50 protein-coding genes and 1 pseudogene (1 of these 51 running past the window's edge) are annotated in these 57,671 nt (G+C 64.1%); 30 read left to right on the top strand and 21 right to left on the bottom strand.

Translation table 11 applies throughout. The features are described from left to right. Both ABCS02_RS33330 and ABCS02_RS33325 read right to left on the bottom strand, forming a co-directional pair. Positions 1-107, bottom strand: the beginning of a protein-coding gene (locus ABCS02_RS33330; RefSeq protein WP_345840022.1) for a tyrosine-type recombinase/integrase. The gene continues 1,030 nt to the left of window position 1, outside the view; 107 of the gene's 1,137 nt are visible here — the first part of the coding sequence; its start codon is at positions 105-107; the stop codon falls past the left edge of the window. A 2-nt stretch (positions 108-109) separates the two neighbouring features. Beyond that, entirely contained in the window at positions 110-709 is a 600-nt protein-coding gene (locus ABCS02_RS33325) for a helix-turn-helix transcriptional regulator (protein ID WP_345840021.1), read from the bottom strand. Between the two features lie 141 nt (positions 710-850). On the opposite strand from ABCS02_RS33325, the gene ABCS02_RS33320 reads away from it, so the two are divergent. The 15 genes from ABCS02_RS33320 (at position 851) to ABCS02_RS33250 (ending at position 13,915) form a co-directional block, all read left to right on the top strand. Next, positions 851-1,009, top strand: a complete 159-nt coding sequence (locus tag ABCS02_RS33320; protein ID WP_345840020.1) for a hypothetical protein — start codon at positions 851-853, stop codon at positions 1,007-1,009. Positions 1,010-1,498: 489 nt separating this feature from the next. Next, on the top strand, positions 1,499-2,245 hold the full coding sequence (locus ABCS02_RS33315; protein ID WP_345840019.1) for a sigma factor: 747 nt from the start codon (positions 1,499-1,501) through the stop codon (positions 2,243-2,245). Further along, positions 2,242-3,342, top strand: coding sequence for a hypothetical protein (locus ABCS02_RS33310; RefSeq protein WP_345840018.1), 1,101 nt, complete (start codon positions 2,242-2,244; stop codon positions 3,340-3,342). The genes ABCS02_RS33315 and ABCS02_RS33310 overlap by 4 nt, the downstream gene beginning before the upstream one ends. 87 nt (positions 3,343-3,429) lie before the next feature. Continuing rightward, positions 3,430-4,080 carry a hypothetical protein gene (locus ABCS02_RS33305; protein WP_345840017.1) on the top strand — a complete coding sequence of 217 codons (651 nt, stop codon included), beginning with the start codon at positions 3,430-3,432 and terminating at the stop codon, positions 4,078-4,080. Between the two features lie 6 nt (positions 4,081-4,086). Beyond that, the gene (locus ABCS02_RS33300; RefSeq protein WP_345840016.1) at positions 4,087-4,248 is read left to right on the top strand and encodes a hypothetical protein; all 162 of its coding nucleotides are present in this window, start codon (positions 4,087-4,089) and stop codon (positions 4,246-4,248) included. Continuing rightward, positions 4,245-4,568, top strand: a complete 324-nt coding sequence (locus tag ABCS02_RS33295; protein ID WP_345840015.1) for a hypothetical protein — start codon at positions 4,245-4,247, stop codon at positions 4,566-4,568. Before ABCS02_RS33300 ends, ABCS02_RS33295 begins: the two co-directional genes overlap by 4 nt. A gap of 5 nt (positions 4,569-4,573) precedes the next feature. Beyond that, positions 4,574-5,617 carry a hypothetical protein gene (locus ABCS02_RS33290; RefSeq protein ID WP_345840014.1) on the top strand — a complete coding sequence of 348 codons (1,044 nt, stop codon included), beginning with the start codon at positions 4,574-4,576 and terminating at the stop codon, positions 5,615-5,617. Positions 5,618-5,620: 3 nt separating this feature from the next. Then, complete coding sequence (locus tag ABCS02_RS33285) at positions 5,621-7,153, top strand: SCO6880 family protein (RefSeq protein ID WP_345840013.1); 1,533 nt, start codon at positions 5,621-5,623, stop codon at positions 7,151-7,153. 5 nt (positions 7,154-7,158) lie between these two features. Then, positions 7,159-8,607: an ATP-binding protein gene (locus tag ABCS02_RS33280; RefSeq protein ID WP_345840012.1), complete on the top strand. Its 1,449-nt coding sequence runs from the start codon at positions 7,159-7,161 to the stop codon at positions 8,605-8,607. Then, a complete protein-coding gene (locus ABCS02_RS33275) occupies positions 8,604-10,409 on the top strand; it encodes a TraM recognition domain-containing protein (protein ID WP_345840011.1) in 1,806 nt (601 codons plus the stop codon). The genes ABCS02_RS33280 and ABCS02_RS33275 overlap by 4 nt, the downstream gene beginning before the upstream one ends. Then, a complete protein-coding gene (locus ABCS02_RS33270) occupies positions 10,409-10,810 on the top strand; it encodes a hypothetical protein (RefSeq protein ID WP_345840010.1) in 402 nt (133 codons plus the stop codon). The genes ABCS02_RS33275 and ABCS02_RS33270 overlap by 1 nt, the downstream gene beginning before the upstream one ends. Next, positions 10,807-11,274 (top strand): hypothetical protein, encoded by a 468-nt coding sequence (locus ABCS02_RS33265; protein WP_345840009.1) that lies wholly within the window; start codon positions 10,807-10,809, stop codon positions 11,272-11,274. The genes ABCS02_RS33270 and ABCS02_RS33265 overlap by 4 nt, the downstream gene beginning before the upstream one ends. A gap of 95 nt (positions 11,275-11,369) precedes the next feature. Then, positions 11,370-11,810, top strand: a complete 441-nt coding sequence (gene ssb, locus ABCS02_RS33260; protein WP_345840008.1) for a single-stranded DNA-binding protein — start codon at positions 11,370-11,372, stop codon at positions 11,808-11,810. A 210-nt stretch (positions 11,811-12,020) separates the two neighbouring features. Next, positions 12,021-12,977 carry a thymidylate synthase gene (locus ABCS02_RS33255; protein WP_345840007.1) on the top strand — a complete coding sequence of 319 codons (957 nt, stop codon included), beginning with the start codon at positions 12,021-12,023 and terminating at the stop codon, positions 12,975-12,977. Between the two features lie 5 nt (positions 12,978-12,982). Continuing rightward, positions 12,983-13,915: a hypothetical protein gene (locus ABCS02_RS33250; protein WP_345840006.1), complete on the top strand. Its 933-nt coding sequence runs from the start codon at positions 12,983-12,985 to the stop codon at positions 13,913-13,915. On the opposite strand, the gene ABCS02_RS33245 is transcribed toward ABCS02_RS33250, so the two are convergent. The 9 genes and pseudogenes from ABCS02_RS33245 to ABCS02_RS33205 form a co-directional block, all read right to left on the bottom strand. After that, a complete protein-coding gene (locus ABCS02_RS33245) occupies positions 13,890-14,993 on the bottom strand; it encodes an ImmA/IrrE family metallo-endopeptidase (RefSeq protein WP_345840005.1) in 1,104 nt (367 codons plus the stop codon). The genes ABCS02_RS33250 and ABCS02_RS33245 overlap by 26 nt on opposite strands. Next, a complete protein-coding gene (locus ABCS02_RS33240; protein ID WP_345840004.1) occupies positions 14,990-15,307 on the bottom strand; it encodes a hypothetical protein in 318 nt (105 codons plus the stop codon). Before ABCS02_RS33240 ends, ABCS02_RS33245 begins: the two co-directional genes overlap by 4 nt. A gap of 628 nt (positions 15,308-15,935) precedes the next feature. Continuing rightward, positions 15,936-18,602 carry an AAA family ATPase gene (locus ABCS02_RS33235; RefSeq protein ID WP_345840003.1) on the bottom strand — a complete coding sequence of 889 codons (2,667 nt, stop codon included), beginning with the start codon at positions 18,600-18,602 and terminating at the stop codon, positions 15,936-15,938. Positions 18,603-18,746: 144 nt separating this feature from the next. Continuing rightward, positions 18,747-19,933: pseudogene (locus tag ABCS02_RS33230) on the bottom strand (DDE-type integrase/transposase/recombinase); the annotation flags it as partial. A gap of 475 nt (positions 19,934-20,408) precedes the next feature. Then, positions 20,409-21,365 (bottom strand): sugar phosphate isomerase/epimerase, encoded by a 957-nt coding sequence (locus ABCS02_RS33225; protein WP_345840002.1) that lies wholly within the window; start codon positions 21,363-21,365, stop codon positions 20,409-20,411. 40 nt (positions 21,366-21,405) lie between these two features. After that, a complete protein-coding gene (locus tag ABCS02_RS33220) occupies positions 21,406-22,200 on the bottom strand; it encodes a carbohydrate ABC transporter permease (RefSeq protein ID WP_345840001.1) in 795 nt (264 codons plus the stop codon). 29 nt (positions 22,201-22,229) lie between these two features. Continuing rightward, complete coding sequence (locus ABCS02_RS33215) at positions 22,230-23,021, bottom strand: sugar ABC transporter permease (protein WP_345840000.1); 792 nt, start codon at positions 23,019-23,021, stop codon at positions 22,230-22,232. A 201-nt stretch (positions 23,022-23,222) separates the two neighbouring features. Continuing rightward, a complete protein-coding gene (locus tag ABCS02_RS33210) occupies positions 23,223-24,506 on the bottom strand; it encodes an extracellular solute-binding protein (RefSeq protein WP_345839999.1) in 1,284 nt (427 codons plus the stop codon). 59 nt (positions 24,507-24,565) lie between these two features. After that, the gene (locus tag ABCS02_RS33205; RefSeq protein ID WP_345839998.1) at positions 24,566-25,717 is read right to left on the bottom strand and encodes a Gfo/Idh/MocA family oxidoreductase; all 1,152 of its coding nucleotides are present in this window, start codon (positions 25,715-25,717) and stop codon (positions 24,566-24,568) included. Between the two features lie 90 nt (positions 25,718-25,807). Between ABCS02_RS33205 and ABCS02_RS33200 the strand changes: the two genes are divergently transcribed. After that, a complete protein-coding gene (locus ABCS02_RS33200) occupies positions 25,808-27,007 on the top strand; it encodes an ROK family transcriptional regulator (protein WP_345839997.1) in 1,200 nt (399 codons plus the stop codon). A 106-nt stretch (positions 27,008-27,113) separates the two neighbouring features. On the opposite strand, the gene ABCS02_RS33195 is transcribed toward ABCS02_RS33200, so the two are convergent. Further along, a complete protein-coding gene (locus tag ABCS02_RS33195) occupies positions 27,114-28,175 on the bottom strand; it encodes a LacI family DNA-binding transcriptional regulator (protein ID WP_345839996.1) in 1,062 nt (353 codons plus the stop codon). 338 nt (positions 28,176-28,513) lie between these two features. Between ABCS02_RS33195 and ABCS02_RS33190 the strand changes: the two genes are divergently transcribed. From ABCS02_RS33190 to ABCS02_RS33145, 10 genes are all read left to right on the top strand, one after another. Further along, complete coding sequence (locus ABCS02_RS33190) at positions 28,514-29,833, top strand: ABC transporter substrate-binding protein (protein WP_345839995.1); 1,320 nt, start codon at positions 28,514-28,516, stop codon at positions 29,831-29,833. 5 nt (positions 29,834-29,838) lie between these two features. Further along, positions 29,839-30,768, top strand: coding sequence for a sugar ABC transporter permease (locus tag ABCS02_RS33185; protein WP_345839994.1), 930 nt, complete (start codon positions 29,839-29,841; stop codon positions 30,766-30,768). Further along, entirely contained in the window at positions 30,765-31,667 is a 903-nt protein-coding gene (locus ABCS02_RS33180; protein ID WP_345839993.1) for a carbohydrate ABC transporter permease, read from the top strand. Before ABCS02_RS33185 ends, ABCS02_RS33180 begins: the two co-directional genes overlap by 4 nt. Before the next feature lie 78 nt (positions 31,668-31,745). Further along, positions 31,746-33,968, top strand: coding sequence for a glycoside hydrolase family 36 protein (locus tag ABCS02_RS33175; protein ID WP_345839992.1), 2,223 nt, complete (start codon positions 31,746-31,748; stop codon positions 33,966-33,968). Continuing rightward, positions 33,961-35,097, top strand: coding sequence for a Gfo/Idh/MocA family oxidoreductase (locus ABCS02_RS33170; protein ID WP_345839991.1), 1,137 nt, complete (start codon positions 33,961-33,963; stop codon positions 35,095-35,097). The genes ABCS02_RS33175 and ABCS02_RS33170 overlap by 8 nt, the downstream gene beginning before the upstream one ends. Continuing rightward, positions 35,094-35,903, top strand: coding sequence for a ThuA domain-containing protein (locus ABCS02_RS33165; protein WP_345839990.1), 810 nt, complete (start codon positions 35,094-35,096; stop codon positions 35,901-35,903). The genes ABCS02_RS33170 and ABCS02_RS33165 overlap by 4 nt, the downstream gene beginning before the upstream one ends. A gap of 168 nt (positions 35,904-36,071) precedes the next feature. Then, positions 36,072-36,968 carry a family 43 glycosylhydrolase gene (locus ABCS02_RS33160; protein ID WP_345839989.1) on the top strand — a complete coding sequence of 299 codons (897 nt, stop codon included), beginning with the start codon at positions 36,072-36,074 and terminating at the stop codon, positions 36,966-36,968. 55 nt (positions 36,969-37,023) lie between these two features. Continuing rightward, positions 37,024-38,253, top strand: a complete 1,230-nt coding sequence (locus ABCS02_RS33155) for an extracellular solute-binding protein (RefSeq protein ID WP_345839988.1) — start codon at positions 37,024-37,026, stop codon at positions 38,251-38,253. A 66-nt stretch (positions 38,254-38,319) separates the two neighbouring features. Then, on the top strand, positions 38,320-39,276 hold the full coding sequence (locus ABCS02_RS33150; protein WP_345839987.1) for a sugar ABC transporter permease: 957 nt from the start codon (positions 38,320-38,322) through the stop codon (positions 39,274-39,276). Beyond that, a complete protein-coding gene (locus tag ABCS02_RS33145; RefSeq protein WP_345839986.1) occupies positions 39,273-40,091 on the top strand; it encodes a carbohydrate ABC transporter permease in 819 nt (272 codons plus the stop codon). The genes ABCS02_RS33150 and ABCS02_RS33145 overlap by 4 nt, the downstream gene beginning before the upstream one ends. Positions 40,092-40,102: 11 nt before the next feature. Here the strand turns inward: ABCS02_RS33145 and ABCS02_RS33140 are convergent, their stop codons facing one another. Further along, complete coding sequence (locus ABCS02_RS33140; protein WP_345839985.1) at positions 40,103-41,128, bottom strand: LacI family DNA-binding transcriptional regulator; 1,026 nt, start codon at positions 41,126-41,128, stop codon at positions 40,103-40,105. A gap of 113 nt (positions 41,129-41,241) precedes the next feature. On the opposite strand from ABCS02_RS33140, the gene ABCS02_RS33135 reads away from it, so the two are divergent. The 3 genes from ABCS02_RS33135 (at position 41,242) to ABCS02_RS33125 (ending at position 45,751) form a co-directional block, all read left to right on the top strand. Then, on the top strand, positions 41,242-42,189 hold the full coding sequence (locus ABCS02_RS33135; protein ID WP_345839984.1) for a glycoside hydrolase: 948 nt from the start codon (positions 41,242-41,244) through the stop codon (positions 42,187-42,189). An 84-nt stretch (positions 42,190-42,273) separates the two neighbouring features. Continuing rightward, on the top strand, positions 42,274-43,770 hold the full coding sequence (locus tag ABCS02_RS33130) for an alpha-L-arabinofuranosidase C-terminal domain-containing protein (protein ID WP_345839983.1): 1,497 nt from the start codon (positions 42,274-42,276) through the stop codon (positions 43,768-43,770). 19 nt (positions 43,771-43,789) lie between these two features. Next, positions 43,790-45,751 (top strand): beta-galactosidase, encoded by a 1,962-nt coding sequence (locus ABCS02_RS33125; RefSeq protein WP_345839982.1) that lies wholly within the window; start codon positions 43,790-43,792, stop codon positions 45,749-45,751. Here ABCS02_RS33125 and ABCS02_RS33120 read toward each other — a convergent pair. The 8 genes from ABCS02_RS33120 to ABCS02_RS33085 form a co-directional block, all read right to left on the bottom strand. Then, the gene (locus tag ABCS02_RS33120) at positions 45,733-46,689 is read right to left on the bottom strand and encodes a glycoside hydrolase family 43 protein (protein WP_345839981.1); all 957 of its coding nucleotides are present in this window, start codon (positions 46,687-46,689) and stop codon (positions 45,733-45,735) included. The genes ABCS02_RS33125 and ABCS02_RS33120 overlap by 19 nt on opposite strands. Before the next feature lie 294 nt (positions 46,690-46,983). Continuing rightward, positions 46,984-47,970 carry a LacI family DNA-binding transcriptional regulator gene (locus ABCS02_RS33115; protein WP_345839980.1) on the bottom strand — a complete coding sequence of 329 codons (987 nt, stop codon included), beginning with the start codon at positions 47,968-47,970 and terminating at the stop codon, positions 46,984-46,986. Between the two features lie 175 nt (positions 47,971-48,145). After that, positions 48,146-50,647 carry a glycoside hydrolase family 2 protein gene (locus ABCS02_RS33110; RefSeq protein ID WP_345839979.1) on the bottom strand — a complete coding sequence of 834 codons (2,502 nt, stop codon included), beginning with the start codon at positions 50,645-50,647 and terminating at the stop codon, positions 48,146-48,148. Then, positions 50,644-51,498: a carbohydrate ABC transporter permease gene (locus ABCS02_RS33105; protein ID WP_345839978.1), complete on the bottom strand. Its 855-nt coding sequence runs from the start codon at positions 51,496-51,498 to the stop codon at positions 50,644-50,646. Before ABCS02_RS33105 ends, ABCS02_RS33110 begins: the two co-directional genes overlap by 4 nt. Then, complete coding sequence (locus ABCS02_RS33100) at positions 51,495-52,439, bottom strand: sugar ABC transporter permease (protein ID WP_345839977.1); 945 nt, start codon at positions 52,437-52,439, stop codon at positions 51,495-51,497. Before ABCS02_RS33100 ends, ABCS02_RS33105 begins: the two co-directional genes overlap by 4 nt. A gap of 63 nt (positions 52,440-52,502) precedes the next feature. Next, on the bottom strand, positions 52,503-53,789 hold the full coding sequence (locus ABCS02_RS33095; protein ID WP_345839976.1) for a sugar ABC transporter substrate-binding protein: 1,287 nt from the start codon (positions 53,787-53,789) through the stop codon (positions 52,503-52,505). 58 nt (positions 53,790-53,847) lie between these two features. Then, positions 53,848-55,722 (bottom strand): beta-L-arabinofuranosidase domain-containing protein, encoded by a 1,875-nt coding sequence (locus ABCS02_RS33090; RefSeq protein ID WP_345839975.1) that lies wholly within the window; start codon positions 55,720-55,722, stop codon positions 53,848-53,850. Between the two features lie 172 nt (positions 55,723-55,894). Next, positions 55,895-56,899, bottom strand: a complete 1,005-nt coding sequence (locus ABCS02_RS33085; RefSeq protein ID WP_345839974.1) for a LacI family DNA-binding transcriptional regulator — start codon at positions 56,897-56,899, stop codon at positions 55,895-55,897. A gap of 582 nt (positions 56,900-57,481) precedes the next feature. Here ABCS02_RS33085 and ABCS02_RS33080 point away from each other — a divergent pair. Continuing rightward, positions 57,482-57,671 (top strand): hypothetical protein (locus ABCS02_RS33080; RefSeq protein ID WP_345839973.1); only part of this gene is annotated, 190 nt, incomplete at its 3' end.

Genomic DNA, 57,671 nt, shown 5'->3' with positions numbered 1-57,671 from the left:
CGCTTAGTCCGAAAGCCGCGCTTGTCGGTCTGCGAATGATCGGGCTTTCGGTAGCGAACCCGATACCGCTTGCCTGCGGCTGACTCGTACGGGGTGATGCTGCCCATGACTACTCCGAATCGTCGTCCTCGCTCGAGACGTCGACGAACCCGCCGGACTCAAGCAGGCCGACCAGCCGCGCGACCTCCTTCGAGACGGCGTCGATCTGGCGCTTTACGTCCTTGTTTGCCTTGATCAGGTCGGCGTCGCCTGAGGCTGACTGCACGTTCATGACGAGGCGAAGTCGCTCGAGCTCACGTTGGAAGGTGCCGAGCTGCCGTAGCGAGCCGAGCGCCTCGATGTCGACGCGTTCGCCGGCCCATCTTGGGCGATACGAACTCAATGGTGTTGCCGAAAGCCAGCAGTCGAACTCGGCGGCCGTCATGTCGGCGAGCTCATCGTTGAGATTCGGGAGGTCCATTTTCGCGTTCGGCCTGCCGATTGGCGCCAGCAGATACGAGGGTGGGGTGCCCAGTCCGTGGGCGATATTGAGCAGCTGGGTGATGCTGATGTCGGCCTTGCGCCCTGACTCGATGTTCTCGACTACGGCCGCCGTGACATTGCCTCCTGAGAGCGAGTCGGCGAACTCGCGTGCCGTGCGAAATCCTCGCTCCCGACGCGCGAACTTGATCCGTGCGCCCACGTTGTCCTCGATGCGGAAATCAGCCATTTCAACAGCATAGACCCCTCTCTATTGTCAAACCAAGGAAAGAGAGTTATCGTAAATTCCACTGAAACAGTGCTCCTTTCTAGTCGAAATGGAGAAGATGAGATGACTGGAGAATACATTCGGCCCGTAGAGGTGGCCGAGATGACGGGACTGTCCGTCGCCGCGCTGGCACAGCTTCGCTACAAGGGGAAGGGTCCGCGCTACTACAAGCCCACGCCACATCAGGTGGTCTACAAGCCGGCGGAGGTGATCGCATGGGTGGAGGCGAGCGTACAGACCGGGACGGCGGTGCTGGCGTGACGGGTTCGCCCGTCCCAGATGTGCCGTCCATCCCGGGCGTCATCCAGGACTTCGTGGACGGGTATCTAGTACCGCTCGATCCGATGGATGACGTGCAGTGCGAAGGCTGTCAGTAGAACAGGCAGTAACCCGCGGCGTGGTCACTACGGGCTACCCCCGTTCGGGGGTAGCGTGCGGCACCAGATGGAACGGCTGATTCTTACCCCGGTTGCCGAGGTCCTGGGCTCGCGATTCGCGTCAGGACAGCGGTGACACATCGTGGCTGAGACTCCCGAACTTCAGAGTCGAAGTCACCTCTCCATCGCTGAACGCGGAGGACGTCGCCCCGAGAGTTCCATTCGCGACCCCCATCCGTACGAACATCCTCCCTTCACGAGCTGAGCTGCCGCGCGCCCTCGCGGCTGGAAAGACGGAATTCTGACGGGTCCTCTCGGACTCGAACCCGAGCCTTCGCAGTAGCCACCTCCATGCAAGGAAGGTTGTGATCTCGTGGCTGGAGGAATTCAAGTCGGCAGCAGGGCGGATGCCCGCATAGCGGAGCTCATCCGTGAAGTCGACACCCTGCGCAGTTTCGTCGTCTACAGCATTGGACGACGGCACTCGCTGGATCCCGATGATGTGATGCAGCAGATCCGTGAATCGGTCTGGCGCCGCAGCAGTACCTACGACCCGAGATCGGGAACGCCGAACGCGTTCGTGTTCGGTATCGCCCGCAACGTCCTGCGCAACGAACTGCGCAGGCACATCCCGCCCTACATGGGCCACTGGGACCAATTCGAGTCCCTCGTCCAACCGGACGCACTCACCCTGCTCATCGAACGGTACGACGTCGGTCGGTGGATGAAGCTCGTTGCGGAGTTCGTCGCACCACGCGACTGGGCTGTCGTGGGCGAGATTGCTCTGGCCGACGGCGACGCCGAGCGCGTCGGGCTCGAACGCGACCTCTCCATTCGCAGCGTCCGAACGATCCGCGATCGAGTATTCCTGACCGCTAGCACTGTTCGCGCTGCTCTCGCAGCTGTCGATGCGGACCTCCCCATGACCGGCCCGGTGATCGTACGGTGCATCCCCGATCAGGGCGGCATCCGTGAGGTCGCCAGGATGCTCGGCGACAGTTCGGAGGCAATCGCCAAGAAGCTGGACATCCACCCCGGCTCGGCCCGAGCAAGGATCGCCCAAGCCAAACGACTGGTCTACATTGCCCACACCGTGATGCGCCAGGAGCAGGCCGCATGATCGGGGTCGGAGCCACGGCCCAGGCGCTCGCCCATCCGAAGACGACGCGGAACCTCCTGATCGTCGCGATGGTCATCCTGCTGGTGATCCCGGTCGGGCTTGTCGCCCTGCCGGTCACCATGGTCCTCGCCATGGGCCCCAACTCGGTCGCCGGAACCGGAGGAGCGTGCGGCGGGTCTGCTCCTGCCGTCGCCTCGGGCCAAACCGTCGACGGGTATGGGCCGGACCAGTTGAAGGTTGCCTCGACGATCATCACCGTCGGCCAGGAGTTGAACGTCCCACCGCATGGTCAGATCCTCGCGTTGATGGTGGCGATGGGGGAGTCCGGGCTTCGCAACCTGAACCACGGCGACGCGGTCGACAACACTACGATCGGCGTCTTCCAACAAGGCGCCGGCTACGGCAGCATCGAAAAGCGGATGGACCTGGCCACTGCGGCGGGCGCGTTCTACGCACGGATGCTGACCGTGGCGGACTGGCAGACGGCGGCCCCGACCCTGGTGGCCAACGCCGTCCAGATCAACGCGGACCCGAACCACTACACACCGTTCTGGACCCCCGCGCAGCATGTCCTTATCGCCCTGACCGGCACCGCCACGAGCACCTGCCAAGTGCCGGCCGACGCCAAAGCGGCAGCCGCGGCGTTGGTCGCCGACGTGCAGTCGGGGAAGCTGACGTTCCTCGAGCCTCGCTACGAGCAGCAAGTGCTCAACATGGCCGACGGCACCGCCACCCCGGAGTGCACCGTCGATGCTCGTGTCCTGCAGCTGATCGTCGTCGCAGCTCAGGCCTTCCAGAGCGTCGGGGTGAGCGACCTCAATCGACGCTGCACCGGCATGACCCCGGGAGCGGGCACCGCTTCCGCGCACTGGAAGGGCAAGGCGGTCGACTTCTACGCCCTCAATCATCGCTCCCTCACCGGATCCGATGACCTCTCACTCCAGCTGATCCACGTCCTGGACCCGTACGCCCCGCACGGATCCAGCCTCGGCCAAAGCGACTGCCGAGCCCGGGCCAAGGTGCACACCGGGCTGCTGCTGAACTTCACCGACGCCTTTCCCGATACCTGCACACACCAGCACATCCAGGTGCCCTGAGAAACGAATTTCCGATTTGCGCGTCAAAACTCGCCCCGACACACAACGTGTAGGTGAAGGGCGCATACGAAACCGAGGTGAACCACGATGAACAAGAAACTGATCGCACTCGCTGCCCTCCTGCCATGCCTGGCCCTGGTCGGCTGCGTCAGCACTGCTGCACCGGACCGAGACCCCTCCTTCACGACCGTGGCACCGGCCGCGACGCCGACGGCGGATCCGACCATGCCCATCGCCGACGGCATCGTGGACACCGTGTGGGTCGAAGTCTTCGGCGGCACCACCTTCACCGCCAAAACCGGCTGCAAATGCACGCTCCCCGGAACCACGGCAGAACTCTTCCCGGCCGGCACACCAGTGCTGTTTCTGAAGGTCACCCTCACCGGCGAGTGGAAGCCGTCGCAAGGCAGCCAGACCACCCAGGACGTCACCGGCACCACTCTCAAGGGAACCCAGTTCGACGGCCGACCGGAGCCTGCCGTCCTAGACAGCGTCGACGGACCGGCCGCTGCGAAAGCCGCCGGACTGCCGTGGCTTCCCGGCGGCCTCTTCCACGGCAAGACGGACTGGACCATCCAGAACAACAAAGGCCGCTCCTTCGCGGCCGCCTTCTACCTCCCGGCCGGCGTCGACCGTCTCGTCCTCACCGTCGACGTTCCTTCCGAAGGACAGGCCACGCACCTCTTCGTGACCCTCCCGGAAGCCGCCGTCCGAGCCTCGACCGCGAGCGGGGAGTGAACCCTAATGGACCTCGTCAACACCCTGCTCGGCCTGTTGGCCATTATCTGTCTCTGCCTCGCAGGAATCGCCGCCTCCGGCTACCTCGCCGCCAAACGACTCAACGACGCGCCTGCCAACGAACCAACCACCCCCGACCGCACCGATGAGAGGAACACCGAATCATGAACGCACTCAACGAAGCCCTGGTCACCGTCCACGCACGCATCGTCACCGTCGCGGCGGTACCGAACCCGAGCCCGGACTTCTCAGGTCCCGGCGTCGGAGCGCTGCAGGCAATCGCCAACGTCGTGTTCGCTATCGTGCTCATCCTCGCCATCATCGGCGGGCTGATCGCGGCCGGGTTCATCGTCGTCGGCCACATCTCCAGCAATGGGCGCGTCCAGAAGGCCGGCATCGTCGGCCTAATCAGCTGCATCGCAGGAGTCGCCGTCGCCGGCGGCATCGCCGGGCTGATCAACTGGGGCCAGTCGCTGCACGTGGCGTGATCACCATGATCGACATCCTCGCCGCAGCTCCACCGGATCCGTTCACGCCGAACTACGGATGCTTCGTCTCCGACTTCGGCTGCCAAGCCTCGCAAACCGTTGCCGGGTTCATGGCCTCCACCATCGTCAACCTCGGCAACTTCATCGCCACGATGATCGCCGGATCGTTCAACACCAACATCGACCAGGGCAGCTGGAGCATTGCCCACTCGCAGTTCCTGTTCTGGGTGGCCGTCACGGCCCCGGTCATCCTGATCATCGCGCTCGTCCAGATCGGGATCGCGATGATCCTGCAGGACTGGGCGCGGATCGGACGCACCGCCGCGGGTGCTGCGCTCGCCATCCCCTTCAGCGCGATCTGCGTGTGGGCCATGCAACAGTTCTCCGGCATCACCGACACCGTCACCCGCAGTCTTACGACCGCGGCCCAGGGCGGCGACCTCAGCCAGAGTCTGCTGCGCGTGGTCGGCCTGTTCGACCTGCCGAAGCAATCCGCCAACACAGTCATGCACAGTGCCCAGTTCACCCAGGGCGGCGTCATATTCGTGATGGCGCAGCAAGGTGCCCAAGGCCCCGAGGGCATCGGCGAATACGTCATGGCGCTGCTCGTCGTCGGACTCATGATGATCGCCTCCCTCTTTCTGTTCATCGCGATGTCGATCCGCGAATTCGGACTCCTCGCTCTCGCCGCGATGGCCCCGATCGGGCTGATGATGATCGGCCAACCCAAGCTCACCGCGTGGGCGCAACGCTGGATGAACCTCTCGGTCGGACTGCTGATCGCCAAACCCTTAGCGGCGGGGGTCGTGCTCCTCGCGGTCGAGCTGACGAAGGCCAGCCTCAGCATCGGCGTGATCCTCGTCGCTGCCGGAGCCGTGATCGCCGCCTCGTTCAGCCCGCTGTGGGCTACCAAACTCGTCTCCTTCGCGGGAGCCGAAGTCGGCACCGCCCTCCATCACCGGTTCTCAGTCCGCGACCAGTTCTCGCGGGCCTCCACTGCTTCCGCGCCCGTCCGCACTGCGGCACGGGTCATCAAGGTTGGGAGATAACCCATGACCACCTTTACCGCCGACCAGGTTATCACCGACGAGGGCGCACCCCGGGTCCGCTTCGCCGCACGCGAGCGTCGCGGGATTTTCCTCGGCCTCACCTTCATGCAGCTCATGGTCATCGGCGCCGCCGTCGCGATCCTGCTCGGGACACTATTCGCGGACCCGAACGCACTGTGGGTGATGTTGCCGGTCATCGCTGCGATCACCTTCTTCGCGCTCGCCACCTACCGACGCGAACCCGTCATTGTGATCGTCGCCCAGGCCGCCCGCTACGTCCTGCGTGGCATGGCCGGGCAGACCGTGTTCCGCCGCGACGTCTGGTTCCGGGTCTCCGTCGCCTCGCTCAACGTAGGGCATGCACAGATCGCCGCGGCGACCCCTGTCGTGACCTCCAAGTTCCTTCTGCCGGGTGCGCTCGGCGACGTGCAGATCGTTCAGATCCCCGGTGCCGGAGGCTTCATCTACAACGCCCGCGGGCGTCTCGCTTCGGTCACCGTCAGGGTCGGGTCCAAAGCGTGGGCGCTCCGCGATAAGGGCACTCAGGAGGCCGCCTACGACGGCTTCGTGGAATGGCTCAGTTCCCTGGAGAACTTGCCCGGCATCCGGGAAACCAGCATCCGAATCCGCGTCGACCGGGCATCGTCCACCCATCTGCGGGACTACCTCGTTGCCCGCGAGGGCGATTTCGATCCCCAGGTCAGTGCCGAGCTGCGCGGCGAGTATTGGGCGCTGACCCAGGCGGCGTCGAAGCGGTCGATGGGGTTCACCAACTACATCACCCTCACCTTCGACACCGCCGCTCTCAACGGAGCCATCCGTGACGCCGGCAAGGGGCTGACCGGGCTCGCTTCGGTGCTCAAGGAGCGGGTGGCAGGGATCGAGACCTCGATGGAGCATGCCCGGCTCACCCCGGCCGGCTGGCTGACCTCGGATGAGCTCGATGAGCTGAACGCTCTTTCCGCAGACCCTGTGGCCGCGGCCACCCGGCGTGAGCAGGACTCGAGTGTGGCTACTGCGCCGTCGCCGGTGATGGGGATCGACGAGGGTTGGGATTCGATGCGGGTGGACGAGTCCTGGCACCAGACGTTCTGGGTCGCCGAATGGCCCCGCACCGACGTGCGCACGGGGTTCCTCGAACCGCTCCTTTATGCCGGGGACGCGACCCGGGTGATCACCCTGCAGGTGCGCCCGGTGGCGACGCACAAGGCGCTGGCCCAGCTGAACCGGGCCCAGTCCGACATGGAGACCGCAGCGACGATTCGGATGAAGCTGTCCTCCCGGATCCCGCTCACCCACCTCCGCGAGGAGGAGGACCTGGCCGTGCGGGAGCACGACCTCGTCGACGGGTTCGGCGACGTCCAGTACCGCGGGTTCGTCACCATCTCCGCCGAGTCCAAAGACGCCCTCGCGAAGGCCCGCACCGACATTGAACAGGCCTCGCACCCGGCACGGCTCGTATTGGCGTCGATGGCCGGTCAGCAGGCCGCGGGGTTCGTGACCGCGGCGCTGCCGGTGCCGCTGGAAGGGGAGTGAGTGCGATGAAGCCCAACTCGGTCATCGGCCGCATCCCCGCGAACGAGAAGCCCGGAGCAAACGGCCGCCATCGCCAGAACACGTCCGCCGACAAGAACTCGAACTGGAAGCTGCAGACCGCGGAGTTGCCGGCGTCGAAGATGCCGGCCTGGGGGTGGAAGCAGCCGCACAATCTGCGTGGCCCACTGCGCGCCACCCCACCCGCGCACCGCTGCTCGTCCAAGGTCCTCGGCGGCGCGTACCCGTTCCTGGCCGAGACCGGGGACATCCTCACCGGTGCGTACATCGGCGAGAACCTGCTCTCCCGTGCGCCGTTCTGCTTCGACCCGTGGGACGCCTATTCCGCCGAGGCCGTTCGCTCTCACTCGGTCGCCATCCTCGGAGTGAAGGGGACCGGGAAGTCGATGCTGGCGAAGTCCTGGTCCTCCCGGCTGGCGCGGTTGGGGCGGAAGATCGCGGTGCCACACGACCCGAACGGTGAGTGGGTGCGTGTCGCCGCCTATGTCGGGGGCACCTCCATCAGCGTCGGGCCTGGTAAAGCGGCCCGGATCAACCTGCTCGATGAAGGGCCACGGGATCTCTCCTTCTCGGATGAGGACTGGAACCAGAACGTCCTCCAGTACCGGCGGGCGACGCTGAAGACGATCATCCGCCGCCTCCGCGAAGGCGGGAACCTGGAACCGGTGGAGCACACCGCCCTCGACGTCGCTCTCGACGCCCTCCGGGGCCAGTCGACCGTGACCATCACGCACGTCTACAACCGCCTCGTCGACCCCGATGGAGCGCTTCCGGTTGAGGTCGCGGAAGCCGGCCACCGGCTCGCGCACTCTCTGCGTCGGATGGTGTCCGGTGACCTCACCGGGTTCTTCGACGGACCCTCCACCGTCCGGTTCGACGCCGACGCGCCCATGATGGTCGTCGACACCTCCGCCCTGAAGGGCGCATCGCCAGAGGCGCAGGCGCTGGCCCGGCTGGCGACGGCGAATTGGATCCGCCGCTCGAGCTTGGGTGCGAACCGGCAGGCTCGGGTCATCATTCACGAAGAGGCCGCGGTCGAGCTCCTCAACGATGTCTCCGGAGGAGACGGCCTGGCCGACAGGGTCGAGGACGAGAAGGTCGCACGCCACCTCGGCACCTCCAACTGGTACCTCCTGCACCGGGTCGCGGACCTCGACGCGCTGGGTGATCGCAACAGTGCTCTCCACTCCCGTGCCCTCGGGCTTCTCGCCGATTGCGAGACCCGCATCTCCTATGCGCAGCATTCCGGTGAGATCGCGCGGTCTCGGGAGATCCTCGGCTGGAACGACACCCAGGCCGACCTGGTCCGCAAACTCCATAAAGGTGAAGGGCTCTGGCAGATCGGTCAGGACCGGGTCGCGAAGGTCCGCAACATTTGCACCGACTACGAACTCGGCATCTTCCGCACCGACGCCATGGGCGGTGAACGAGCATGAGAAACCACGGCGCCTCCTGGACCCAGCTCGCGCTCTACTGCCTCTTCGCCATCGTCGCCGCCGGCGCCCTCACCACCGGCATCGCCAGCGCCACACTCACCGCAACCTGCGGCGGAGGCGGCCAGCCCGGAAGTGTGTTCGCCGGCCTCCAACTGGCCATCGGCGGCGACCCCAGCGGGTTCGCATTCGCTCCCGGATGCACGGCACCCGTGACCCTGATCCGAGCCCTCGACATCCTCGCGGTCCTTCTTCTTCTCAGCGTGGTGGCGGCAGCGGTTGTTTGGTGGCTGCACTACCGCCAGTCGGATCGACACTTCATCAACGAGCTCCGAGGCCGGGACGGACTCGCAAAGCCCGGTGAGGTCCGCAAGCACACCTCCGCCCGCACTGCGCTTCAGCATGCCAAGACGCTCCGGCCGTCGCTGGCCTACCCAACACCGTCCGCGGCGGGGTGGAAGGTCGGCAGTGCGCACGGGCAGGACGTCTACGTATCGATCGAGGACTCGATCGTCGTCGAAGGCGCACCTCGCTCCGGCAAGGGCTACCGGTTCATCATCAACGCGATCCTCGACTGGGACGGGCCGGTCATCACCACCTCGACCCGTAACGACAACCTCGCAGCCACGATGCGCGAGCGCGCTCGTCTCGGCGAGGTCACAGTGTTCGACCCGCAGGAACTATCCGGGGTACGGTCGCCGCTTCGCATCTCTCCTGTGACCGGGTGTGAGGAACCGCTCGTCGCCGACCAGCGCGGACAGGCCATCGTCGCCGGCACCGCTCTCGGGGCATCCAAAACGAATCAGGAATGGGCGCAGGTCTCCTCGTCCGTGCTCTCCCGGCTGCTGCACGCGGCCGCGGTGTCGGGCCGCGGCGTCGAGGCCCTCGCCCGCTGGGGCTCCAACCCCCGCCTCGCCCTCGAGGCGGTCAGCGTCCTCGCCAATGAAGGCACGCCGGGCTGGTCAGAGGATCTCGATGCGATCATCAACGGCGACCAGAAGCTCCTCGCCAACTCGTGGTTCGGCGTCGCCGGCGCCATCCGTCCCCTCGCCATCCCCGCCATCCGCAGGGCTATGACACCGGGACCGGGGGAGCAGTTCGACCCCGATGCCTTCCTCACCGGATCCAACAGCCTCTACCTCGTCGGCACCGGCGCCGGCGCGGGCTCCGTCGGAGGATTCCTTGGCGCGATCCTCGACGACATCGTCGAGACCGCACGCCGCAAAGCACTCGCCTCACCCGGCTCCCGGCTCGACCCGCCGCTCGCTCTGATCCTGGACGAGATCGCGAACATGTTCTCCTGGCCCGCACTGCCGCGGATCATGGCCGACGGTGGCGGCATCGGCATCTCTACCATCGTGGTTCTGCAGGCCCTTTCGCAGGCCGAGACCGCCTGGTCGAGGTCCGAGGCAGACACGATCTGGTCTGCCGCCACCGCCAAGCTCCTCCTCGGCGGCGCATCCGACGTCGACCACCTCCGCGACATCGAATCTCTGCTCGGGACCCGGCGGATCCGAAACACCGGCCACTCGTACAACGACTCCGGATCATCCACCAACATCAGCAACGAAAAGGTGCCCGTCATGGCCCTCGACGAAATCCGGCGCATGCCCGAAACCATCGGACTGCTCGCCTACCGAAACCGGCGTGGCATCCTCCTCGACCTCCGCGGATGGACCGACCGCGAGGACGCGGCCCAGGTGAAGTCCGGCAAGCAGCTCACCGAGCTCGACCAGCAGGTCGTGTTCGCCGAACAGTACCAAGCCGCCGTCGATCGTCGGCATGCAGCAGAGGAGCGGAACTGATGTCCAACCGTCGTCGCCCAGCCAGGGCCAACACCTACCGCACCCGCTATCTCCATTCGCCGGCCTGGTTCGCGCGCCGCGACCGCTGGTTCACCGAAGAGCACGCCCGCGCCGGCGAAGTCCGCTGCGCACTCTGCCTCGGCATCGGGAGCACCCACAACCTCGAACTCCACCACCTCGACTACAACGGCGTCAGCCAGACCCCACGCGGCTGGGCCGCGCACGAACGCCACGAAGACCTCACCGCCCTGCACCCGCGCTGCCATGAGTACGTCCACCAGCTCATCGACCGCGACCGTGCGCTCTCCGGGTTCGTCTCCCGCCGCACCGCCTCCACCCAGGCCATCTCGCGCCTCCAGGCCAAGATCGCCCGCTTCATCGAAGCATCGGAGTGGCCGTGACCGACAAGCCGCGAATCGAGGAACTCCTCGACTCGCTCCCCGAAGGCTGGGACGACCAAGCCCCCAGGCGCAGCCCCGGGATGCTCGGCGTCGCCGTCGTCAACTGGCGCACCCTCGAAGACGGCGACGCACCCCAGGTGTGGACGGACCTCCGCCACTGTGTGACTTGGTTCATCCGTCGGTACGACCTTCCCTCTCGGAAGATCCCGCCGTGCTGGCACCGGCACGGCGCCCTCGTCGAAGAGCTCTCCGCGCTCCACACCGCCTGGCTCGTCTCGTACGACGCCCTCGACGCTGGTTACGGACCCATCGGCTGGCACGAACGCCTCGCCGCCGCCCTCCCACGTCTTGCCGGTTGGTACAACGGCGAATGCCACAACGGACACACCGAGCTCCCGCATGCCATCGACACCACCATCCCGACCGACTGGGCCGACTGGATCCATACCGCTCACGCCAGTTAGGCGGATGCGCGTCACGACGACGTCGTCTCGCGACCGAAAACACAACGTGTAAGTGAAAGCGACCAAAGGCCGCACCCATCGAAAGGAAAAGAACAATGAGCACACGAGTCCCGATCAGCATCGAAGGCAACCTCGTCGCCGACCCCGACTACGGCGAATCACAGAACGGCACCAAGTTCGCCAAGTTCACCGTCGCCGTCACCGACCGCAAGCTCGAAGACGGCAAATGGGTCGACGGCGACACGCAATATCACCGCACCACCGTCTTCGGCCGCACTGCCGAGAACGTCCGGGCCAGCCTCGCCAAAGGCGACACCGTCATTGTCAACGGCAACCTCGAGTTCCGCCACTGGACCGACCAGGCCACAGGCGAACCCCGAGCCGCCACCGAGGTCGTCGCCGATAGCGTCGGGCCCTCGCTTCGTTACACCACCGCCGAGGTCGTTCGCCACCCAAAAGCTGACGGCCCGGGCGTCAACGCGACCGGGCCGGTAGGCGCGGTTGACCCCGTCGCGCGCGCAATGGTGATGGATTAGACGCGCTCGAACTTGTGCAGTGAAGGTTGGGGTTGGCCTCTTGGCCGGCCCCACCTTCGCCGTTTGCGAAGCACCATCGTCGATCTGCCTCTCTCGCCTGTTCGGACAAACCGAGCGCGTCGTACGGAAATGTCGGTCGCTGGCGATATCTTCACTTTGTATGTGAGTTGCTGCGCTTGATGGACTTCGGGCCGCGACCTGGGGGGAAAGATGAGTGCGGTTATCTCGGAGGAGACGTTTGACGATCTGCTCCATGCCACTTTGGAGCATCTGATTGCTCATGGCCGCCTGATCGCGCCCACCAAGGGTGCGGCACTTGAAGACACAGCGGTACTTCTGCAGCTTGCGAACCCGCGATCGCGGCTTAGTCGAAGCGCCAAACGTTCGACGATAGTCAGCTGCATCGGCGAGCTCGCGTGGTACCTATCGGGCTCAGACGACGAAGAGACGATTGCCTACTACGTGCCGCAGTACCGCCGTTACGCTGTCGGTGGGAAGTTACTCGGTGCATATGGACCGCGACTTTTCGGAGGGGAAGGCGGTGGGCAGGTTTCTCGTGTGATCTCGCTCCTACGAAGTAGGCCGGACACTCGTCAAGCAGTCATCCAAATCTTCCATCAGGGCGACCTCGCGAACGACCTGCTCGATCTGCCCTGCACCTGTACGTTGCAATTCTTCGTACGAGAATCCCGGCTAGCGCTCGTCGTAACAATGAGGTCGAACGACGCGTTTGTTGGCCTAACGCACGACCTTTTTGCTTTCACGATGATTCAGGAACTCGTCGCCGTTAGCCTCGGGCTCGACCTCGGTACCTATTCGCATTTTGTCGGAAGCCTTCATCTTTACAACTCCGATCGCGACAGAGCAGACGCGTACCTAGAGGATGGCTGGTACTTCGGAGCGACTGCGTCGATGCCGCCGATGCCTGTCGGCGATCCATGGAACTCCGTGCGCAGTTTCTGCCAGATGGAAGCCTCAATCCGGACTACCCCGCCGGACCAGATCTCCGTCGACGGTATCGGCCGAGACTACTGGGGCGATCTGAGCCGAATGCTGGCCGCCTACCGACTCAAGCGGACACGCCCGGATTCGTTAGATGAACTTGTGGCCGCTTTAGCCGATGAGTTCTTTGAGATCTACCTGACCGACCGAGCGTTCAAGGAGTAAGCAGAGTGCGTGGAAACTACGCGGCAGATGCCGCGCGAATTGGCTCGGCTTTGGCCGCATATGAGAGCGCCCATGGACCTCTGGTCGGAATCTCCGATCCCGACGCCCGCGCTGCCCTCATCGAGCAGATCATCGACTCCGAGCAGCGCGTCTTGTACTTCCAGCGTTTGGAGAGTCGCGCGCTGGACCCAGAGAGCGCAGATCCAGAATCGCTCGCGTTCGATCCACTGCGTGCGGCCCTGAAGCATCGGGATGCCGGCGACTTCGATGAAGCCGTGTGGCTAGTTTTTCTTTTCGTACACTTCGGTAAGCACCCTCGTGCTGGATGGCGTTATGCGCGCGATGTCTACGGAGCGCTGGGCCAGGGCGAACCCTGGACGTGGGAACGCACTGCGAGCGACCCAACGAGCTTCAGGTTCTGGCTTGATACCAATCAGGCCGCACTAATTTCGGGCCCCGGCCCACGAGGATTCAGCAATCACAGGAAGTACGAGAGTCTCCACGCCTGGTCAGATGCTGGCACAGGCAGCGTGGTCCAAAGCTACGTTGACTGGGTGCTGTCAGCGGGGGGAGATCATGCGGAACGATTCTCGGTCGCAGTTGCTCAGTCGCCTGAGGAGGCATTCGACGAACTCTATCGTTCCATGGCTGGGGTGAGGCGATTTGGCCGAGTCGCGCGTTTCGACTATCTCAACGCTCTCCGGAACCTCAACCTCGTGGACCTGCGACCCCCGCATTCGTACATCGTCGGGGCGACAGGCCCGCTTCGGGGTGCCCGTTTACTTGTGAATGGAGACAACACGAGCGGAGCCGCCGGAGAATTGCAGAAGCAACTTTCGGAGCTGTCAAGGGAAACCGGCCTTACCCCGAATGTCATTGAGGATGCCATCTGCAATTGGCAGAAGTCGCCTGCTATCTACGTGCGGTTTTCAGGCTAGTTCCGTCCCATTTGTATCGCCGGCGAAGATGATTCAGTTGGTTTGGCCGGAGGATCTCAGCATGCTGTAGTTGACCAACAACGACCCCTGGCGCGACCCCTTGCTGAGAAGCGAACGCAACCACCTGACGCAACGTCGGACCTCGGTCTTTTCCGGCGGTTAGTTGCGACAAGCCAGCCGGGTTCAGTGCGTCAGCTGCGAATTCGTTCGCCTCGACCTCGGTGTGCTCGTCGGAGCCTGAATCGAGGTCGTCCACTACGGCGTCTGTAAGGTCATGCATCAGAACATGACCTACCTCGTGCATGAGCGAGAACCAAAAGTGATCGTCAGTTAGGTGTCTCGCGCTTAGCGCTATCGTTCTGCGCCCCGATTGAGACATGAACGCCGCGCCGCTCATCGGGCAGCCCTTCGGGGTTCGGACCACAGCGAGGGCAACGCCAAGCTCTCCGAGTGTTCGCGTCAATATTGGAATGAAGCTTTCGGGGTTCGCCTCGCGAGTCATCAAACGGAGCCGGGGTATGGTGCCTCGAAGCCCTTGCGGGTTCCACTCAGAGAGTGCAATCGGCTCGGCCTCGAGCTCAGCCTGTCGGAGCCACACAGCTACCGAAGTGTCGTTCGCGTCGAATGCCGCGGATGCGCGATATCGGGCCTGACTCACTACCTGTCCGTATCGGTCGTTCCACTCCTCAGCGCTCGTGACCCCAAAGAAGCGGATACATGCCTCGGCGCGCTCGTGCCAGTCTCGCCCGCGTGAAGCTATCCAACCGAAGTCGGCCATCTGCTCGATCGGAAGACTCCGACTGATTTCTTCAACGGCGAGCCAACGAATCCCGTCGCGGTAACGACGCTCACGAGTAAGCCAGAAGTCCGAGGATCCGCCGAGCGCAGTTGCGAGTCGGTCCGCGATCTGACCATCGATCTCTTTCTCACCGACCACAATGCGCCGCGTCTCTGGATCAGAGAGTCCGATGTGATCTGCAAGGTCTTCGACGGTCCAGTGCCGTTTCCCCAACACATCGAGGATCGTGTCACCAGGCGCCGATACCCACTTCGGGTGAAATGCAACGTTCGTGGTCACAGAGCACCGCCAATCTTCTGTATTGAGATTACCTTTACCCGCGTTACGTTCGAGAAGTCGAGAATGCGCTCGTCGGAGCGCCTAACTCGCGAGCCATCCACGTGCGAGAGCATCAAGATCGGGACCGAGATCAGCTGTAACTCATCGCCGACGCACTCGATGTCGTAGAGGAATAGAAGCTCGTCAATGCGGTGCGCCGAGGAGAGGTCTTCGATCAGACGCTTTGCTACAGCGATCTCGTCGGCCGACAGCACGTTGGGCTGCGGGTCCATCCAGTAGTCGCGCAGCTCTCGCGACTGGAAGCTCAGCTCCATTGCCCCTCACCCGGGTTAGCTCCCATTGCTGGCCTAGTTATCGTGCCCTGCCCCACATGATTCGCTCAGCGCGTGTACATACTGAACAGTACATGGGCTCCTCAACTTGTCCTTGAAGGCGTCGCGCGAGTCCGTTGTACAACGCTCGGGCCGGCACCTAGACCGGCGTGTCCAAACCCCCGCTCATAATGTGACTGTGGCATCGGGCAAACTGTGAGGGTGGAAGGGCGAGTCCCAGTCCCGCGCCCATGGGGCGTTTCGGACGATGAAGCAGTCGGACTGTGCCGGGAATGGATGATGTTTCTCGGCGCGGTCGATACAGTCGCGGTCTCATTGGAAGCTCGTGGACCGTGTGACCTTTATAGTTCGGGATTCCTCGGATGGGTGAAGAACGGGCGAGGGAACGTCGACGTGGAGGCTATCGAAAGAGCCGCCTTTGTCTCGGCGAGCGACGGCCGCGTTCCGTTGCTATTCGTCTCCGGAGGCGTGCTGCCTGAAGCCAGGCAAAGGGCCGATGCGCTTGGAATCGCTCTCCTCCGATATCGCGCCCGCGATGGCACATTGGCAGGAGCCAACGCGCGGGGGAGGCAAGTGACGGCAACGGGCCTGGCTTGACCGGACGCGACGTTCACATCGACATGTCCGACTGGGTGATGTCAGTCGTTGCGACTGGTCGTGCCGCTCGATTCAGTTCGGTTCTGGCTGCCACTCGGGACGCTTCGATGGTGTCCTCCACTACTTGGCGTTGCATCATCTCCACCAACTCTGCCCTCGCAGCGGAAGGACTCGCCGCAACCACGACGACGCTGTTCTCTGCCCGCCCGCGCGTAAGGCCCACATATAGGCCGGATGCATCAACTCCCGGTCCCACAACTGCGCGATCGGTAGTTTCGCCCTGGACTCCATAGACGGTCGACGCGTACCCCAAGTGCAAGTGAGAGCCGGCATATTCGTGCGAGATCTTCTTAAGGTCCGAGGAGTCGGTGGCCGAGGCAAGGACTACGTGGGTCGAGGTTATCTGCTTGACCGCCCAGTTTTGACGGTTCTGGACCTCCGCCAGGTTGTCATTACGTCGCGTTTGGACGATGTCGCCTACGAAGATCGCCTGGCCTTCTTGACCTGACACTGCTTGGGAGATATCCAACGCGCCAGCGCTAATTCGCCGGGCCTGAATGCTCTCGCCTATTTCCTGTGCCTCGGCATGGGTCGATGTGACGAGCGCAATGGTTTGGCCATGCCGCGCAGCATCGAACCAGGCCGACACCATCACTTGACGCGCTTCGATTTCGTTGCTCGCGAGCGTCACATGCCCGGTGTCCACGAGCTCGTCGGCAACGGCCCTTGTCGCGTCTTGGCCCTGTGGGTCCCGCAGCCGTAGGGTCAGATCCGCCCACGAACTGTCCCTAAACCGGTGGATGTCTACAAGCTCCACTTGATCCGCGGCATGACTCCAGAACAACGCCATGGCTCCCGAATGCCCGACTGGCAGTGCTTGCCGCTCATCGCCAACAACCGCCACGCCCGCGCCCGTGCGAAGGAGAACATCAACAAGGGCGTTGGCGGCCTCGAGGTCGAGCATTCCGGCCTCGTCGACGACGATTCGATCGCCCGGCTTAATCACAGTGCGGGCACCCTCGTATATGCGGCCTGAAGTGGGGTCAAGTTCCCCGGGCCGCAGCATCAGCCAATCAGTGCCGCCGGCCGAGTTCTGAATCCAGCGCCATCCAAAATCATGCAGCAACTGATGAAGGGAAGACGAATTGCTTCCGGTCGCCCTGCCTGCCACCGCAGAAGCCTTCTTCGTAGGTGCGACGATGATCATGTGTCGACCTTGTCTCCGTAGCGCCGCACCTGCGACCTTCAGCATCGTCGTCTTACCGCTTCCCGCGGCGCCGGAAATAGCGACACTGCGCGACGTCCCTGCAATCGATCCTGCGCCAGCGCTCTGGCCTCGGTCTAGGCGGCGATCGGGTTCAACGATCGAGGCAATTGCCTCAATCTCCGCCGATGGTCGCGCAGCGCCGGCCGCTGAGACCGATTCCACCCTACGAGCGACCGTTGCCTTCAGCACAGCGGTCGAAGTCGCCATCAGGTGCTTCACATGGCGAGGTACGCCCGACTCGCTCAACAACGTCACGGTGAGCGTCTGGGCAGCTGACGCCTCGATCTGCTCGATGAGAGGCTCGAGCTCGGATCGGGTTGCAATAGACCCCGCCCCAGAGAGAGCGCGAATCACGCCCGCTCTGATGTCCATTTCGCTGAATCGGCCACCTGTTCCGGTCGATCGGGCGTCCGCATCGACGATTGATTTGGCCGCCAGGAGGTCGAGGTCTAGCTGGTCGAGCTCCTTGGCGGCGGCGATCGTCGGTGTGAGGTCCTTCGCAAGAGAGGGGTCCGCCGCTAGGAGCTCACTTCGAATGACTTTGGCCCAGTTTCGAGCGTCGAGGTTTGGCTTGTCCGGACGCCCATACGCCCACGCCCACCTGTCAATCTGGTTCAGCACTTCACGCGAGGGCTCCTGCTCTGGGTGGCTCTCCTTCCACTCTGCGATCCGAGCCGCCTTGTTTGCTTCGATCTGTGCGGAGCGCTTCGACAGGGGCCGTACCAGGTGCTGGAGTTGCGCGATCTCGCCGTCGGAGTTCAAGGTGAATCCTTTTGCGGCCAGCGCGGCAAGCCATGCCGGGTCCGTACGCGACGCAAGATCTCCTTCCGCGTTAACCACGTTCTGGAAGCGAAGGGCGACGCGCGTGTCGATGTTCGACCACCTCCTGTCTTGGCCTTGGACCTTCACATTCAGCCAGAGATGACGGTGCTTGTGGGGGTCAAGCGAACGCGACCGTTCGTGTCGCAGCTCCACAACCTCGATCCGCGTGAGATTCTCTCGAAAGCACCCCTGTTTACCTCGCCGGGCGTTGAGTTCGGTCTGCCACAGCTTGATGATCCGATCCCGCAACCGGTCCTGCAGATCCTCGTACGCGGCCGCCAACTCGGGGTCCAACATCGCTGCGATCGAGAACGACTTCGGAGCATTGATCGTCGCATCCAAAATCAGGTCCGCAACCGGCGATTCAAGATCCCGACCGCGACGCTCGCCGGTCAGCGGGTCGACCCCGTCCACCCACTTCTTCAACTGGGACCGGGTGAGCAGGTCATCGCGAATGTTGCCGTCCTCGACGATGTACCGCGTCATCACTGCGTCTGCATAGCCGGCCGCAGCGATCACGCCCTCGGCGGTCTTCGCCGTCAGCGTCGCATCACACACCCCCGCGAAGGCGTACTGGACCGCCTGCTTCACTCCCTGTGAAGCCTGGCCGCGCTTCCATCGCTGAACCCCACCCCTCATACCTACACGTTGTGTTAACGAGGCGATTTTGACGCGCAAATCGGAAATTCAACTCAAAGTGTCTTGTCTCAGGACATCGGAAGCGGAAGTGTCTCAGGACATCGGAAGCGGTTGGTGTCTCAGGACATCGGTGACACTTCGTCTGGTTTGGGCGCGGGGCGGCGGCCGCGGGGTCGGCCGTTCGAGACGTATTTGACGCCGGGTGAGGGCCAGGGTTGTTCGATGATGAGGGTGCCGTCGAGGTCGAAGAACATGATGGTGGGGCCGGTGTCGAGGATCGCGATTCGTTTCTTGCTGTAGTCGCGGCTGATGCCGAAGCGGATGCCGTGGAACTCGACGCTGCCGCCGCGGTCGACGAGTTTGACGCGGATGCCGTCGTCGCGCCGGCCGAGGCGGGAGTCGTGTGCGGGCGGCCTGGGTGATTCCGCTTTCGGGGTGGCCTGCCAGGCCTGGTGCGGGGTGATCCGGCCGGGGAGGGCTTGGTGGGGTCGTTGGGTGTTGTAGATGATGTCGAACGCATCGACCTGCTCCTGCAGCTGGGCCAAGGTGGCGGCGATGGGCTGCTTGTCGAGGTAGCGGAACAGGGTCTGGTGGAAGCGCTCGTTCTTGCCCTGGGTGGTCGGTTTGAACGGTTTGCCGGTGATGGCCTCGACGCCATAGCGAGCGAGGTAGGTGGTCAGTTGGCCGGCGAACCCGCGCCGGGAGGGGTTGAGCGCCATCCCGTTATCCGAGAGCAGCCGTTGGGGAACACCGTGGAGGCGGATGGCTTTGGCAACGACGGTGATCGCGTCTTGGGAGCTCTCGGTCCAAGCGACGTGGGAGGCGACGGCGAGACGGGAGTGGTCATCGATGAGCTGGAAGATGACGCACTTGCGTCCCTCGGTGAGGACGTATTCGGTCGCGTCGATCTGCCAGCACGCGTTCGGTGCCGGATAGACGAACCGGCGGTAGGAGGCGCGTGGGCGCTTGCGTGGTTCGAGGCGGGCGACGCCGGCGTCGCGGAAGATCCGGGCCAGGGAGGACACCGCGGGAACCGGGGTGATCCGCAGGAGCTGCATCCTGTCGTGGACGCTGATCGGTCCGTGGTCCAGGCCGGACTGTTCCAGCGCCGCCCTCACTTGGATGGCCTGCTGTTTGATCTCGTCGGTGATCTTCGCGGGGCTGGCTCGAGGGCGCCGGGATCGTGGTTCGAGCGCGGCGGCCGGGCCGTCTTCGATGGCGCGTTTGCGGATCGCGTAGAAGGTCTTTCTGGAGATGCCGTGCTCGGCGCAGAAGGTGGTTATCGACCCTCGCGGTGCATCCGGTGGCCACTGGGTGATCGCGAGACGGACACGGGGATCAACGGGTTCGACACGGCTCATTCCTCAAAGATCGAGGAGAAGTGTCACCACCAAACAGAGCCCTAGTGTCACCGATGTCCTGAGGCAGATTCGTCACCCATGTCCTGAGACATAACAAAATTCAACTCAAAGAGTGCCTGCGTGCATTCGCCCTTTGTCTTGACTTCTCGCTCCTTCGTTCGTTCGTCTCTTCTGTCTCTCTTGTTCTGTCCGTTGATCATTTCCTTGGTCGTTCTGTTCCCTGTGGTTCCCGTTCTTGCCCTTCGTCTCGTTCCGAGAATCTCTAGCCCCGGCTTGCCTTTGCTCAAAATGGACCGACTCCAACTGGCGAACGTAAAGAACCCCGGCCCATTGGGTCGGGGTTCTTTACGTGTCGTATTGCTGTGATGCGCCACGGGCATCAAGTGCTGATACCTAGTCAGGCGGGGATTGTGTGGCGGAGCCAAGCAGCTGTGTGGAGCGCGCTCTGGTAGGGCTCCATCGTGGCGCGGTCGACTTCGATGATCACCCAGCCGCCGAAGCCGGCCGGCAGTGCAGCGAGGACACGGGTGAGGTCTATCTGGCCGAGGCCGGGCTCGGTGAAGAGTCCGCGGTCGGAGGTAGCCCGGTAGGTGGTCGGGTTCTCACGGCTGTCGCGTGCGACTTCTAGGTTGAGGTCCTTGAAGTGGAGGTCTACGAGGCGGTCGCTATATGTGGTGAGCATCTCGACGGCGTCGATGCCCGCCCATTCGAGGTGGCCGATGTCGAATGATGCGCCGAGGAGCGAGTTGTCGATGTTGGCGAGGACGTAGTCGATCTCCTCGCGGGTCTCGACCCAGGTGCCGACGTGGTTGTGGAGTCCGGGCCGGATGCCTTCGGCGCGGAGTACCTCGCAGGCCTCGGCCAGGATCTCGACGACGGAGTCGAGGCGGTTCTGATCGAAGTCGTGACCCACCGCAGCGGCTACGCCGGTTCTGGTCGCGGCGGGGCCCCAGCCGACCTCAGGTGCGATGAAGATGGAGGAGAGGCCGAAGTAGTTGCTCTCTTCTGCCTTGCGGCGGACGCCGTCGAACCAGCGGATCCACTCGTTGCTCCCGCGCTGGAGCTTTTGGCCGTGGTCGCCAGGCAACGCTACTTGCGCGTAGCCGGGCGCGGGCTTGAGGCCGGCGTCGCGGAGCATGCTGGCATAGTTCTGCAGCGTCTGCGTCGCGAGGACCTCCATCATCACTGCCTCGAATCCCGCGTCCTTAATCTGGCCGAGGACGCCCGGGTAGTCCTTTACGAAGGCGGGGTCGCCGTAGAGCCACAGGTCCGCACTGTCGGGGTTGGTTGGATCTTCCTTGATGTTGATCCACTGGATCGCATTGAGTGCGAATTGCGCGCGCGAGAGCGTCATGAGAGTACCTCTAGTATTTCTATTTCGGTGGTAGTGGCGGCTACTTCAGGCCCGCGGTTGCGACGCCTTGGATGAAGTAGCGCTGGAGGAAGAGGAAGAGAATCAGAACAGGGAGCAGGACGACGACCGCGCCCGCGAGCAGAAGTCCGAACGCGGTGGTGTTCGACGCCTGGGAAGCGACGGCGAGGCCGATGGGTGCGGTGTACACGTTCTGGGATTGGGCCACGATCAGCGGCCACAGGAAGTAATTCCACGAGTAGAGGAAGCTGAGGATGCTGACCGTGGCCAAGGCTGGCCCCGCCAAAGGGATGAAGACTGTGGCGAAAGTTCGGATCTCACCGGCGCCGTCCATTCGGGCGGCTTCGAGCAGCTCGTCGGGGACTGAATACGCGAACTGGCGCATGATGAACACCGAGATCGGCATCACCAGCAGCGGCAGCGCGATGCCGGCAAGGGTGTTGACCAACCCCAGCTGCACGATGATAAAGAACTGCGGCACGAAGACAGCGACGTAGGGGACGGTCATCGCACCCATCACGGCGACGAACATGAGCTGGCGGCCCTTGAAGTTCAACTTCGCAAGGGCATAGCCGGCCATGGCGCCGAAGATCACGTTCGCGAGCACGGCGATGGTTGCAACGATGACACTGTTGATCAGGTAGCCACCGAATCCCTTCTGGGTGAAGAGGGTGACGTAGTTGTCGAAGTTGAAGGTCTTTGGGAACCAGGCGCCGGGGTCGGCGATGAACTCGCCTTGTGTCTTGAACGATCCGGAGAACACCAGGACGAACGGGATCAGCATGAGCACGACGACGAAAACGAGGATGGCGTACATCGTCGCGCTGCGGAGAGGGGATGTCTTTATCAATGCTTCGGCCTCAGGACTCGGAACTGGATCAGCGCGACGACGCCGATGAGGAGAAGGAGGAGGAACGATCCAGCCATGGAGACGGCGGTGTTGCCGAAGCCGAACTGCTCGTACACCCACACCGCGATGGAGCGGGTCGCGCCCAGCGGGCCGCCGTTGGTGAGCAGGAACGGCTCCTCGAAGATGTTGAGGAAGGACACTGTCATCAGGACGGACACGAGGAGCGTGGTCGGCCGCAGCAGCGGCAGAGTGACGGAGAAGAGCTGACGGGTTCGGCTGGCGCCGTCGATTGAGGCCGCTTCGTAGACCTCCGGTGGAACCGCCTGAAGACCAGCCAAGTAGAGAACCATGCAGGTTCCGATCGTGCGCCACACACCCAGGATGACGACGAGCGCGAACGCCCAGCCGGGGTCGCCGAGCCAGTTGGGGCCCTTGATCCCGATGGTGCTGAGTGCCGCGTTGGCTGGCCCGGTCGGCGTGAATGCGTATTGCCAGATTACGGCGGCGGCGACGATGTTCGTGATCACCGGGAGGTAGATCGCCGCACGGAACAGGGTCTTTAGTTTCTGGATGCCCCGGTTGAGGATCAGGGCTAGCACGAAGCCGATGCCCATGGTGAGGGGAACGCAGAAGAGGACGAACAGTCCGGTGTTCAAGACCGAGCGGAGGAATTCGGCGTTGGTTAGGATGTGGGTGAAGTTGTCCAGTCCGACAAAGTTGACATTGAACGGGTTGCGGAGATCTGTTGCCCGCATGTCGGTTGTGCTCATCACCAGCGCGACGATCACGGGGATCAGCGTTAGGAGTACGAAGATCACGATGAACGGCGTAAGGAACAGCCAGGCCGTCCGTGCTTGGGAGTCGCGCTTCTGACGACGCGGTCGCGGAGCGGGTGTTGAACTCGAAGGCGAATTTGTTGGTCGGGGGGCCCGGGAGGGCAGACCGGTGGCCTGCCCTCCCGGGTTCTGGGTCGTGGTCATTCGATCGACCTACTTGTTTCCGGTTCCGATGGAGTCGGCCTGCGACTGGGCCGCGTCGAGAGCGGCTTTCGCGGTGATCTGGCCGCGGGCGACCTGTTCGGCCTCCTGGGCGATGATCTTGCCGACCTGTCCCCAGGTCGAGGACTGCGGAGTTCCGAAGCCAATCTCGATCGACTTGCGAATGGTGTCGATATAGGGCGCGTTCTTGATCGTGGTTGTATTCCACGCCTTGCTGTTTGCGGGCAGGTTGCCGAAAATCGTGTACCAATCCACCTGTGTATCCGGCTGGGCCATGTAGCGGACGAGCTTCCATGCAGCGTCTGCGTTCTTTGCCCCCTTGAGGACGAACAGGCTGCCACCGCCGACGACGGCCGCTTTGTCACCGGAAGGTCCCGCTGGAGGAACAGACAGCTCGACATTCTTCGCACTCCAGCCAGTTCCCGCAGCCTGGTCAAGCCATCCAGGGAACCACGGGCCGTTGTACTCCACGGCGTTGGTGCCCTTGACAAAGTTCGGCACGGTGTCCAGGAACGATGGTCCGTCCGCAGATGCGAGTCCGCTCTTAATCAGGGACGACCAGAAATCCAGCGCCTCCACATTCGCTTTGGTGTTGATCGTCCACTTCTTGTTGTCGGCGGAGATGAACCCGCCACCATTCTGGTGAGCGAAGACGTTGATCTCCTGGGCCGTGTAGATGTCGTAGCCAACCGCGAGGGCGAGAGGGTTCTGCGTACCTTGCGATTTGAGGCTTTCGGCGAACGACTTCAGACTGTTCCAGTCGGTGGGGGCCTTCAGCCCTGCCTTCTCGGCCAGGTCCTTGCGGTACTGGATGACCTGAGCGTATGTGTACCACGGCACTCCGTACTGGGTGCCGTTGACGACGCTGGCGTCCCAGGACGCGTTGAAGAAGTCGCCCTTCTTCACGAGATTGTTCGGGACGGCCTCGAAGCCGCCGGTCGCAAGAATTCCGGGCTGGTCCTCGGTAGTGATGAACACAGCGTCCGGGACAGTCCCGGATGCGATGGCGGCAGTCATCTTGGACGCGAAGTCAGCGCTCGGCACCTGCGTCAGGTTGATCTTGACGCCAGGGTTGTCCTGTTCGAACTTCCTCCACAGCTTTGGAAGGTCAGCGCCGTCCGCACCGGGCGCCCAGAACTCGAGCGTGCCCTTGGCGGGCGAGCTGTTGACGGTTGTGGTGTTGGATCCTCCAGCGTCGGTGGCTGAGCGTCCGCATCCGGAGAGAATGAGGGCTGTAGCTGCGACGGGAACCGCCGCAAGGATCAGCGCGCGCATGCGGCGCGATCGGAATCTAGTCATCATTGACCTTTCTTGGTGGGAGTGTAGGCCCGCGCTTAGCGTGCGCGAACTGCTGTGGTCGGGGCGGTCAGTGGAGCTGGCCGTGTGGGGCGGCTTTCGATCGAGACAGGGGTTCCGCCGCTGTCGCTTGATGTCTGAATCGCTTCCAGTACCTCAAGCACATGGAAAGCGAGTTCGGCGGAGACGCGGAGTGGGCCGCCGTCCAGCGCGGCAGCCAGGTCGGCGACCCCCGGGCCGCGCAGGAGCTGGTCGTAGGTGCAGGGAGTTCCCGAGGGTGAGAAGATCGGCTCAAGGACGGTCCATTCGTCGTCATAGTGTCCGCGCAAGGTGACGTCGCCGTCGAACTCGTTCGGGTCGGGAAGTGTGACGGTTCCGCGATCGCCGTAGATCTCGATCTTGGGGAGGCCTGAGTCCCAGATGTCGAAGCTCAAAACCAGCGTGCCAATCGCCCCTGAGGCGAAGCGGAGGGTGGCGCTGCCGTGGGTGGCAACATGCACCGCTACACTCTCGACCTTGCGGTCCGGTGCGGTGACCGTACGGGTGTCAGTCCCGATGCGGGTGAACGCTGTCACGGTCTCGATTGGGCCAAGAAGCTGGACCAGCTCTGTCACGTAGTAGGGGCCGAGGTCGAGGGCCGGACCGCCGCCGGGTTGAAACAGGAAGGTCGGGTTGGGGTGCCATTTTTCGGCCTTCGAATGCGTAACGAAGGCGGTTGCGCCGATGATCGCCCCGACGTCTCCTCGGTCGATCGCTGCACGGGCCGTCTGGCCGGCGCTGCCGAGGAACGTATCGGGGGCGACTGCGAGGGTCCTTCCAAGTCGGTTCGCGGTCTCCACCATGTTCTTTGCGTCCGCCAGTGTGGCCGCAATGGGCTTCTCGACGTAGACGTTCTTGCCCGCTTCTAGGGCCTGGATCGTCAGTGCCGCGTGGACAGTGGGTGGGGTGATGTTCACGACGATGTCCACGTCCGGATCGGCGAGGAGTGCTTCGACCGACGGGTATGCGACAACCCCCGCCTCCGCGGCAAGAGTGTTGGCGAGTTCTTGCATCACGTCGGCGACGCCGACGAGTTGGATCGAGTCGTAGCGGCTCATGCCCTCGACGTAACGGCGTGCGATGTTTCCGCATCCGATGATGGCGACGGATTTGGCGTCGGGAATCTCGGAGAAGTCTTCAGTGACTGGCATACGACTTTTGTACATCCATGTTCGCAATAATGTCAATATTGATTTATTTACGACTTGCGAATTGCATAAATGAGTGATTAAGATCAGCCTGTGACAGAAATCACTGACGATCACAAGCGGGTCCTGCGACTCATTCACGAGCAGGGCACTGTCAGCAGGGCTGCGGTTTCTGCCGAGACGGGGTGGGCGCGAGCGACTGTCACCCAGCGGTTGAATGAACTCATCGCGGCAGGCTGGGTCGTCGAGATGTTCCCTTCGGGCGCTGCCGAAGGCAGAGGGCGACCCTCGACTTCGTATCAACTCAACCTGGACGGCCCGCTGATCTTTGTCCTGAGTTTTGGGCAATCGCAGGTGCTGACAGCGCTGACTGATCTCGATCGGAATCCCGTCGTTACGCGCCTAGTAGCGTTCGAGCGCGAGCACTCAACAGAGCAGGCACAGCAGGTGAGCGACGGAGCGTCCGACTACCTGGACGCACTCTTAGATTCGCTTGGACGCGATCGTTCTGACGTAAAGATGGTCGTCATTGGAAAGCCCGGTCCAGTGGACCTGGCGAACCCGCTCGTGGACGCGAGCGCGATGCCTGGCTGGATCAGCGTCGGTGTTCGAGACGAGGTCGAAGCCGCTTTGGGCATCCCGACTCTTCTCGAAAACGACGCCAATCTCATGGTCATTGGAAGTTGGGAAAGCGCCGGCAGGCCCAATGGGTCCTATGTGTTTGTTAAGATCGCACGGGGTATCGGTGCAGGGATCCTCATCGACGGCAAGCTAGTCCGCGGAAGAATGGGGCTCGCGGGCGAGATCGGACACAACCCCGTTTCTGCAAACCATGGTGAGCCGTGCTCATGCGGCCAGCGGACCTGTGTCACTCAGTACGCCAGCGCGGATGCGATCGTCCGAAACGTAGCAGCGCTGGGACTACCTGTCGAAAACATTGAAGGCGTCGCAACGCTGGCGATGGAGGGCAACCCGCTAGTAACCGCAGAACTCAGACAGGCCGGCCGATTCATTGGTGAGGCCCTCCTCGGGCTCGTCACGACTCTCGCACCGGAGGTTATCGTTCTTGGCGGGCGGGCAAGCCAGCTCGGCGATCACTTGGTTGCTGGAACGCGTGAGAGCATCTACTCGCGTAGCGTTCCGGCGATCTCTACGGGCTTGAATGTCGTGGCTGCGTCGAACCATCGAGTTCTTAGTCTGCGCGGCGCGTCCAGCGTGGGGGTAAGCGCGTTGATAGATCGGGGAACGGCCCTCAAGCGCGACGAGGCAGCGATTCGAAATGCGGTGGCGTAAAGCCCAGTTACCTGAGCGGCTTCAGCTCGCCATTTGAAGACAATCGGGCTTCCGGACGAGGCGAAAACGCTCAGGGCGGGTCTTCTTCGGCTGACCTGGCGTCCGGTCAGTGGGCGCCGATGGGGGTTCTTCCAGGCAGTGGCCCCTGGCGAGGTTTCGTGGTGGATTGGCGCACTTTGATCCCGAAGGTGGACGATACCGTCGTTCCGTCGACTCCCGCCGGCTGGAGCAGGATGCGTATGGCGGCTGCGCCGGCCCAGTCGAAGTCGAGTCGATACGTCGTGAGCGCGGGCGTCCAGTACTCGGCGATGATCTCGTCGTCCATCCCGACCACGCTTACATCGTCCGGGACGATGAATCCGCGCTGGGCCAGCGTGCGTGAGACGCCGAACGCGATCTGATCGTTGGCGCAGAAGACGGCGGTCAGACTTGGGTCGCGCAGTAGGTCTTCGACCGACGATCGGCCGGCGTCGATCAGTCGTTCGCCTTCGACCGCTGCGGCGATCTGAACAGGCACGGGGATCGGAGCGTTGGCTGCAGTCAGTGCATCTCGCCAGCCCAGTTCACGTGGGTGAATTCGGCCGTGGGGGCCTGGGAAGCTCACATGGTGCACCGTCTTGTGGCCCAGCGATAGGAGGTGTTCGGTGAGTGTCCGTGCGGCGAGGCGGTCGTCGACCACGATGTGCCGCTGCTCGTCGTCGTTCGTGGAGCTGATGGTCGAGAGCGGGACGCCCCCGAGCTTCGTGGTGAGTTCCTTGAGGTCGTAGCGGTCGAAGTCGAGTACGACGACGCCCGCGATGGGCTGGGCGAGCAGAACATCTAGCGAGGTGTCGATCCTCGTGAGGTCGTAGGGGTCCACGACCGTGACTGAGACGACGTAACCGGCGCGACGCGCTTCGCGCTCGATGGCTCGGATCATCTCGCTCGAACCGTACGTGACGTCGGGCGTCACGACGCCGATGATCGGCTGGCGCCCCTGAACGAGCGCGCGAGCCGCACCGTTTGGTCGGTACCCGATCCGCTTCATCGCGTCCAGGACCTGATTGCGTCGTTTCTCCGAGACCGGGGTTGATCCAGTGAGGACCCTCGACACGGTCGGGAGGGACACGCCTGCCTCTCGCGCGACGTCGTGAATTGTCGGCGGACGGTCATCTCTGTGGGCTCTCATCGCTCCGCAGCCTATTCGAGAGGGGTGCGATTGGGGTGTCGAGTAGCGGGGGAGATGGAATGCATCATTGCTCCTGTGTTTCAGGCGCCGGGACGGGCCGACGCTTCGGTGCCGATCTTCACATGTTTATCTTCATGTCTTGACATTACGACGTAAAGTGGTTTACGTTCGTGCCAGTCGAAACTTACCTCCGTTTCGCAGATTGATCAACGTTAGTCATTGCAATTTGATCAACGTTAGTCCTTCTTGTTAAAGGGAGTTGAGACGGAGACGCACCGAAACCCGATCCGGCATCACTCGTCCCTGATAGGACGTGTTACTCGAAGGTGAGTTCAGACATGCAGAGAAGCATTCACACCCCGATCCGCGAGGCAGGCCGAAGCCTGAAGTCGCGCAACGTCGGGCGTACCGCGATCGCCATCGGCGCGGTCGCGATCGCAGCAGCCGGGGTCCTCACGGGTTGCGCCAGCAACAACAGCTCCGCTGGTACCGGTCAGCCCATCACGTTGACCGCGAACGTGTGGTCGGACTGGAAGTTCGTCCAGTCCGCCGGCGACGAGTTCAAGAAGACGCACCCCAATGTCACCCTCAAACTGAATGCGATCACCGACGGCACGTACTGGACGAAGATCCCCGGGCTCTTCAAGACAGCGGACACTCCCGACATCAGCGCAGTTCCGATCGACGCGGATCACTACCCGTCGTTCGTCAAGGACGGTCTCCTCGCGCCTCTCGACAGCGCCTGGGAATCCTCGGGGCTGAACAAGAATGTCTCGGCGAGCGTCAAGCAGCAATACACGCAGAACGGTCACCAATACGCGGTCTCCGTCGGCGGCGTGGCCGTGCCGGTGATCTATTACAACAAGGATCTGTTCAAGAAGGCTGGAATCGCCGACCCGAACCAGACCGTCGTGACGATGGACGAGTTCTACGCGATCAGCGACAAGCTCAAGAAGGCGGGCATCGATCCGCTGGCAGCGGGTATGGGTGATGGCAGCGCGGCGTACCGCTACTTCGCCCCCGTCTTCTCCAGCATGTGCGGAGCCCCCTGGGAGAAGAAGATCGCGAGCGGAGACACCTCCGGATGGAAGGACGCCTGCGTGGAGAAGGCCCTCCAAGTTGTCTCCGACTGGAAGAGCAAGGGCATCTTCGCCGGTGGGAGCTCCGCGGGAACCGCAGCGTCTTCGGTCGCCGAGGCGACGTTCTCCGCTGGCAAGTCCGGCATGGAGATGGAGGGCACCTGGGCCGTCGGAGCCCTGCGGCAGGGCAACCCGAGCATGAACATCGGATGGTTCCAGATGCCGATCGCATCGGGAGACTCGCAGAAGATCGTCCTGTCCACCGTCGACTCGCTCGCCGTGTCGTCCGGTTCCAAGCACGTCAAGGAGGCCACTGAGTTCCTGGCGTTCATGGCGAACTATGCGGGGATCTGGCAGCACGGTATCCCCGTGCGAGCCGACCTGAAGGCGCCCACCGGTACCGACCCGATCCTGACCAGCCTCGCCAAGACGCTCAACTCCGACGGTGCGGCACCGTATGCGCTGGAGCAGGTCACCAAGGCCGACCTCATCAGCACCATCGACAACGCCATCGTCGCCGTCATCGCCGGTCAGCAGTCGCCGTCCGCCGCCGCGGGGAGCATCGCCGCAGGGGCGTAGATCTCATGACCTCGGTAACCGCAACAAAGACGCAACGCCCGCAACGGCCGCAGCGCCAGGCAGTGCCCTCCCGTATCAGGAGGGCACTGCCCGGGGGCCTCTACCTCGGGCTCGCGATCGTCCTTAGCGCCATCCTGTTCAGCTACCCGGCGATCTCGACGGTCATCACCTCGTTCTCCGTCACCGCAGCGAACGGTGCCACCGCATTCGGATTCGACAACTACGTCCATCTCTTCAACGACTCGGTGTTCTACACGACACTACTGAACACGTTCGTGTACGCGGTCATCTTCGTCGTCGGCACCATCGTTCTGGGGACGCTCCTGGCGCTGGCGCTGTATTCCCGGATTCCGGGGCACGGAGCGTGGCGATTCATCATCCTCGCACCGTCATTCCTCCCGATCGCATTCATCGGCGTGGTCTGGGCTATCGGGCTGGACCCCTCGGTCGGCTGGCTTCAGTCCATCCTCAAGAGCATCAACCCTGCTCTGAACCAGGCATGGCTCGCCGATCCCAACGTCGTCATGCCCCTGATCGCCGTGATCGCCGTGATCCAGGGGGCAGGGTGGCCGATGGCGATCATCTGGACCAGTCTCCAGGACGTGCCACCGGAGATCATCGAGGCGGGCACCGTCGACGGTGCGAGTTCGCTTCAACGCACCCGATTCATTCTGCTGCCGTATGTGCGCGAGACGATCGCCACCGTGACCCTGCTCCAGATCATCTTCTCTCTGAAGGTGTTCGACATGCCGTGGGTCATGACGCGCGGGGGCCCATCCCATGCGTCAGAAACCCTGACGATCTTCGTCTACAACCAGGCGTTCGTGAACCAGAACTTCCCACTCGGCTGCGCAGCAGCCGTCGTGTCGTGCATCTTGATCGTCATCGTGACCCTCGGCTACCAGCTCATCTCACGCCGGAAGGCCAACTCATGACCACCCAGACAGCAGCCCTGCACCGTATCCGCGCATCGCGTCGTAACCCCGATCGCTTCCGAACGTCGGGTCAGCGCACGGGTCGGGTGGTCATCACCGTGCTGGTGATCCTTTGGGCCGTGTTATGTGCGATTCCAGTTCTGATCGCCGTGTACTCGTCGTTCAAGACTCAGGCCGACATCATCACGAACCCGTTCGGGCTGCCCATTCCTCCGTATCTGCAGAACTACGTCACGTCTTTCCAGGGCACGCTGGGGGGCCAGCCCATGACGGTCTACCTGCTCAACAGTGCGATCTCGACGATCCTGGGCATCATCCTCTGCACCATCGGGGCGACGCTCGCCGGCTACTACCTGGCGCGCAAGACGAACGTGGCCACCAGGATCAGCAGCGGATACTTCCTGGTCCTGCTGACCCTTCCGCCGGTCGTCACCATCCTGCCGCTCTTCACCTTGGCGGGACAGCTGGGGCTGCGAAACTCGCCGTGGGGTCTGGGCCTGGTGCTCGCTGCCGCGCAGTTGCCGCTCGCGGTGGTGCTCATGCGGACGTTCTTCGCCAACTTCCCCCACGAGCTCACCGAAGCCGCCGCACTCGACGGAGCATCTGAGGGGCGCACGTTCATGAGTATCGTCGTGCCTCTCATGCGGGGTCCCATCGGCACGGTAGCGCTGCTGCAGGGCATCGGCATGTGGAACGAGCTCACGCTGGCCGTGGTCCTGATGACCAACTCCGATTCCTACACGGTGCCGCTCGGACTCTCACTCTTCCGTACGAACACCAGCCTCGACCTCGGTGCCCAATTCGCGGGCCTGACGATAGCGATTATCCCGATCCTCATCGCGTACACCATCTTCAACAAGCAGTTCATCGACGGCCTTCGCGTCGGCGCGGTGAAGTAGGCGATCGCCGACGGTCTTCCGACGTCCGAGGCCACCCGCCACGCCCCATTCGCCCCAATTCTCATGGAATCAGCACCTATGACCACGTCATCCGCCGACCTCACTTGGACCAACGCAGGCCTTGAACTCGACTTCTCCCTGCGCAGCGGCCCGGTGAAAATCATCGATATCCGCACCTCTGGAGCGAAGGACGACCGAACGGCCACCCTCGCTCGAGCACGCCAGCCGCTTGTCGAAATCGCGATTCCAGAGTTCGGCCATGGTGGCGACGAGTCCAAACTGATCGAGACGCCTATCGGAAAGCGTCTCACGTACGTCGAACATCGGATCGACCGCGACGAAACCCTCGATCGCCTCACGATCACCCAGCGTGATGACCTCACAGGCATCGTCGTCGACTCGGTTCTCGAGGTCGTGAAGGGGTCGCCGGCGGTACGCAGTACGAACGTCGTCAGCCTCGCAAGGGGCGCGCGACCGGTGCGGTTGCAGCACGTGGCCAGCTTCGCTACCGCCGCTGTGATCAGCGATGACCTTGCAAGTCTCGACATCTGGAGCGGCGCCAACTCCCCACGCGCAGAAGGCCGCTGGTCCCCTCGTCCCCTGCGGACGCCGGGCCTGAGGAACATCGATCCGCACGAACGGGGTGAGTTCTCCTGGTCCGGATGGCAGGTGTCTGGATTCGGCTCACGCTCGACCCTCAGCCACGCTCCAGCCGGCGCCCTGGTGAACCGTAAGAGCGGCACTACGTTGGCCTGGCAGGTGGAGCACAACGGAGGCTGGATGTGGGAGGTCGGCGAACTCGCCGACCGCGCCCGCGGCATCACCCCTCCCGACCGGCGTGTGCGCTCCCCGCACCCCGCGGGGGTCATGCAGGGCGATTCCAGCCACGATGGTGCGTACGTCATCGTCGCCGGACCCACCGAGAGCCGTCATTCGTGGTCAAAGGTGCTGCAGCAAGGGGACAGCTTCCGAACCGTTTCCGCAACCTTCACGATCGGTGCCTCGCTCGACGCGGCACTCGGCAATCTCGCCCGGCACCGCCGCGCCGCTCGCAGACGTCGTCCGCAGGACGGCACTCTGCCGGTGATCTTCAACGACTACATGAACACCCTCGTTGGCGACCCGACCGAGGACAAGCTGTTGCCGCTGATCGACGCCGCCGCAGCCGTCGGCGCCGACTACTTCTGCGTCGACGCCGGCTGGTACGACGATGACGACGGTTGGTGGAACGCCGTCGGCGACTGGGAAGCCTCGACCACGCGCTTCCCGTCAGGGCTCGCAAACGTTCTCTCGCATATCCGCCGCCGCGGCATGGTCCCGGGGCTCTGGATGGAGCCTGAAGTCATCGGGGTCGCCTCCAAAGCGGCCCAGGACCTACCGGACGACGCCTTCATCACGCGAGACGATGTTCGGGTCAACGTAAACGACCGCTACTTCCTGGACATGCGTAGCCCAGCAGCACTTGCGCACCTGGACGCCTCGGTCGATCGGATGATCGGCGAATACGGTGCGGCCTACTTCAAGTTCGATTACAACACCACACCGGGCACCGGGCTCGACCGCGACGCAGACTCCCTCGGCGACGGTCTCCTGCAGAACAACCGGGCTCTCCTCACCTGGATCCGCGGCGTTCTCGACCGCTACCCCGACCTCCTCATCGAGAGCTGCTCGGGCGGGGGTGGGCGTACTGACTTCGCCATGCTGGGTGAACTGCACATCGCGTCCACTTCAGACCAAGAGAATCCGTTGGCTTATCCGGCGGTCGCCGTGGGATCGCTCGCGCAAATCCTCCCGGAACAATCCGGCAACTGGGCGTATCCGCAGCCGGAGATGACCGATCAGGAGATCGCATTCGCGATGACCGTGGGACTCGCCGGACGACTTTACCTGGCGGGTGTCCTCAGCGCCATGAGCGAGCACCAGCTGAGCATCGTGCGGGCGGGAGTGCAGGCGCACAACGCCACGAAGCACTTCATCGCTACCGCGGTGCCGTTCTTCCCGCTGGGTTTCCCCGACTGGGACGACTCGTGGGTGGCGGTGGGGTTCCAAGGAGAGGGCGCATCGGCTGACGAGCAACTACTGATCGTCTGGGCACTCCCCGGGGCCGATCCAGAGGTCAAGATCCCGATTCGATGTTCCGGAGGTACGTCACCACAACTACAACGCGTGTACCCCTCGGAGGAGCTCGCCTCCGGCTGGAACGTCGATGCGACACCCGGTTCGCTGCACATCTCCCGTCCAGAAGGCCTCCCGACCGCAGCCATGTTCCGCATCATCTCTGAAGGAACGAAGCATGACTGAAAGACTGCGCGTCGTCATCGTCGGAGCAGGGGCGATGGGCCGCGAATGGGCGAGCCTGCTCAGCTCCAACCGCTCCGCGCGTCTGGTCGGGATCGTCGACCTCGACCACGACCTCGCACACCGGGTCTCGCAGGATCTCGCCACCGATGCCATGGTCGGAACCGACCTCACCGAAGTCGCTCGTCTGTCGGATGCTCAAGCTGTCATCAATGTCACTGTGCCGAACGCCCACCGCGCCGTCAATGAGCAGGCGCTTCGACTCGGACTCCCTGTCCTCTGCGAGAAGCCCCTCGCTCCCACGTTGTCCGCGGCGCTGCGCCAGGTCGCGCTCGCGGACGTCACGGGGCAACTCCTCATGGTGAGTCAGTCCCGCCGCTACTTCAACCACCTCACCGCGCTCCGCCAGGCAGTCGCTCACCTCGGCACGCTTACCGCCGTGACGACCGAGTTCTTCCATGAGGACCACGAGCCGGGATTCCGAGAGCAGATGGCGCACCCGCTGCTCGTGGACATGTCTATCCACCATTTCGACGCGTTCCGTTTCGTGACCGGCGACGAACCGATAAGTGTGCAGTGCACCACCTGGAACCCCGCCTGGAGCTGGTTCCAGGGCGACGCCTGCGCCACCGCGGACTTCGAGCTGGTGTCCGGCGCGCATTTCATCTACTCAGGCAGCCGATGCACGCCGGGACTCGGCACGTCCTGGAACGGCAGCTGGCGTGTGCAGAGCCAACGAGGGGCGGCAGCGTGGGACGGCGACGTGAGCCTCACGGTCGACTCGCCTGGCCTCGCCGTCGACGTGCCAGACGGCGATGAAGAGCTTGCCGGCTCTCTCGCCGAATTCGTGAACGCGATTCGCACGGGTGCGACACCTCAGAACGAGGTTCGAGAGAACGTTCTGAGCCTGGCGATGGTCGAGGCGGCGATCGCCTCCAGCGACGACGGTGGTCGTCGCGTGGTCATCGCGGACCTTCTCGATGCCGCCTACCGAAAGGCGCTTGACGAGGAGCCCGCTGAGGACGTGCTCGCGGCGCTACACAGCTGGGGGAGCGCACACTCAGGAATCTCGACGGGCCAGTGGGGATCCGTCGACGCAAACGAGATCACGGAAGAGAGAGAACGAGTATGAACGCAACCGCACCGATCCATGTCGTGGTCTGGGGTGAGAACCGGCACGAGAAGATCAACGCCGCGGTCCAGAAGATCTACCCCGACGGAATGCACGAGACCATCGCCGCCGGCGTCCGCTCGTTGCTGGGTGACAGCGCGACCGTTGCCACGCATGTGCTCGACGAACCTGAGCACGGTCTCTCGGAGGAGGTGCTCGCGTCCACGGATGTCCTGCTCTGGTGGGGCCACATCGCCCACGACGACGTCGACGACGTGGTCGTTGAACGCATCCATCGTCACGTCCTGGAGGGTATGGGCATCCTCGTCCTCCACTCGGGTCACCACTCCAAGATCTTCCGGCGCCTCATGGGCACAACCTGCAGCCTCCGGTGGCGCAACGACGGGGACCGCGAATTGGTCTGGACGGTCGCCCCGCGTCACCCCATCACGGACGGTATTCCGCAGCCGCTCATCGTTCCCGGCCAGGAGATGTACGGCGAGTTCTTCGACATCCCCGAGCCGGATGAGCTGGTTTTCATTAGCAGCTTCAGCGGCGGTGAAGTCTTCCGCAGCGGAGTGACCTACAGTCGCGGTTTCGGCCGGGTGTTCTACTTCAGTCCTGGAGACGAGGCCTACCCGGTTTACCACGATCGCGGCATCCAGAGAGTCTTGGCAAACGGGATCCGCTGGGCGCGACCCACCCTTCCGCGCGAGTCCTACCTGGTCACCCCGAACTACGCCCGCGAAGACTTCGATCGGCCGCGGCGTTGGAACGGCGCCGGCTTCGAGGACTGGACGACTGGGGAGCCGATCCCCGCTGAATGAGCAACAATCGGCTCAGAATCGGAGGGTGTATACCGCGAGCGGTGCACCCTCCGTTTCGTTTTCATCACGGAGGTTGCGAACGCCCTCTGGATATGTAACGATACAGGTCTAGTCGTCATGTAACGATACACATTCGACTGCAGGATCGATGAGGATTAAGGAGACACCGTGAACTGGTCACCGGCGAGTGCTGGCCCGTACTATGCGGATCCTTCGCTGGTCGCGTTCGGCGGCCGGTTCTATCTCTACCCGACGACCGACGGCAACGAGGGCTGGGACTCCGATGTCTTCCACGTTCTGAGTTCCGACGATCTGGCTTCCTGGGAGGACCACGGAGAGATCCTCCGCCTTGGACGTGACGTGCCGTGGGCGACGCGGAATGCATGGGCTCCGGCAGCCGCCGAGAAGAACGGGCTCTACTACTTCTACTTCACTGCCGACGACAACATCGGCGTAGCCGTGGCGTCGTCTCCGACCGGCCCGTTCATCGACTCCGGCGCACCGATCGTACCCAGCGACGCGCACCTCGGGCGCACGATCGACCCGGCCGTCTTCACCGATTTCGACGGCGCGGCCTACCTCATCTGGGGTAACACCGTCGCCCACTTCGCCCGACTCAACGATGACATGCTGTCGATCGATCCCGCCTCGGTCGTCGACTGGGAGCACCCGACATTCCGCGAGGCCGCGCACATCCATCGTCGCGGAGACACGTACTACCTGACCTGGTCCGAGAACGATACGCGCGATCCGTCGTATCGAGTCAGGTGGGCGACGTCGGATGCGCCGACCGGCCCGTGGCAGGAACGGGGCGTACTGCTCGAGCAGGCACCCGAGCGGGGAATCCTCGCAACCGGACATCACTCCATCCTTCGCGTTCCAGGCACCGACGACTGGGTCATCGCCTACCACCGCTTCGCCGTGCCCGACGGTGACGGATTCCATCGCGAGCTCGTCATCGACCCGCTCATCCATCTCCCCGGCGGCGCCCTAGCCCCGGTGGACCCGCGCGCGGAACCCATCCGCTTGACGCGATCAGCAATACCCGAAACCCTCGACACCTAAGAGAAAGAAGAAAGCAATGTCGCTTCGCCTTGCACCCGTTTCGCGGCGTCGAGCCGTGAAACGCACTATCGTCGCGGTGGCAGCCGTCGCGACGGCAGCTGCAGCCCTGACCGGTTGCTCCTCCGGCAGCTCCGGCGACGGATCGAAGACCGTCACATTCCTCTCGTGGGACAACGAGCAGACGATGAAGCCGGTGTTCGCCGAGTTCGAGAAGGAGAACCCCGGGTATACCGTCAAGGCGTCCTACGCGCCGCCGGTCCCGCAGTACATCCAGAAGCTTCAGACGCAACTCGGCTCGGGTACCGCCCCAGACGTGTTCATCATCACCGCCGAGAACAAGACTCAGATCATGAACGGCGGCTTCGCCAAAGACCTGAGCGGTGAGTCCTGGATCTCGAACATCGCCCAGAAGGCCAAGGACACCTACACCAAGGACGGCAAGGTCTACGGTGCCGCCACCGCCTCCTGGGGCGGCGGGATCCTGGTGAACAAGGACCTCCTGGCCAAAGTCGGCTATTCGGAGGCGCCGAAGACCTGGGACGACTTCCTCGCCCTCTGCAAGAAGCTGAAGGATGCGGGCATCACGCCGTTCTATGAGGCCGGCGACGGAATCCCGGTTTCGCTCGACGCGCTTCTCGGACTACAGAACGAGTCCATGGGCGGCAAGATGGACGCCGATATCTGGTCCGGTAAGACGACCTTCGAGAAGACCTGGACCCCGGCGCTGAAGACCTGGTACCAGCTGTTCGACACCGGCCTGCAGGCTCGCACGGTCGCTGGCCTCACCGGCGATCAGGTCGCGCAGCAGTTCGAGCAGGGACAGGTCGCAATGATCGGAACCGGCTCCTGGGCCCTCGGCGGCATCCAGGCAGCAGCCCCGAACCTCAAGCTGGAATACCTCGCGATCCCGGGCGCTGACGGGAAGAGCTTCTGGGCGGGCGCCGTGTCTCCTGGCTACGCGATCAACGCCAAAGCGAAGGACTCGGCCGCTGCTGAGAAATTCGTGCAGTTCCTCCAGAGCAAGAAGGGTGTGGAGGTCTACCAGAAGCAGACCCAGTCGATCACGACGACGGCCGACTTCACTCCCACGCTCGATCCGTCGCTGACCTCGATGGTCAAGGCAGTCCGCGCCGGCGACTTCTACCTGCCGCAGGTGAGCTGGCCCGATCACAGCGATGTGATGAACAGTGAGGCTGTCGCGCTCCTGCAGCAGGCGATCACGGGCAAGATCACCCCCGAGCAGGTCGCGACGGGGATGGATCAGAAACTGCAGTCCACGAAGTGAGTCTCCCGGAGGGAGCGGACGAATGGTCCGCTCCCTCCGGCGAAACCGCAACAGAAAGCAACAGCTATGGCAAACGCCACGACAGTCGAACGACCGACGACCGCCGAGCGGGTACGGACCCTCAGCAGGACACGTGCGAGATTCCGCCGGAGCCGTGAAGGCTTCGCTGCCTACTGGTTCATCGTCCCGATCATCATCGTGTTTGTGGTGCTCTACCTGATCCCGATGGTGCAGTCGCTGTACTACAGCTTCACGGACTACAACGGCTACGTCAGCACCCCGACGTTCATCGGCTTCAAGAACTATGTGAGCATCTGGTCGGACTCGTCGATGCTCTCCGCACTCGGATTCACGCTGACCTACGCAGTGCTGACGACGCTCTTCGTCACCGTCTTCGCGATCCCGCTGGCGCTCGTGCTCAACCGGAAGTTCTTCGGACGGGGCTTCGTGCGCTCGATCTTCTTCTTCCCGGCCGTGCCAAGTGTTGCAATCCTCGGTCTGGTCTGGACGTTCATCCTCAGCCCGCTCGGCTCCGGCGTCATCAACTCGGTCATCGGCCACCTCGGTGTGGCGCCGATCCCGTGGCTGTCCGACGAGACGCTCGCGCAGTTCAGCGTCATCCTGGTGGCGGTCTGGGCGCAGACCGGGTGGCATGCGATCCTGTACTTGGCGTACCTCCAGTCGTTGCCGGCTGACATCTTCGAGTCGGCGAAGATCGACGGCGCGAATCGGTGGCAGGAGTTCCGGATGCTGACGCTGCCGCTGCTGATGCCGGCGGTGTCGGTGAGCACGCTCTTGCTGCTGACCGGTGGCTTGAAGGTCTACGACCTACCGTTCACGCTGACCAAGGGCGGTCCGGGGTTCGCCACCAGGACCTTGACGCAGTCGATCATCGAGAACGGAATCGCTCAATCGGACATCGGCAAGGCGTCCGCGCTGAGTGTTCTCTTCCTTCTTGCCGTCGGGTTGATCATCGTCGCTCAGATGGCAGTGTCCCGCAGACTCGAGGAGCGTTACTCATGAAGCACAGCAGGGGCCTCCTGGTCAGTGCGGTGATGATCCCCATCGCCTGCATCATCGCCGTGCCGTTCTACTACATTCTCGTCAACACGCTGAAGACGCAGCAGGAGACGGCGACGAACCCGCTCGCGCTCCCCAGCAGCCTCAACTTCGAGAACTACATCCACGTGTTCCAGACGACTCCGATCGTGCAGAGCTTCTTCAACACGCTCTATGTGACGGTCATCTCGATCGCCTTGATGCTGCTGATTGGATCGATGGCCGCGTTCGGTGTGCTGATCGGCAAGGGCAAGTTCGCCACGGTCATCGGCGTCATCCTGGTCATCGCGTTCCTGGTGCCCGGCCAAGCGACCCTGATCCCGCTTTATCACATGCTCTCGGGGCTTCAACTGGTCGATTCGCTGAACGGTCTGATCGTGATGTACTCGTGTGGAGCGATCTTCTGTTACTTCCTGATCATTGGATATATGCGGAGTCTTCCGGTCGAGCTCTTCGAAGCTGCGCGGATCGACGGTGCCGGTGCTTTTCGGATCTACTGGTCTGTTGCGCTGCCGCTGATCCGACCCATCCTGGTCACTGTCGGCGTCTTTCAGACGATGTGGGTGTGGAACGACTTCATCACGCCGAACGTGTTCATCAACTCGCCCGAGAAGCAGACTCTCGTGCTGCAGGTGTACACGGCGGTGGGGCAGTTTACGACCGACTGGCCGGCCTTCATGACGTTGAGCGTGATCGTCCTGATCCCGATGGTGGTCTTCTTCATCGTCGCGCAGCGCCAGATCGTCAGCGGGTTGGTCAGCGGCAGCGTCAAAGGCTGATGCGGGGCGCCTCAGCTCTCGCCGTGCGCGTTGTGGTCGGTTGCTGTCGATTCACGGGCCATCACTTCGAACGGGCTCACGAACTCCACGGGGTCCCCGGTCTCGCCGTCGATCCGCGCAACCAGGAGGTCGACGGCTTTGCCGGCCATGACGTGGTGCGAGGGATTCACGCTCGAGAGGGATGGCGTCAGGAAGCGGCTGCTCTCGACATCGTCGAACCCGATGACCTTGACATCATGCGGCACGGACAATCCACTGTCGGCGAGGCCGCGGAGAGCGCCCAAAGCCACGTAGTCCGTGACGCAGAAGATCGCGTCGAACTGCAATCCACGCTGCACGGCTGCCCGGATGGCGTCCGACGCGCTTTCGGGAGAGAAGTCCTCCAGGGTGAGTGTCAGTTCCGGGTCGGCAGGCAGGTTGTTCTCTGCAAGCGCTCGAAGGTAGCCGGCGTGGCGAAGGGAAGAGACGTCGGTGTGGTCGGTCAGAACCCCGTGCAGAGCCACGATCCGCCGGCAGCCCCGCTCGATCAGATGACTGACGGCTGCGTGAGCCCCTTCGACGTTCGACATGGCGACGTGGTCGACGGGCCCCTGGAAGATCCGCTCGCCCAGAATGACCACCGGGAAGTCGACGCGGAGCTGATCCACGTCGGACTCCTCGAGCCCGACCGCACTGAGGATCAGGCCGTCGTACATGCGCAGCCTGGAGAGCGTCAGGGCGCCGAGTTCGTTCTCACGGGAGCGCCCGGTCTGCTCGATCACAACGTGCAGGTCGTAACGAAGCCCGTGCTCGATGACGGCTGCAGCGAGCTGGCCGAAGTACGGGCGATCGACCTCGGGCACCGCCAATCCGATCGTGTGCGTCCGACCCGTCCGAAGATTCCGGGCCGCGACGTTCACACGGTAGTCCAGATCCTCGATCGTCTTGAGAACCCGAGCCCGGGTCGTCTCCTTGACGTGCGGACGGCTGTTCAGGACGTTGGAAACGGTCATCGGAGATACTCCTGCGGCCTTCGCGATATCGCGGATCGTCACCACCGGCAGCCTCCTTCTCGTAGCCGAATGCGCTTTGCACTCCGACGCGTATATAACGTTACATCCCCAATGGCCGCCTCGTCCTCCGCGGCCGCCGCCGAAAGGAAACGTGCAGCATGAGTGCACCGATCTTCCGTGACCCCGTCTACGACGGGGCGACAGATCCCACCGTGATCCGCAACCAGACAACGGGCGAGTGGTGGATGTTCTACACGCAGCGCAGGACCACGGACCCGGATACGAGTGTGCGCTGGGTCCATGGGACGGCTATCGGGATCGCCGTGTCGTCCGACAACGGGTCCTCCTGGACTTATCGGGGAACCGCCCGAGGCCTGGAGAGCGGTGCGACGCTCTGGGCGCCGGAAGTCATCGCCGTCGGCGGTCATTATCGAATGTATGCGACCGTGGTCGACGGCGTTCCGGATTCATGGGTGGGTGCAGACGCGCACATCGTCGAGTACCGCAGTGACGACCTCATCGACTGGCGCCGTATCCGCCAGCTCGATCTGGGATCGGACCGAGTGATCGATGCGGCCGTTGCGAGATGCGCGGATGGGCGGTGGAGGCTCTGGTACAAGAACGAGTCGGACGGATCAAGCACCTGGTCGGCGTCGAGCACCGACCTGGAGACGTGGGTGGTCGAAGGGGTCGCGCTACCCGCTGAGCCGCCCCATGAGGGGCCCAATGTGTTCGAGCTCGGAGGATGGTTTTGGCTCGTCGTGGACGAGTGGCGAGGGCTTGGAGTGTTCCGTTCGAGCGATGGAATCGACTGGCGGCGGCAGGAGTCCGATCACGGACTCCTCTTGGACTCGCCCGGTGCGCATCCCGAGGATCGAGCCATTGGACATCACGCGGACGCGGTGGTCGTCGGGGAGGGGGATGAGAGCAGCTGGGCGGTCCTCTTCTACTTCACTCACCCGCGCGGCGATGATCTGGACGCCGCGGTCGTCGAGACGCGAAGAAGTCCCGTGCACATTGCACAACTGTCTGTCGTGGACGGTCGGCTCGTCGCGAATCGGGACATTTCCCTTCACGAACCGTTGTTGTGGGCCCCATTTGCGTGAGCGCTCACGGAACCCATAGACTCCATCAAGTCCTGCGGTCGATCCGGCCGGCCGGGATACTCCTCAGATACCAGGAAGTGGTCAATGAAGTTCGCCTCCCTCGTCCTCGATCGGGCATTCTCGGTCGCACCGATTCGTCGTGAGCTCTTCGGGGGCTTCCTCGAACAGGCGGGCCGCGGAATCTACGGCGGTGTCTATGAGCCGTCGCATCCGCTCGCCGACGCAAGCGGATTCCGTACCGACGTCCTCGAGTTGCTTCGAGAGCTGGGAATCACTTCGGTGCGCTACCCCGGAGGCAACTTCGTGAGCGGATACCGATGGGAGGACACCGTCGGGCCCAAGAGCGAGCGTCCCCGTACCATCGACCTCGCCTGGCGTTCCATCGACACGAACGAGTTCGGCCTGGACGAGTTCATCGCCTGGACCCGAGTACTCGGAGTCGAGCCCAGGCTGGCGATGAACCTCGGCACGCGAGGAGTCGCGGAGGCCTTGGACCTGCTCGAATACTGCAACTTCCCGGCGGGATCGAAGCAGTCGGAGCTGCGCCGATCGCATGGGGCGGCCGAACCCTACGCCGTCCGCACCTGGTATCTCGGAAACGAGATGGACGGACCCTGGCAGGTCGGACACAAGACCGCCGCCGAGTACGCGCGACTCGCGGTAGAGACGGCGCGGGCCATGCGCCAGCTCGATGCGAACCTCGACCTCGTCGCCTGCGGCAGTTCGAGCTTCGACATGCCGTGGTTCGGTGAGTGGGAACGAGTCGTCCTCGAAGAGGCGTACGACGTCGTGGATTCGATTTCGGCCCATCAGTACTACTTCGAGGCCGACGGAGACCGGACGAGCTTTCTGGCCTCCGGGGATCACCTGGACCGTTACCTCAAAGCCCTCATCGCAACGGCTGACCACGTGCAGGCGACGGGTCGCCACAAGCGACGGATGTCGATCTCGCTCGACGAGTGGAACGTCTGGTATCAGGGAAGGCCGTTGGCGGCCGGCGAGGAACAGGACTGGGTTCCCGGTGCTCCGCGACTGGAGGACCACTACACCGTGGCAGATGGCGTGGTCGTCGGCTCGATGCTCATTACCATCCTGCAGAATTCCGACCGTGTCCACGCTGCGAACCTGGCGCAGCTCGTGAATGTCATCGGTCCGATCATGACCGAGAACCACGGCGCCGCCTGGAAGCAGACCACGTTCCACCCGTTCGCGTTGACCGCGAAAGCAACAGGCGTCGTCCTCGGCGTCGCCTTGACGTCACCGAAGCACGAAACGCTCGTACACGGCGAAGTCGCCACGGTAGACGCGACCGCCACCTGGGACGACCAGACCAGGTCGGGCAAGATCTTCGTCGTGAACCGCTCGGTCGACGAATCAGTACGTCTCACCGTCGACGCGCGCGATATCGCGATGTCGCAGGCCTCGGCCGTCTACATCGGCGGACAGAACCTGGGAGGGATCGCCGCATCCACAACGGCCGACGAGTTCCAGCCCCGCCGGAATGCGGACCTGATCCTTGAGGCCGGCTCGCTGCAAGTCGTGCTACCGCCGGCATCGTGGACCGCGATCGACTTCGCCTGAGCTCGAAAGACTGGGAGACATGAACCGGATCTGGTACGGCGGCGATTACAACCCCGAGCAGTGGCCGCGCGACGTCTGGGATGAGGACGTGGAACTCATGCGTCGGGCTGGTGTCACTGTCATCACGCTCGGCGTCTTCTCGTGGGCCAAGCTCGAGCCCGAAGACGGGCGCTTCGACTTCGGCTGGCTCGATGACATCATTGACCGCTTGCACTCAGCCGGAATCCGCGTCGATCTGGCGACGGCGACCGCGTCCCCGCCGGCCTGGTTGGCGCTCAAACACCCCGAGACACTGCCGGTCACCGCCGACGGAGTGCGTCTCGGCACGGGCAGCAGGCAGCAGTACTCGCCGTCCTCTCGCACCTACAAGCGGTATGCAGGCCGGCTCGTGCGCGCGCTCGCCGAGCGATACGGCAGTCACCCCGCACTCGAGGCGTGGCACGTGAACAACGAACTCGCCTGTCACACACGACACGATTACTCCGATGAGAGCGCCGCAGAGTTCCGGAACTGGCTTCAACGCCGCTACGGCGATATCGAAACTCTCAATCAGGCGTGGGGAACCGCCTTCTGGTCGCAGAACTACTCGAGCTTCGCCGAGGTCATGCCTCCCCGCGCGATGCCCACGTTCCCGAATCCGACCCAGCGCCTCGACTTCGATCGATTCACCTCGGATGCCTGGCTGGGGGTGTACCGCGCCGAGGTCGCCATCCTCCGTGAGATCACGCCGGACGTGCCGATCACGACGAACTTCATGGGCTTCTTCATCGGCGCGGACTACTGGTCGTGGGCCGACGAACTCGACTTCATCTCCGACGATCACTACGCCGACCCTGCGGACCCCGCTGCAGCCGCCTACGCCGCGATGACCAGAGACCTGATGCGCTCATTGGGCAGGGGCAGACCGTGGATCCTGATGGAGCAGGCGACCAGCGCCGTGAACTGGCGTACTCGGAACGCCGCCATACCTGCAGGATGGCACCGGGCCCTCAGCTTGCAGGCGGTCGCCCGCGGCGCGGACGGAATCATGCAGTTCCAATGGCGTCAGTCACGCGCCGGCGCCGAGAAGTTCCACTCTGCAATGGTTCCGCACGCCGGAACAGATACCCGGATCTTCCGGGAGACCGTCAAGCTCGGTCAGGAACTGGCCGGGTTGGCCGACCTTGTCGAGGCGCGCGTCGATGCCCGAGTGGCCATCCTCTTCGACTGGGACTCGTGGTGGGCGCACGAGCAGGATGCCTCCCCGGCACGGACGAACTACGTCGCTGAAGTCTTCCGCTGGTACCGGGAGCTGTGGGACTACGGTGTGCTCACCGATTTCGTGCGGGCCGGCGAGCCTTTGGATGACTACGACGTCGTCATCGCCCCGGCAGTGCTCGTCCTCAGCGAGGAGAGCCGCGCGGTGTTGGCGGAGTTCGTGCACACCGGAGGCCACTTGCTCGCCACCTACCTGACAGGTGTCCTCGACGAGAATCTCCACGCCGTACTCGGGGGGTATCCAGGGCCGGCGCTCCGTGACATCCTCGGCGTTTGGATCGAAGAGTTCGCGCCGCCGGCTGCGCCCTCGATGTCTCTGGGCGACGTCCCCAACCTGGAGATCGATGGGCTCGCTGCCGGGGTGGCAACCGGGTGGGGAGAGGTCGTCCGCCTCGACGGCGCCGAGGTCCGGTCTTGGTTCCGAGGCGGAATCCTCGACGGCCTTCCGGCGATCACTCGACACGCTGCCGGGTCTGGTATCGCCTGGTACGCCGCAACTGCGCCCGCTAACGCAGCAGCACTCATGCGCGAACTTCTAGACGGAGCGTCAATCCCGTTCGAAAGCGACTTGCCCATCGGTGTCGAGTGGGTCACTCGCGGCGAACGCACGTTCGTGATCAACCACACGGACGAGTGGAAATGGGTGGATGGCGTTCACCTCGAGCCGTTCGGGGCGTCGGTCAGCCAGCCGCCGGTTCGCTGCTCTCATTCAGACGAGAGATAACGTGCCGCGAGGGTATCCCATTCTCCCTCACGTAGTGGTACGACCACTCCATGCTTCGAGTTCGCGGGCAGCCGGAACTCGTCCGCGGGGATAGCTGTCCAGTCACCGCTGTCGAGCTCGGTCGCCCACAACGCCAGATACCCCTGGGGTAGCGCTGAGAACTGATCGACCCATAGATACCAGCGGTCTGCGCGGTCGTCATGGAAGATCAGCGGTGCCTCGACCGACGAATACAGTTCGTCAGCGATCCGCTCTGCAACCGTGACGAAGTCGTCGGCGAAGAAATCTGATCCGACTTGCTGAAAGAGCTTCTTCGTGTCATCACCCTTGAGGAACCGGTGCAGCTTGCCTGCATGTTCGACTGCCGTCATGTCGATCACGCCATGTCCAGGTCCGAGGTCGACAAGCGTCTCCGCGGGCGAGAAGGCGCGGAAGTCTCTGGTGCGAGCGACCAGGATGCGGCTGTGCTGCTCGTGGACGCGGTCGGGATCTTCAGAGCCGTAGAGCGACGACGACCAAAAGACGAGGTATTCGCCCGTCTCTTCGTCGTACAGCGCCTCGGGGGCCCAAGCCATCCCGGCGTTCTCCGGGGCAACTTCGACAAGCCATGGATCGGACCAGTCGACAAGATCGGTCGAGCGCCAGACCACGAGGGATCGGCTCCCGTGCCTGGTCCATTCCGCCCAACCGCGTTCGTCCCCGCCGTAGACGCGGAGGTCGGTGGCGATGATGAAGCTCTCTCCATCACCACGGACAAAGTAGGGGTCGCGGACGCCAGTCGTTCCCAGCATCGAGGTCAGAATCGGACGGCCCGCGTTCGCTCGCGTCCACACGAGGGGATCGAGCCTGTCGCTAAGTGAGAAGTAGATCTGCTCGCCGTAGCCCTCGGGATCTTCGACGAAATGTACTAGCAGGTAACCGGAGCGGTCTTCTGTCATAGCTCACCCTTCCGCGCCGTGAGCGCTCACGAAACACTACCTCGACGACTGCGACGAAGACAACTTGCGCTCCAAGAGTTCAACTCGAACGTCGTGTGGTCGCGACCGGATGGATCCCCAGGCGCTCGATCTGCGACCGGTCGTCGCCCGATCTACGTCGATCAGTCCGCGGACCGGATCGTTGCCCTGGACTCGGACCTCAAGGTAGAGGACGTCTCATAACGAGCATTGCGGGGGAGCGGGCCGTGTGTGATATGCCTGCCAGCCAGTTCGACCATCCACATCGGAGCCAAACTAAGCCGAGGCGCGCCAGACTGGCACGGGCACGATCGTGCGGCGTTCAATTGCCGCGGCCGAGTCCGCGACCGAGAGCTCCACGATCTCGGCGATCCGCTCGGACGTCTGCGGTCCGACCAGCCCAAGGCTGGACAACGGCGGGTTGGTGATTTCGCCCAACGACAACCCGTCAATTCCGACGATCCGAACGTCATCCGGAACTCGGATGCCCTGTTCGCCGGCTCGTGCGAGGGCGCCCATCGCCATCAAGTCGCTGAACGCAATGACAGTGTCGGTCTCGGGAAACGCCCTAAGAAGTGCGTCCAATCCCTGAGCACCCGCAGCCATCGAGTTGGGGCCGGCCTCCTGCACGACGACAGCCCGAGCGGATTCGGAACCGACGTGTTTCTCGAACGCCCGGCGGCGCGTAGATGGCGTGTACACCCGCCCCAGATTCTGACTCTCGATCATGCCGAACTTCCGCGATCCACGCCCGCGCAGCTGTATAACCAGTGATTCCATCCCGTGGTCGAAGTCGAGACGCAACGAATGCACGCCCCTCGTATCCGACGCGCGGTCCATGAGAATGACCGGCGTGCCCTTGGCCGCCCGCGCGATGTCCTCCGTCGGGTCGGAGAGATACCCCACGATCACGTCTACGTCGTTAGCCAGGCGACCGACAAGCTCCAAATCTGGTGTGCCCTCGTGGGACGAGACCGCGACCTGCCAATTCCGTGTGGTGGCGAGGTCGAGGAAATCAGCGATAAGTTCGCCATAGAAGGGGTTCCGGAAGGACTCAACCACGAAGCCAATGGCGGTCGATCTGCTGTTGCGTGCGAGGTTGCTGGCGAACCGGCTCGGCTTGTAGCCGAGGCGCTCACTGGCCTCCAACACACGTGCGCGCGTCGCCTCGCTGATGTCGGTCTTGTTGTTCCACGCTCGCGAAATAGTTTGCCGGGAGACCCCGAGCTCCGCGGCGATCTCGTCGATGGTGATCTTCGGCATCGCGTGCTGCGTTCCTTCCGACGCTTCAGGCACCAGCCGGAGCGTTCTCGCACGGAGTCTAGCGCTTGCGGTCTCTCCCACTTGACCACTCGATGAAGCCCTTCGCGCGGTAGTCATCTTGATGCGTGTATTGATGCAGGAGCAGTAGAGGCGGTAAATCGCGAACGCTATGAGGTCAGCATTGCACGAGTTGGTTCGCCGTCCTTAGTACTCGCGGGTCAGCGAACAAAGCTCGATCGATCCCTACTGCGCCGGAGACGGAGAATTGGATGCGCTCGCCGGGAAGGAGTGTGATCATGGCGTCGTCGGTAACAGCGGCAGGGTCCAGTTTGTCCACGAGCAACATGATGTCGCGGGCGAGGTGCTTTGCTTGGACGCTCACTGTCCAGCCGTCGGTCGTCGGCGAGGCGTCGACGGACAGGATCGGGTCGACCAGATCGGAGTCGCGGTAGTCGGTGAAGAACCAGTGAGCGATCTCTTGGTCGAAGCGGATGACGAGCAACTCGGATTCAGGCGTGCGCGGGGTGGCGAGTTGGGGGTCGAGGTGAAGGCTCGCCGAGGAGCGCGGCGATACGGTGATGTTCCGGTGGGATCGAGCGAGCAATTGGCCGTCGTAGCGCCGCCGTTCGATCTCGACGGTGCCGCTCCACTCGTCTGCTGTGTCGTTGACGAGCGCGGCGACGAGACCGCCGTCGCTCGGCTGCACGGTCAGCAGCCGTTCCCGATGGGCGTGGCGGAGAGCGTAGAGCAGCGGCTTGCGTCTGCCGTAGCCGTCGACGGCTGCCCACGACGTGACCGGCCAGCAGTCGTTCAGCTGCCAGACGATTGAGCCGGTGCAGTGCGGTGTGAGCGAGCGGAACCACTCGATCGCTGTCCGTACCGCGACCGCCTGGTTGAGCGACATCGCCCAGTGCCAGTCCTCCATTTCGTCGGGCAGCGGGAAGTGCGCGACCAGGCCGTCGGTGAGTTTGTCGTTGCCCTTGATCGCCTTCTGATGTAGGAGCATGCCCGGCGATTCCGGAGTCAGGGGGTCGTCCGAAACGGATGCCGTGAGGGTGGACCAGGTGGGCGGCGCCTGCCAGCCGAACTCGGCGACGAACCGGGGGCGGTGGTCGCGGTAGTGCAGGTAGTCCTTCTCGTTCCAGAGGTCCCAGAGGTGGGAGGTGGCAGTGGCCGGGTCGTTCTGCGGCGAGTCCGGGTCGGGACTGAATGGGCTGGCCGGCGTGTAGGCGACGTGCGGCGCGAGCTCGGCGACGAGTTGGGGGAGCAGGTCGTAGTAATACCCGGCGCCCCAGGTGCGGCCGGCGAGGCGGGGCCGCCAGTTCCAGTCCTGGTTGCCCCAGGCGTTCTCGTTGTTGCCGTTGAGGATGACGAGCGACGGATGTGTCGCCAGGCGGACGATGTTGTCCCGGGCCTCGGCCTCCACCTCCGACCACAGCGGCTCCTCCTCGGCGTAGGCGGCGCACGCGAAGAGGAAGTCCTGCCAGGTGAGGAGGCCCCGCTCATCGCACTCGGCGAAGAAGTCGTCCGATTCGAAGATCCCGCCGCCCCAGACCCGGATCAGGTTGATGCCGGCGAACTCCGCCTGATCGAGACGCCGCGCATACCGCTCGCGGTCGACCCGGTGCGGGAACGCGTCGTCGGGGATCCAGTTGGCGCCGCGGATCAGCACGGGTTCGCCGTTGACCTCGACGCGGAACGCCGTGCCGGCGTCGTCCGGCTCCGTGACGGCCTCCACTGTGCGGAAGCCAACGCGGTGCGACCGCTCGTCGAGCACCACGCCGCGGTCGATCACCGCGATGCGCAGGTCGTGCAGAGAGGGCTCGCCGTGGCCCACCGGGTACCAGAGCGCCGCGTCGGGCGCGCGCAGGACGACCCGGGCGGTGTCGCGACCGGCGCCGAACGCCTGGCGGTGGACCAGCGCACCGAGGCTCAGCTCCAGCTCCAGGTCGCGCCCATCTGCACGGTCAACATCGATTTCTGCGATGAGCGTCGGCACGCCGTCGACCACCTCCGGCACGATCCGTGCAGAGGCGATACGCGCGTCCGTCCAGGTCTCGAGTCGCACCGGGCGCCAGATGCCGGATGTCGCGGTGTCGATGCCCCAGTCCCAGCCGAAGCTGCATGCCATCTTGCGCAGGGCGTTGTACGGGTGGTGGTTGGTGTGCGGCCGGGAGCCGAGTTCGAGGCTCGCGGCGTCGGCCGCCTTCAGTGGTGAGGTGAAGCGGACCTCGAGCTCGTTCGCGCCTTCCCGCAGCCGATCCGTCACGTCGATGCGGTAGGTGCGGTGCATGTTACGGGTCGACGCGATCACGACGCCGTCGAGCAGCACCTCGGCCACAGTGTCGAGGCCTTCGAAGACCAGTTCCTGCCGCGTGGAGGCGTCGGGCACCCAGTCGATGTCGAGCCGGTAGGTCCAGTCGGTCAGCCCGATCCAGCCTTGCGTGCGCTCGTTCTGGTCGAGGTAGGGGTCGGGGATGAGCCCGGCGGCGAGGAGGTCGGTGTGGACCGAGCCGGGCACCGTCGCGGCGATTGGACCGGCCGATCGCACCGCCTCGGGTACGTCTCCGGCGGCCGGTCGCACGGTCCAGCCGGTAGTCAGGGCGAGGTTGGTGACGGGTGCGGGCTGCCGCGGCCCGCTGAAGATCGGGACTCCGGGTGTGAGCGTTGAGGTCACTTGAGCGCTCCTCCGAGCAGCCCGGCTACGTAGTAGCGCTGCAGGATCAGGTAGACGATCACGCAGGGGATCACGGTGACCATCACGCCGGTCTGCATGAGGCCGAAGTTGACGCCGAACTGGCTGTCGGTCGACAGGATGCCGATGCTGACCGGCAGCGTGTAGAGGTGCTGGTCGGTGATCAGGATGAGCGAGGCGAAGAAGTCGTTCCAGGCGGCGAAGAACGTGAGCAGGGCGGTGGAGACCACGCCAGGTGCGGCGACGGGGAGCATGACGCGCCACATTGCGCCGAGCGGCGAGGCGCCGTCGAGCTGCGCGGCCTCCTCCAGCGAGGAAGGCACCGCCGCGAACGAGTTGCGCATCAGGAAGATGCCGAGTGGCAGGTTGAAGGTGGCCAGCACCAGGGCGACGCCCAGGAGGTTGTTCTGCAGGCCGATGTCGCGCAGCACGATGTACAGCGGCGTGATGACGGCCTGGAACGGCACCATGAAGGTGACCAGGATCACGAAGAACGCAACCTTGCTGCCGCGGAATGGGAGCTTGGCGAAGGCGTACCCCGCGAGCGTGCTCACGACGACGGTCACCGCCGTTGCAGTCAGCGAGACGATCAGCGAGTTGCCGAGGCTCTGTACGACACTCAGCCCGCGGCTGGCGTCCGTGATCTTGGCCAGGTTCGCCGGGGACACCTGCGAGAGCATGACGCCGATCGGGTAGAGGAACAGCACGGCCAGGCACAGCGAGACCACCCACCAGGCGGCTCTCGGGAGGATGCGCGGGCCGCGTCGACGCCTCTCGGTGTTGCGCGTCGCGGGCTCGACGGTGGCGGGTGCGGGGGCGAGCGTCGTGGTCATGAGTTGTCCGAGTTCCGAAGCAGGAGCATCTGCCCGGCGCTGACGAGGCCGAGCACGATCATAAGGAGGATGGAGAGGGCGGAGGCGTAGCCGACCCGGAACTGCACGAATCCGGCGCGGTAGATCTCGTACACCGCGGTCAGGGTCGAGCCGGAGGGGCCGCCGACGGTCATGATGTAGAACTGGTCGAACGCGAGCAGCGAGCCGGCGACCGAGAACACCAGGACGAGCGCGAGAGTGGGACGCAGGAGCGGGACGGTGATGTGCCAGAACGTCTGCCACCCGCTCGCGCCGTCGATGCGCGCGGCCTCGTTCACCTCCTCCGGGATCGCCTGCATGCCCGAGAGCACCAGGAGCATCTGCAGCCCGACCACCTTCCAGGTCACCATGCCGAGCACGATGACGAAGGCGGAGCCGAACTCGGCGAAGAAGTTGGTCTTCGGGTCGACGAGGCCGAGGTTGCCGAGGAGCGTCGTGGTGGGGCCGATGTCGGACTGCCACATGAATTGCCAGATGTAGCTGCCGGCGGCGAGGCCGATGACCACCGGCAGGAAGTAGACGGTCTGGAAGACCCGCGCAGCTCGGGTCCGCCTTCGCACCAGGAACGCCAGCCCGAAAGCGAGCGCGATCAGGATCGGTGTGATGACGATGGTGTAGAGGAAGGTGAAGCCGACGGCGTGCAGGAACTGGTCGTCCTGGAACGCCTCGATGTAGTTGCCGAAGCCGATGAAGTGCGGTGTGCCGAGCAAGGGCCAGTTGTTGAGCGACATGTAGATCGTGCGCAGGAACGGCCAGATGAAGAACACCCCGAGCAGGATGAACGCGGGAACGCTGAGCGCGAAGCCGAAGAGCGCGCGGCGGCGTCCGAGGCGGTTCCCGGTCCGCGGCGGATTCGTGGAGGTTCGCGGCGGCGTCGATGCCGTCTGCTGAAGTGTGGTCATGGTGGATGCTCCCGGATGCGAGGAGCGGGCGGGGCGGACGGTGAGCCCGCCCCGCCCGCCGGGTCAGTTGCCGTTCTTGTCGAGGATCGCCTGGGCGGCCTTCTGCGCCTTGGCCTGGGCGTCTTTGACGGATCCCGACCCGAAGACGGCGTCCTGGATCATGGTCGACCAGACGCCGTTCGAGTCGTTGATGAGCTCGTTCTCGACGACGCTGTAGGGCACGTGGCCCTTGGCGAGGGCCTGGGCGAAGACCTGGTTGCGCGGGTCCTTGCCGGTGTAGATGCTGTCGAGCAGGTCGAGCCGGATCGGCATGACGCCGTTGTCGGCCATGATCGTCTGGGCGCTCTTGTCGGTGACCCACTTGAGGAACGTCCACGCGCCCTCTGGGTTCTTCGAGCCCGACGGGATGGCGATGTCGTCGCCGCCGGCGAACGACGCGCTCTGCCCGTTGCTCGCACCCGGGATCAGGGCGACGCCCCAGTCGAACTTGGCTCCGGCGGTCGGGTCGGTCAGTGCGGACAGGTAGAAGTCGCCCCAGTTGAAGATGCCGACTTTTCCCTGCTTGAACGCGTCGCCGGCGTTGGAGCCGCTGTCGGTCTTGACCAGCTGCGGCATCGCGTTCATGCTCCACAGGTCGCGGTACATCGACAGCGTGTTCGTCACCTCCGCGCTGTCGAACTGTGCCTTCTTGCCGTTCGCTGACAGGAGGTTGCCCTTCTGCGCCCAGATGTACGGACCCATCGAGAAGATGTTGCAGCCTCCGCAGGCGCCCGAGAACGCGAAGCCGTAGGTGCCGTTGCCGATCGAGGCGATCTTCTCGGCGTCGGCCTGCACCTCCGCCATCGTCGCCGGCGGCTTCTCGGGGTCGAGGCCGGCCTGCTTGAAGAGGTTCTTGTTGTAGTACATGACCGAGACGTCGCCGGTGAACGGCAGCGCGTAGGTTTTGCCCTGGTACTGGCCCTGCGATACGTGCGCGGGGCTCATGTCGTTCTTCCAGGGCAGGGTCTTGACCTTGTCGCTGATGTCGGTGAGGGCTCCCACCGACGCGAAGTAGGGCGCGTAGACGAGGTCCATCGACGCGACGTCGGGGGCGTTGCCGCCGGCGGCCGCCGTGCCGAACTTCTGCACGTAGTCGGCGGAGGGGACGATCGTGACCTTGACTTGCTGGTCGGTGTGCGACTTGTTGAAGTCGGCCGCCAGCTTGGTGATCAGGGTGGACTCGGAGTCGCGGACCCAGACGCTGATGGTCTTGGAACCGCTCCCGGAGTTGCCCGCGGAACAGCCGGACAGTGCCACCGCGCCGGCTGCGAGCGCAGCCACCGCGATGAGGGACGTGGTGCGACGCCTCATTGCGTTTCCTCTCTCATTGGTGGGGGTGCCGAACAGGTCGGCGTGCCGCCTGCGACGCTCAGCTCGTGGGCATCCAGACGCGCATTGCTCCCTGGGACCGGTTGGCCCAGCGGAAGTAGGGGATGACGGTGATCGGGCCGAGGTCGGTGCTGGGGTCGCTGTCTGCAGGCTCGGCGTAAAGCTCGGCGGTGGCGGAGCGGCGGTGCGCTCCGTCGATGCGGAGGAGGGGCGCGCCGAGCTCGGCGTCCCAGCCGGCCTCCACGAACGTGGGCGCTGCGGGGATGACGACGTCCTCCACCGCGACGCCGCTGGCGAGGTCGGCGGTCTCGAGCGCGTAGAAGACCGGCCCGCGGCGGACGGCGAGGGAGCCGCGCACCGCGTCAACCCACGGGTGCGCGGTCTGTGCAACGGCCTCGATCGGGAGGTCGAGCTCGATGACGGAGGCTCCTGGCGCGACCGTCGCGTAGCCGGGTGCGACTCGCGTGCTCTCGCCGCTGTCGACGGTGAGCCGGGCGCCGCTGGCCCAGGCGGGGACGCGCAGCTCGATGGCGGTCGGCGACGGTCGCGACAGCTCGATGCGGATGGCGCCCGCCCACGGGTACGCGGTACGGACCGTGGCGCGCAGATCGTCGCCGAGGTCGTACTCGCCGTCGGCGTAGAGCTGGAACTGCACGGCGTCGTCGGATCGGGTCACCAGGTAGCCGCCGATGCTCGACAGCAGGCGGGCGAGGTTCGGAGGGCAACACGCGCAGTCGTACCAGTCGAGGCGCGCCGACGGTGCATCCTCCTCGTGGGTATGGCCGGTGCGCAGTTGAAGCGGGTTGGAATAGAAGAAGGAGCGTCCGTCGATGGCGGTGGAGACGGCGATCGCGTTGTAGAGGCCGCGCTCTATCTCGTCGGCGTAGCGGGAGTCGCCGTTCAGGAGCAGCATGCGCCAGTTCCAGTGCAGGTTTGCGATCGCGGCGCAGGTCTCCGAGTAGGCGCGGTCGGCGGGCAGCTCATAGGGGTCGCCGAATGCCTCGCCGCGGTGCCGGGAGCCGACGCCCCCCGTGATGTAGAGCTTGTGCTCGTGCTCGCTGCGCCAGAGGGCGTCGAGCGACTCGGCGTATCCGGAGTCGGCGTCGTCGAGCTGGAGGTCGGCGACGCCGGCGAGCAGGTAGAGCTGGCGCACGGCATGGCCCGTCACCTCGCGGGCGGCGCGGACAGGGACGAGATCCTGGTAGTACGCGCCGCCGAACTGGCCTTCGCCGATCGAGCGGTAGCCGCGCAGTTCCACCATGCGGCGTGCGAGCTCGCGGTGGCGGGGGTCGCCCGTGAAGCGGGAAAGCTCCACCAGCGCCGTCTCGATCTCCGGGTGGCCGTCGATGTCGTCCCGTGCGCCCACGCCGAAGGTGTCGTGCGCGAGCTCGACGTAGCGGAGGGCGATGTCGAGAAGGTCCGTGCGGTCGGCGTGCGCCCAGGCGATGGCGGCCTGCACGAGGTGTCCGAGGCAGTAGAGCTCGTGGCCCTGCGGCAGGTCCGTGAGGCGCTCGCCGGCGCGCGGGCCCTGGAAGTAAGTGTTGACGTACCCGTCGGCCTCCTGGACGGCGCCGATGAGCCGGACGGCCTCGTCCACAAACGGCTCGAACTCGGCGATGTCGCCGCGCACGGCCTCCCAGCCGATGGCCTCCAGCGTCTTGAACAGGTCGGAGTCTGCGAAGAGAGGCCCGCGGAATGGAGCGTCGCTCTCGCCGGCCAGGCGACGGAAGTTGTCGAGGACCCCGGTCGACTCCAACCGCTCGATGCAGTGCGGGATGGTCGCTTCGCGGTTGAGTCGCTGCCAGTCGCCGAGCAGGTCGTCGCCGAGCGAGACGGCGCGGAGGTCGAGCGGGCGGCGGGCGGATCGAGCGGCGGGGACTGCCGGTGCGGCGATCGTGTTGGTCGTGCTTTCCACGAATATCTCTCCTCATCGAGTGGGTAGTACACCGGTGAACTAGAGGAATAGTACACCGGTGTACTACGCGCTTGTCAAGCGCTTCTCGAACGCGGGGGAAGCAGGCGTCGGGCGCGTTGAGGCGCGTTGAGGCCTTGGAGCGTCGCGGCTCGTCACGACGCCGCCGAACGGTTCAGGCGGAGGCGCGCTGCACGAGCCGGTGGTCGGCCATCAGCAGGGTCGTTCCCGAGCGGGCCTCCCGCTCGCTGAGGCGCTGCGCCAGTAGCTCGACGGCCTTCTGCGCCATCCACTCGCGACCCGACTCGATGGTCGTCAGGGCCGGGCTGGCGAACCTGCCCTCCTCCACGTTGTCGAATCCGATCACCGACACGTCGTCGGGCACGGCGACACCGTGCTTCTGCAACTCGCTCATCGCGCCGAGCGCGAGCGCGTCGTTGTAACCGAACACCGCGTCGAACGCGACGCCCTCGTCGATCAGCGCGCGCACACCCTCCGCACCGCCGGTGCGCGTCCACGGGACAGGCCCGACGAACAGCCGCGGATCCGGCTCGACGCCGGCCTCCCGCAGAGCGTCCAGGTAGCCGCGATGGCGCCGGGCGGCCGCAGTCGGTTCGGGGGAATCCTCCATGCCGAGGGCGACAATGCGCCGCCGGCCCGCGCGCAGCAGGTGCGCCGTCGCGTCGTGAGCGCCGGCTTCGTTGGGGACGGCGATGAAGTCGAAGCGACCCTCGTGCACGCGATCGCCGATGAGGATGAGAGGGATGTCGGTGGTGGCCTCGTCAATGTCGCCCGGCTCGAGCGCGATCGTCTCGAAGATGAGGCCATCGACGCTGCGTCCGCCGGTGCCGTTCAGCACGGCGAGCTCATGCTCGCGGTCGCCGTCGGTGACCTCGACGAGCACGTTGAGGTTGCGCTTCTGCGCGGCCGTGACGACCGCCTGCGACAGCTCGGCGAAGTACGGATGAGCGAGCTCGGGCACTGCGAGGCCGATGGTCCCGGTGCGACCCGAGCTGAGATTCCTTGCGGAGATGTTGACCTTGTAGTTGAGCTCCTCGATCGCGGCCTCGATGCGCTGGCGGGTCTCGTCGCGCATGTAGGGGTAGCCGTTGAAGAAGTTCGAGACGGTTTTCTTCGACACCCCGGCGATGCGGGCCACATCGGCCATTGTCGCTGCCATCCCGCACCCCCTCGAAGAACGATCATATGAGGCGGGTGCGACAAGGTGGCGTTCGCGCGTAGAGAGTCTGAAGGCTGAGCGCACCACTGGTCTGGAAATCACCCAGCTGGCTACGTCGGACGTGCCTCCAAATGCGTCCCAGAACGTGACCGGGCGCTGCGAGCGGCTGGCCATCGTTGCGAGACGTCGTTAGCCTCCCGGCGCTGGTTGCGTCGACGAGACCGCTTTGACGTTATTTGATCTGATCGTCGAGTTCAGGGGTTCTACGGGCACGAAGGGGACTCCCAATCTCATACCAGACCAGCGGGTCGCGGTCGTCGGAGATCGGCAGGACCGACCCGGTGCGTCAGCACGAACTTTGGTGGAGCCGCCGTTGGCGGCGCTGTCCTTGCCGGTTTGTGTGTCTTTCCGCCGCCCGATCGTAGCTCGTTCCCGGTGCTTCGTGCCGGGCTTTCGCGGCATATCCTCGCTCGCTGCGCTCGCTGCGGTATTCCACGGTCCCGGCACTGCGCCCCTCCCACTCGCCATCGATCTCTCCGCCGGAAAGGCAACAAAAACTGTTGACGCAGGGGAGTGATCAGGATGCGGGTATTCATCATCGACACCAGAAACATGGGCCCGGAACTGCAGGGCGGACTCATCGGGGTGGTCGGCTCGCCCAACCCGACAGCAGAGGAGAAGAGGGAGTGCGTGGAAATGGTGAGCCGGTACGCGGTTGACGGGTGGGCGATCGCGGCGGACCCGCTAACTCCGATCGGGCAGCTCGCGGCGC

Source organism: Microbacterium sp. X-17, from assembly GCF_039615055.1.
The sequence above is the reverse complement of the archived record's forward strand: the minus strand, read 5'-3'. Positions and strand labels throughout refer to the sequence as shown.

What these genes read in the sequence shown, in the direction of transcription:
- ABCS02_RS33325 (WP_345840021.1), bottom strand. Translation starts at nt 709, where the DNA reads ATGGCTGATTTCCGCATCGAGGACAACGTGGGCGCACGGATCAAGTTC.
- ABCS02_RS33320 (WP_345840020.1), top strand. Translation starts at nt 851, where the DNA reads ATGACGGGACTGTCCGTCGCCGCGCTGGCACAGCTTCGCTACAAGGGG.
- ABCS02_RS33310 (WP_345840018.1), top strand. Translation starts at nt 2,242, where the DNA reads ATGATCGGGGTCGGAGCCACGGCCCAGGCGCTCGCCCATCCGAAGACG.
- ABCS02_RS33305 (WP_345840017.1), top strand. Translation starts at nt 3,430, where the DNA reads ATGAACAAGAAACTGATCGCACTCGCTGCCCTCCTGCCATGCCTGGCC.
- ABCS02_RS33300 (WP_345840016.1), top strand. Translation starts at nt 4,087, where the DNA reads ATGGACCTCGTCAACACCCTGCTCGGCCTGTTGGCCATTATCTGTCTC.
- ABCS02_RS33295 (WP_345840015.1), top strand. Translation starts at nt 4,245, where the DNA reads ATGAACGCACTCAACGAAGCCCTGGTCACCGTCCACGCACGCATCGTC.
- ABCS02_RS33290 (WP_345840014.1), top strand. Translation starts at nt 4,574, where the DNA reads ATGATCGACATCCTCGCCGCAGCTCCACCGGATCCGTTCACGCCGAAC.
- ABCS02_RS33285 (WP_345840013.1), top strand. Translation starts at nt 5,621, where the DNA reads ATGACCACCTTTACCGCCGACCAGGTTATCACCGACGAGGGCGCACCC.
- ABCS02_RS33280 (WP_345840012.1), top strand. Translation starts at nt 7,159, where the DNA reads ATGAAGCCCAACTCGGTCATCGGCCGCATCCCCGCGAACGAGAAGCCC.
- ABCS02_RS33275 (WP_345840011.1), top strand. Translation starts at nt 8,604, where the DNA reads ATGAGAAACCACGGCGCCTCCTGGACCCAGCTCGCGCTCTACTGCCTC.
- ABCS02_RS33270 (WP_345840010.1), top strand. Translation starts at nt 10,409, where the DNA reads ATGTCCAACCGTCGTCGCCCAGCCAGGGCCAACACCTACCGCACCCGC.
- ssb (WP_345840008.1), top strand. Translation starts at nt 11,370, where the DNA reads ATGAGCACACGAGTCCCGATCAGCATCGAAGGCAACCTCGTCGCCGAC.
- ABCS02_RS33255 (WP_345840007.1), top strand. Translation starts at nt 12,021, where the DNA reads ATGAGTGCGGTTATCTCGGAGGAGACGTTTGACGATCTGCTCCATGCC.
- ABCS02_RS33240 (WP_345840004.1), bottom strand. Translation starts at nt 15,307, where the DNA reads ATGGAGCTGAGCTTCCAGTCGCGAGAGCTGCGCGACTACTGGATGGAC.
- ABCS02_RS33225 (WP_345840002.1), bottom strand. Translation starts at nt 21,365, where the DNA reads ATGACGCTCTCGCGCGCGCAATTCGCACTCAATGCGATCCAGTGGATC.
- ABCS02_RS33220 (WP_345840001.1), bottom strand. Translation starts at nt 22,200, where the DNA reads ATGTACGCCATCCTCGTTTTCGTCGTCGTGCTCATGCTGATCCCGTTC.
- ABCS02_RS33210 (WP_345839999.1), bottom strand. Translation starts at nt 24,506, where the DNA reads ATGCGCGCGCTGATCCTTGCGGCGGTTCCCGTCGCAGCTACAGCCCTC.
- ABCS02_RS33205 (WP_345839998.1), bottom strand. Translation starts at nt 25,717, where the DNA reads ATGCCAGTCACTGAAGACTTCTCCGAGATTCCCGACGCCAAATCCGTC.
- ABCS02_RS33195 (WP_345839996.1), bottom strand. Translation starts at nt 28,175, where the DNA reads ATGAGAGCCCACAGAGATGACCGTCCGCCGACAATTCACGACGTCGCG.
- ABCS02_RS33190 (WP_345839995.1), top strand. Translation starts at nt 28,514, where the DNA reads ATGCAGAGAAGCATTCACACCCCGATCCGCGAGGCAGGCCGAAGCCTG.
- ABCS02_RS33185 (WP_345839994.1), top strand. Translation starts at nt 29,839, where the DNA reads ATGACCTCGGTAACCGCAACAAAGACGCAACGCCCGCAACGGCCGCAG.
- ABCS02_RS33180 (WP_345839993.1), top strand. Translation starts at nt 30,765, where the DNA reads ATGACCACCCAGACAGCAGCCCTGCACCGTATCCGCGCATCGCGTCGT.
- ABCS02_RS33175 (WP_345839992.1), top strand. Translation starts at nt 31,746, where the DNA reads ATGACCACGTCATCCGCCGACCTCACTTGGACCAACGCAGGCCTTGAA.
- ABCS02_RS33170 (WP_345839991.1), top strand. Translation starts at nt 33,961, where the DNA reads ATGACTGAAAGACTGCGCGTCGTCATCGTCGGAGCAGGGGCGATGGGC.
- ABCS02_RS33165 (WP_345839990.1), top strand. Translation starts at nt 35,094, where the DNA reads ATGAACGCAACCGCACCGATCCATGTCGTGGTCTGGGGTGAGAACCGG.
- ABCS02_RS33150 (WP_345839987.1), top strand. Translation starts at nt 38,320, where the DNA reads ATGGCAAACGCCACGACAGTCGAACGACCGACGACCGCCGAGCGGGTA.
- ABCS02_RS33145 (WP_345839986.1), top strand. Translation starts at nt 39,273, where the DNA reads ATGAAGCACAGCAGGGGCCTCCTGGTCAGTGCGGTGATGATCCCCATC.
- ABCS02_RS33135 (WP_345839984.1), top strand. Translation starts at nt 41,242, where the DNA reads ATGAGTGCACCGATCTTCCGTGACCCCGTCTACGACGGGGCGACAGAT.
- ABCS02_RS33130 (WP_345839983.1), top strand. Translation starts at nt 42,274, where the DNA reads ATGAAGTTCGCCTCCCTCGTCCTCGATCGGGCATTCTCGGTCGCACCG.
- ABCS02_RS33125 (WP_345839982.1), top strand. Translation starts at nt 43,790, where the DNA reads ATGAACCGGATCTGGTACGGCGGCGATTACAACCCCGAGCAGTGGCCG.
- ABCS02_RS33120 (WP_345839981.1), bottom strand. Translation starts at nt 46,689, where the DNA reads ATGACAGAAGACCGCTCCGGTTACCTGCTAGTACATTTCGTCGAAGAT.
- ABCS02_RS33115 (WP_345839980.1), bottom strand. Translation starts at nt 47,970, where the DNA reads ATGCCGAAGATCACCATCGACGAGATCGCCGCGGAGCTCGGGGTCTCC.
- ABCS02_RS33105 (WP_345839978.1), bottom strand. Translation starts at nt 51,498, where the DNA reads ATGACCACGACGCTCGCCCCCGCACCCGCCACCGTCGAGCCCGCGACG.
- ABCS02_RS33100 (WP_345839977.1), bottom strand. Translation starts at nt 52,439, where the DNA reads ATGACCACACTTCAGCAGACGGCATCGACGCCGCCGCGAACCTCCACG.
- ABCS02_RS33095 (WP_345839976.1), bottom strand. Translation starts at nt 53,789, where the DNA reads ATGAGGCGTCGCACCACGTCCCTCATCGCGGTGGCTGCGCTCGCAGCC.
- ABCS02_RS33085 (WP_345839974.1), bottom strand. Translation starts at nt 56,899, where the DNA reads ATGGCAGCGACAATGGCCGATGTGGCCCGCATCGCCGGGGTGTCGAAG.